This window comes from Flavobacterium sp. GSB-24, from assembly GCF_027924665.1.
In the GTDB taxonomy this organism is placed as follows: domain Bacteria; phylum Bacteroidota; class Bacteroidia; order Flavobacteriales; family Flavobacteriaceae; genus Flavobacterium.
The window spans coordinates 3,286,651-3,344,321 of sequence record NZ_AP027043.1 but is presented as its reverse complement, the minus strand read 5'-3'; the positions used below and the strand labels follow the sequence as shown (position 1 = coordinate 3,344,321).

Here is a 57,671-nt window from a genome sequence, read left to right as displayed (position 1 = left end):
AGGACAGCATTTGCCCTTTTCTAAAAAAATAGCAGGTAATTGTTTTCTCATAATTTTCGGTTTTTTAATTAGTAAGGTTTCCTAAAATAAGGATATAACGAAACTAGACCTAAAAAATAAATTAAAGAAAAGATGTGTTAAAAATCAAGATTCACACAACGATTTCTTCATCACAAAACACTAAAAACCAATACGATACATTTTTAAGAAATAAAAAAGAATCAAGAATAAGTATAGATACAATAAGGACATTTTGTTTTGCATACATAAAAAAATCACTTCTGCAAATACAAAAAAATGCAGAAGTGATTATTATTTTAAAGTGATACAAATACTTTTATTGTATATTATTATGGATTGACAATATCCATATACGGAAGATTAAAACTACCATCTGTAATATTTATTACTGCACCTGATTCCATGTTTCTAACCTTTCCAGAAAATGTACCTTTAATTCCGCTTTTACTTACAGATTCAATTTTTACAGTAAAAATATCATCAGCAGTTCGTGTGTTGTAAAGTATAGTTCCGTTTGGAGTTTGAATTGCATATCGTGCAACCATTCCTTCATCAACTGGTGTTGAATAAGTACCAGCAGTAATGTTACCTCCTAATTTCCATATTTCAAAATCTAGTGAAGGTGGCAGCTGTTCCCCAACTTTCGTAGGATGGGGCGCTTCAAATCCTCCTATTACGATTTGCTCGAAACGATCATCGTTACCGCCTCCCTGAAAGTTTACAGTGTAAAAATCTATTTTTCGACCATCCAGAGTTGCTCTAAAATAATAATCGGATGCCGTTTTATCAGATCCGCCATCATCACTTGAACAAGCAGATAATAGTACCGCAAAAACTGATACATAAAAAAGTTTTTTAAATAAACTTGCTGTTTTATTTTTTAATGCTGACTTCGTTATTAAAAGACTATTGCTATTCATCATTGTATATTTTTTTGATTAATAACAAATTTACTACTGGTACATTCTAGAAACAATACCTGTATTCATGGTTATTTGCTATAAGAAATTGTAGAGCATAAAATGGAATATAAAAAGAAACCCTTCAAAATCAAATGACTTTGAAGGGTTTATATTTTTGAATGCTACTTAAAAGTATTCTTTTCAGAATCTAGTTTTATTTGGCATCAAACCATAATTTTGTAGTTAACAAATCTTTTCCTTGAGCAGTTATTGCCGCTTGGTAGCTAACTCCATTCAATGATTGTTCTGTACCTGGATAGAAGAAACGAGAAGGTATTTGCCCGTCTAAAACTGTCGCAGGACCTGCTTTCAATACAGGATAATCAAGTCTTCTCCACTCTGTAAAAGCATCAAGACCTTGTCCGTAAAAAGCAATCCATTTTTGAGTTCCTATAGATTTGGCATAGTTTGTTGCATCGTATTTTACTGAAGCTTGATTAAGATAAGTAGAAATAACTGCTGCATCTGTAATACCAAATTGATTTAATGATGCTGTAATTGCATTTTTATAGAACTGCTCTGCATCTCCCGCAATGAAACCGCGGGCTGCAGCTTCGGCAAGATTAAAAAGTGTTTCTGAATAAGAAGCAATAACAGCTGGTGATGATGATGTTAAGAAATAAGTACCTGGTTTTGATGTTTTAGCAAAACCTTGACTATTAGCATCACTATTTGATAATCCGTTAGCGCCGCCAACATATTTACCAACGCTCGCATCTGACGGAAGCTGAGCATATACAGGTAAACGCGGATCTGATAATGCACTTAACTGATCGACCATTGTTTTCGAAATACGGAAATCATCACGAGTTTCAAACCAAGCTGATGCTGGATTTTGCTGAGGCGAACTGATATAAGTAAACTTAAAAGTGTCATTGTTACTGCTTAGTAAACCAGCAGCATCAGATGTTGCTTCAATAGCAGCCTGTTTAGCTAATTCAGGTTCTTTGTCTGAAATTCTCAAAGCTATACGAAGACGGAATGAATTTACCAGTTTTTTCCATTTTGAAATATCTCCTTTATAAACCAAATCACCCGTTACAGCACCGCTTGATGCGTTTAATAATGACTGAGCTTGTTTTAAATCTTCAAGTAATCCTGTATAAACTTCCTTTTGAGTATTATATGCAGGAGTTATTTTTTGACCTGCTTCTTTATAAGGAATACTTCCGTAAGCATCTGTCAACAATAAAAATGTCCAAGAACGCAGCGTTAAAGCAATTCCTTTATAGTTTGGATTTGCCTGTCCATCTGGGAAATTAATAATTGTATTTAAATCCGTAATTAAAGTTGCATATCCAGTATTCCACAAAGAAGTGAAAGAAGTGTTCGAAACATCATATCTGTCTGGTTCCGTATATTGGATTTTAGCCCAATGCTGTACAAACAATAGAGACGAGTTAAAATTGTTATCTGCACCCCAGTATAAATCAGCCCCTTGTTTTAACGATCCTGTTAACAGGTAAGGTGCCAATGGTGTTTCAGTTGCATTTGGATTTTTATTGATATCATCCAACGTATCGCTGCAAGAGGTCAACGTTAATGCAAATAGAGTTATATAGGCTATTTTTTTTAGCATGATTCTGTATTTTTAGAATTTAAGATTAACATTAAGACTGAAATTTCTGGTTGTTGGCAAAGATAAACTCTCCAAACCTTGAGCATTTCCAGTATTGAAAGCTGTTTCTGGATCAATATTTGGTGCATCTTTGTAGATAAAGAACAGGTTACGGCCAACTGCAGTAATACTTGCTCCTTCTAACCCCAGTCTTTTGGCAAATGCCTTATTTAAATTGTAAGACAATTTTATTTCTCTCATTTTTACAAAAGTTGAGCTGTAGATATAAGCCTCGCTAATGTTGTATGAAGCTTTGTAATATTCTTGAGCACTAATAACTTGAGTATTTGGAGTTCCATTATCGTATACTCCGTTAAAAATCATTCCATCATCATATACAGTCGTTCCAGCTGGAGGAGTTCCAGTTACTAAAGTTTTCGTAGTACCATTCAAGTAGTAGCTTAAACCTCCATTTGCAGCATCACGACCTGGAAGTGTCTGCGCCAATACTCCTGTATAAGTACCAGTTCTGTTAGTTCCTGAGAAAATTTCTCCACCTACACTTGCATCAACAAGGAATGATAACTCAAGGTTTTTATAAGTCAATGTATTCGTAACACCAGCTAAATAGTCTGGAGTATAATGTCCTAAAACTTTCTTAGTCGGATCAGCTTTTGGCAATCCATTTGCTCCTACTACGATATTTCCGCTAGCGTCACGCAGGTAAGCAGTTCCATAAAGTGCTCCATATGCTTGTCCTACAGATGCTAATACATCAACACCTCCTGATGTACCTATTGTATAGTTTTGAATCTGTTTTGCATAATCCAAAATCTCCACTTTACTTCTGTTTCTAGAATAATTGGCACCAATATTCCATTTGAAATTTTCCGTCTGAATCGGGCTTCCATCCAATTGAACTTCTATACCATTATTGTTGATTTTACCAGCATTAATTAACTGAGAGTTGTAGCCACTAGATGCAGTTGTTTTAATTTCCAAAATTTGGTCGAAACTATTCGTGTTGTAATAAGCAACATCAAAATGCAGTCTGTTTTTCCAGAAAGAAGCTTCTAAGCCAACTTCAGTTGAACGAGTTGTTTCTGGTTTCAAATTCTCATTCAATTTCTTTTGTGAAGAAGTTTGAATAGGGTTTCCATCAAATGCAGTTTGGAAATTATAAACTGTTGATAATTGGTAAGGATCTGCATCGTTACCTACTTCAGACCATCCACCGCGTAATTTTAAGAAATCAAGCGTACTACTTTTCAGTTTCAAAGCTTCAGATAAAATCAAACTTCCATTAACAGAAGGATAGAAATAAGAACGGTTACTGCTTGGTAATGTAGATGACCAGTCATTACGAGCTGTAAGGTTTATATAAGCATAGTTTTTATAGCCTAATTGAGCAGATGCATAAGCGCTGTAAACTCTCAATCTTGACAAATAATTTGAAGAAGTTAAAGGGTCTCTAGAATTTGTTAATGTATACAAATCTGGTACTGCCAAACGAGGTGCTTTTTGATAGTTATTTGCATCACTGTGATTACGAATATTGAATCCAGCAAGAGCATCTAAACTAAAATCATCATTTAGTTTTTTAGTATAAGTAAAAATACCTTCTGTATTTTGCTCATTTACAGTGTAAGCATCTTCTGCATACGATCCGAAAGGAGTTCCGTTTGTACCATATTTAATGGTGTATTTTCTACGGTCGTTATAATAATCAACTCCTGTACGGAATTTAAAATTAAGTCCTTCAGCCAATTTTGCATCCAAATGAACGTCACCAATTATACGGTTACGCTGCTGACTTGTTGTATTATAATATGCATTCCAATAAGGATTACTATAATAGCTATTGTTCCAGTTAACATCTCTATTACTTTCTAACTGATTAATATCAACCTGACGACCAAACCAAAGAAACTGCAGCATTACACCAGCAGCACGGTTTCCAGATGGACCACCTGGCAGCGCTGGAGCATTAGTTGTAATATAATTACCCGTTACCCCTACTCTTATTCCTTTAGATATTTGATAATTTGTGTTGATTGTAAAGTTTGTTTTGTTTACTTCACTATTCGGTACCGTTCCTAATTGTTTTTGATTGTTTACTCCTAAACGGAAATCTGATTTTTCGTCAGATCTGGCAACAGAAATACTATTGTCGTAAGTAACACCTGTATTAAAGAAGTCTTTTACATTATTAGGATGCGCAACAAAAGGCACTGCCTGGCCGTTTGAGAAAAATTGAGGAATAAGTCGTCCGTCCATTTTTGGTCCCCAGCTTTCGTCAACACCATCATTTATACCGCCTCCTTTACCATCTACATAACTAAATCTTCCGTTTGATCCTTGTCCGAATGTATTTTGAAAACTTGGCAGTGTAGCTACTTGAGAAATCGTAATACCAGAATTTAAAGTAATTCCCAATCCTTTTTGACTTTTTCCAGATTTAGTAGTAATCAAAACCACACCATGCGCAGCACGTGATCCGTAAAGAGCCGCAGCATTTGGTCCTTTCAATACTGTTAATGTTTCAATATCATTTGGATTCAAATCGGCAATTGCATTTTTAAAGTCACGAGTAGCTCCACCCACACTTCCTAACTGCGAGTTATCAACAGGAACGCCATCTACCACAAATAATGGCTGGTTATTTCCTGCGATAGAAGTTTCTCCACGAATAATAATACGAGAAGATCCCATATCTCCTTGAGAATTTGTAATACGAACACCAGCTAATTTTCCGCTAAGACTGTTTAAAAAGTTCGTTTCTTTTGTCTCTGCAATATCTTTATTCTTAAGTGCTTGAGTTGTATATCCTAAAGATTTCTTTTCTTTTGAAATACCAAGTGCAGTCACTACAACTTCTGATAACTGGTTTTGTTCTTCAGTAAGCTCAATAACCACAGCATTTTTATCGACTACAACCTCTGCTTTTTTGTAGCCTAAATAACTTACTATTAAAGTATAAGGAAATTTTTGTCCAGTTTGAAAATAAAACTTTCCGTCAAAATCTGTTTGAACTCCGTGTGTAGTTCCTTTTATATTAACCGAAGCACCAATAACAGGGTCTTTTGTAACCGCATCTATTACTGTTCCTTCTAGTTTAGACTGGATCAAGGGTTTTGTTTCTTGAGCTTTAACTCCTATGGAAATCAACAAAACACATAACCAGATATAGCTATTTAATTTTTTTTTCATTACTTAATTTTAGTTTTATAAATAAGGCAGATCGAAACGGATATATCATTTTCAAGCTCCTTATAGAGATGTACAATTTCTTTAAGCTTCGTCATTTCTGCTGCAACAGAAATGTTTTTTTGTATCTACAAACACATTCGTTTTTTCATTTTTACTTTTTTTTTTTGATTACTATTATTTTGGCCTATACAAATATTTCGACCCTTTCAGGTTCATTTTTTTTAAATTTTTATATGAATTAAAAAAGAGAAGGTTTTAACCGTAGTAACTCACAAGCTATAGAATGATAAATGAGTCTTTTGTATTCAGAAATAAACATACAAATGGTCTTAATCTCAATGTTTTCAACTTATTTTTTAAACTCTACTAATTCGATAGAACAAAAGTAAATTAAATATTTAAGTTCCCAAATTTTAATTTAATTTTCTGAAAAAAAAATGTTAACAAAAACGTTTTAGTAATTTTAAACTACTATAAACAAGACAGTTATTGAATAAGGAATTTTTACAGTTTATGTAAGATTTTTATTTAAAACGAAATTAAAAAATGAAAAATATTGACTGAGAGAATGACTTTATTTGCATTTTTTTTGCATCTAAAAGTCAAAATACAGTCAAAAAAGATGTAAAAACGAGACGAGAAGATTTAAGAAACAATTAAAATTATTAAAATCATTTTTGCCTATTTTTGTAAAAATACTTTCAAATGAAGCGTTCTGGTACAGCTGATCTCCCACTACACTATGGACAAGTTCCATTATGGCTCTCCGAACGGATGTCTAAACTTGGTTTTGCAATTGTTGAAACGATTGCTTTAGAATTTTCAACTTCTGAAGTTATCAGCAAGCTTAGTAATCCTTTTTGGTTTCAAAGCTTTGGTGCCGTAATGGGAATGGACTGGCACTCTTCTGGAATTACAACTTCTGTACTTGGAGCACTAAAAAAATCTGTAAACCCGCACTCTAAAGAACTAGGAATCTATATCTGCGGCGGCAAAGGCAAACATTCTATGTTAACACCGCAGGAACTTTTGTTTGTGGGTGAAAAAACAGGACTTGATGGTAATAATCTTGCCAACTGCAGCAGACTTGCCGCTAAAGTTGATAATACTGCTATTCAGGATGGATTTCAATTGTATCAGCATAATTTTATTGTTGATAATAAAGGTCAATGGGCCGTAATACAACAAGGAATGAACCCTGATTCTAAAACTGCGAGAAGATACCATTGGCATTCGCCGGGTTTAAAATCTTTTATTGAAGAACCTCATACTTTTATTTATGGTGAAAATCAAGGAACTATTTTAAATCTTACTGCTCAGGCGGCGGCAAAATCCAGAGAAGGAATTTTAGAATTAGCGAAAGAATCTCCAACCAAAATAATGAAGGAAATGCAATATCTTTCTATGCCTGCGCATCATGATGTGAGAATGGAAGATGTTAACATGAAAAGACTCGGCGCTATGCTCTGGGCAACTCACGAGAATAAACCTGAAGATTTTGAAGAGCTATTGCTTTTAAAAGGAATGGGACCAAGAGCTTTACAATCATTAGCACTTGTTAGTGAAGTAATTTATGGCACCCCTACCCGATTTGAAGATCCTGCGCGTTTTTCATTTGCTCACGGCGGAAAAGACGGACATCCTTTTCCTGTTCCTGTCAAAATCTACGATGAAACGATTGATACTCTACAAAAAGCAATTCACCGTGCTAAAATTGGCAACTCAGACAAAATGGCTGCAATTCAAAAATTGTCTGAAATATCTAGAAAAGCAGAAGAGAATTTTACACCAAATTCCAATTTTGATGCTTTAATTCAAAGAGAAAGAGATGAATCTTATAAATATGGAGGAAGAACTATTTTTGGAGAAGCTAAACCTCCTAAAAAGAAACCTATAAATCCAAATAATCAATTAGAATTATTTTAAAATTAAAAATTTATCAAATAAAAAAAACTCCAAAATCAAATGACTTTGGAGTTTTTTTATTAATAGCTTGTTTAAAATATTACATTAAGTCGTTAAACTCGTGTAAAGATTTTAATGTATTTTCGTAAAATAAGATCGCAGCGATAAGATTTCCTTTATCTGAATAAGGCATCATTTTTCTTTGAAACTCTACTGTAGTATCTAAGAAAGTTGTAGTACCAACTGCTTGATTATCTAATATTTTCTTGTGATCACTATCGTCTGGAATACCTAAATCTGCCATTGTAACACCTGGTTTAGTAACCAAAGCAATATATGGAAGAGTTTTTACTAGAACTTTAATACGCTCAATGTACAATTCTAAAAGTTCTCCTTTTTGCATACCGCTCAATTCTTTTTGGTCGTGGTATTTACGGATTAAGGCTGTTGTACTGATAATACTTCTTGGGGCATTTTTTGCCTGTGCTGATATAGCGCCAGTCGTCAAGAAGAAAAGGAAACTTAGTAAAATAATTTTGCTTTTCATTTTAATGTAATTGGTTGTTGATTAATGACAAAAATATATAATTTAACTTAAATTGCAACTTTATTGATTTCTTTTTTTCTGAAAATTTTAACAAATTGATATTAACTCAGTCAGAAGCGGTATTTTTAGTACGATTGCACCAATTTAGGAGTATTATTTTCTATCTCTTCTGTTGGTTTTATTATTCTAAAACGACTTGGGTATTTTATCCAGATACTTTTTTTGTTGCCATAGTAATCCATAAATTCTTCGCATACAAAAACGGCATGCGCTTTTGACCAGGCCACAACGCCACAGTATTCACTTCCAGACTGTCTTTTCAGCTTCTGCACTTGTTTGCCTTTTGTAAATCCTAAGTATTTGTAGATTGTAGGTGTATAAACTGTACCGTCTTCCAGATCTTCTAATGCTTTATCAAAAGTCGATTCTTTATCGATAATTTGCTTGTATTTTCCCATTACGGCATAGGTCAATATTGCGTAGTCTGTTATTCTTTCACTTTCGCAATTGTCTTTAATGTAAACAAACCCAGCTGAAGTTTTAGCTATTTTAATTTCCTCATCTTTTAGAAGAAATGAGGCGTTATTCTTTAATGTGATCTTTTGTAAACTATCATTTATCTTTTCAGTTACAAAAAGATTATCCAATCCATAAACGTTTAAAGATGCTTTAATAAAAGCAATTGACGAGCAATTTGTGCGTTCTCCTTGTTTAAAGCTTTCGAATATTTTATCTGCACTTAATTGTGAATAAGAACTTGAATAGACAAACATTAAAAGTAAAAATATTGAACTGACAGATTTCATCGAATTTAAATTTTTATAATTGGTTTGCACCATTTTTTTGGAATATACAGTTTTACAAATCTATAAAAATCAATTCATAGTTCTTTTTTTAGTTCTGAACTTTTTTGAAAAATTTTAAAATGTGAGTAATACTGCTTAAATAACAAGTAGATAGGTCCAAAAAAAATAAAGCGCCTTAAAATTTAAGGCGCTTTATTTTTATTTTTTTTCTTCATTGTTCATTTTGTCATCGAAATCAGGTTTTTCACCTTTAAATTTATGAGTGTCAACATCATAATTCTCATCATTTGTTAGAACTTCATCATGATCTTTATATTGATGTTTTCTCGTATCACTGCGATTATCAGAACTATTATCTTTAGTAATATTCTGATTTTGATTATTTGTTTTCATAATTTCTACATTTTAATTTTTATTAAAATTAGTCGAAATATGTGCTTTAGCACTTATATAATCCTAGCAAAAAGTTATAAAATACTCTTATAGATATATGCATATAATCAAAATCATCACGTTTTAACTGTAAGTTTGAAAAACTCATTTTGTACTGGTAACCTTTTACCTTAAATTTGCACAGCTGTAAATGTGAGAAAATATTATTCCCATTAAATTGTACCGAAATACAATTAGATCCAGCAAATGAACGAAAGTGGAAAAAGAGAAAAGAGATAAAACAAGCTGGACTATTTGTAATGAGTGTCAAGGACGTGGCAAAAAAAGCCGCGGTCTTAGTGACAAAGCGCGACGCCAATACCAGCATGCACTAGACCAATTTGAAAAAACAAATGGCAAAGGAACAGCTCCTATTCGACCTAAGGCTCACCAACATACTTGCTTAAATTGTAATGGATCTGGATTGATTCCTTCTGACAATCATCCTGAAGCAGATACAGAAAATTATCCCCATGTTGCTATTATTGGCGCCGGAATTGGCGGAGTAGCATTAGCTGTTGCCTGTTTACATCGGGGTATTCCTTTTACGCTTTACGAACGTGATGCTAACTTTGCAGCTCGATCTCAGGGTTACGGACTTACTTTGCAGCAAGCAAGCAAAGCAATCGAAGGATTGGGTATTTTTTCTTTAGATGAAAAAGTAATTTCAACAAGACATTTAGTTCATACTACAGAAGGAAAAGTAATTGGAGAATGGGGAATTCGTAAATGGCTGCAGCAGGATGCTAAAAAATCTTCGAAACGCACCAATATGCATATCGCACGACAATCTTTACGATTAGCATTACTTGAGCAGCTCGACGGAAATAATACTGTACAATGGGGACATCAACTAATTGATTTTAAAGAAAATGATGATGATATTGAACTGAATTTTCAAGTAAATGGAGAACTTAAAACATCTAAAGCCGACCTTATCGTTGGTGCCGATGGTATTCGCAGCTCGGTTCGCAGATTATTGATTGGTGAGGATGTTACGCCTCTTCGCTATCTCGATTGTATTGTAATATTAGGAATTTGCCCTTTAAGCGCTCTAATAGATGTTGAGAGTTCTTTATTAGATTCAGCAACTGTATTTCAAACTGCCAATGGAAATGAACGAATTTATATAATGCCTTACACGGCAGATTCTGTAATGTGGCAGCTTAGTTTTCCAATGCCGGAAGAAGATGCTAAAGCGTTAAGCGCACTTGGACCAAAAGCACTTAAAGAAGAAGCTTGCCGTAGAACACAGTGGCATAATCCTATTCCTCAAACTTTATCAGCGACAATGGAAGCGCAAATTTCTGGATATCCGGTATATGACCGTGAATTACTCCAATCTGAATTACTGGAGAAAGCTGGAAAAGTTACACTAATTGGAGATGCAGCCCACCCAATGAGTCCATTTAAAGGACAAGGAGCCAATCAAGCTTTACTGGATGCACTCACACTCGCACGAGGAATTTCAAAAGAATGCCGACCGTTTTCTGAATGGAGAAAAAAAGGAATTAGAAAAACTGTTTTAACCGACTTTGAAACAGAAATGCTAGAACGCAGTGCTGTTAAAGTAAAAGACTCTGCAGATGCGGCACAATTTCTTCATTCGGAAATCGTACTTCACGAAGGCAATGAACCGAGAGGACGTTGTTTGAAAAAAAAAGAAGCTTAAAATTCTTCTATTCTAATTTTAAAATAAATATCGTGTACTTTTTCTTTCATCAAATCTTATAACTGATGAAATTCCCCTACAATATTTCTCAAAAATGACAATAATAGCACCCATTTCTTAAATTTGATGGAGATTATTAAATAAATAACTATAATTGCATCAAACTATTGAACTTTTTACACACTTTGCGATAATTCGATCATTATAAATAAAGATTTTGTAGTAAACATAAAATGGAAGATTATGTTTATGGACAGCCCGCCTTATGCTTCATGTATCTGGCGGGTTTTACAAATTATAATGTCTAATAAATACAAGCATTACTTATATTGAAATATTTAAAACCTTTTAAATACCGATCGGTATTTATTGTTATATTTACTGAGAATTTTAATTCAACTTAAAAAATCATGAATACTTCTGAGTTTATATTAGAAAAAGTTTCCCCAGTTTTCAACAAACAAGGATATGTTGGAACCAGTCTTACAGACATTACAAATGCAACTGGACTTACAAAAGGCGCTATATATTGTAATTTTTCTAATAAAGAAGATTTAGCATTACAAGCTTTTCACTATAATATAAACGAAGCAATAGCACCTTTGTTTAAATTAGTCGCTGCTACAGAAGGCAGTATAAATAAACTTCATGCCGTAACCAATTATCAGCGCAGTTATTATGATTTAGTCAAAGACAGAGGCGGATGTCCGATGCTGAGAGCAGGAATAGATACAAAATTTATTAATCCGTTATTGTTTAAGGCCGCACAGCAATTATCTCAAAAATTTATTATCGGTCTGACTACTATTATTAATGATGGAATCTCTGCTAGTGAAATTAAAGAAGATACAGATCCTATTAAATATGCCAAAATAATTTTATCACTCATTGAAGGAAGTTCACTTCTCGCATTTACCCATAACGATGAAAGTTATATAGCCAATGCTATGGACTTTATAGACAGTACTATAATTGTCGCTATTACCAAATAAAAATTTTTTAACCTTTCAAATACCGATCGGTATTTGATGCAATACATTTATAAAATGGAAAAAATACTAAAAACAAAAAGAAAAGTTAGATTTCAGGATTGTGATCCTTTTAATCATTTAAACAACTCGAAGTATTTAGAATACTTTATTAATGTGAGAGAAGATCAAATCGCAGAACATTATGATCTTGATATTTTTAAATACATGAAAAAAACGGGTCTCAGCTGGGTTGTGGCTTCTAATCAAATAAGTTATCTGAAGCCAACATTTACAATGGAAACGGTTTTAATTGATTCACAATTAATTCAATATACAGATAATTTCCTGCTGGTTGAGATGAAAATGTGGAACGAAAGTGAAACAGAACTAAAATCTGTTTTATGGATAAAGTTTGTACATTTTAATCTTCAAACTCAAAAAACAGCCAATCATTCTGATGAATTGATGCAGTTATTTCAATCGGTTGTTGTACCTGTAGACCAATCTATTTTTGAAAAAAGATCTATAGAAATTATTCAAAAATTAAAAAGCAGAACGGAAGTGAAACAGCAATAAAGCTTCAATAATTTAATAAATAAAAAAGCCCATTCCTATTTGGTTTGGGCTTTATTTTGTCTTACAACTTGAGTTTTTTAACTAATTCAAATAATTAGTTTTCTTTTAATTATTAGCAAGAGCTTTCAATGCAACATATCGGTCTAGGCTTTTAAAATTATGGCCTTTTGCTTTCATTGATTTGATATAAGATGGTGTGGTGCCTGTTGCTTTTGCTCCAACGATATCTTCTAAATTTAGATCTTCAAAACCAAGACTTTTATATTCTTTTACCAAATCTGGCGTTATATCTTGTGATTTCAAAGCGATCAAATTTTCTGCCTCTATGTTTTGAAAACCAGCATTCTGAAAACTTTTTACGTACTCTGGAGTTACATTCAGTGATTTCATACCAATAAGATCACTGTTTGAGATATTTTTATATCCCAGCTTTTTAAAAGAATCAACATATGCTTTGTCAATATTTAATGCTTTAAATGCAATAATATCATCGTCGCTATTATCGTTGTCATTATTATTGCTGCTAACTTCTTTATCATTGCTATCGTTATTATTTTTAGCAGAGCGAAAATCACTAATATATTTGGCATCAATTCCCTGCGATTTTAATGCAATAATATTACCTGGACTAACATCCTTATACCCAGAACTGCGTATTTCTTCAATAAAAGCTTTATCTATTCCTAATGATTTGAAAGGAACAAGATTGTCTAGATCAATCTCTGGAATTGCTTTTTTTATAGAAGTAATATAAGCTTCATTTACATCTAAAGCCGCTAGGGGAATAACTTGATCTTTGTCTAAATCGGTATAACCATTTTTCTTAAGCATCTGTACGTAAGACACTTTCACGTTTATCATAAAGAAAACCAAAAGATCATTGTCATTTGCAAGCTCTACTCCTTCTTTGCGCATTGCTGTGCTGTAATCTTTGTTTGCAGTAAATTTATAAGTTCCCATTCCTCTGTCTCCTTCAAATTTTCCTGTAAAATACATCGTTCCTGCTTCACGCGTCAATGTAAATTCTCCTTGTTTGTCTTTTGGAAGATTACTGATTTCACTCAATTGAAAAGTACTGGAAGAATTATTCTCATCACTTTTAAAATTGATTTCTATAGAATTGCCTTTAATGGTAGCAAACCAGTTTCCGTCTGTTTTCATTCCGTTTTGAATGGCTGTTTCTTTTTGTGCTTCCCCTTTAGAATTTAGGGTTTGACTTTGCGCTGCCGGTTGATTAAAAAGGCAGGCAAAAAGCACCATTAGCGGCACTAGGAAAAAATATTTCCAAGTGGTGTGCACATTTGATTTTTTTGAGTTCATCATGATGATTCGTTTTTTTAATAATGATTGATTATAATTGGTTGTAAGACTCAATGGAAATTGCGGCGCAGCAACCTGCAGTAAGCTGAACTGATAACTTTCTTTTTCAACGTTATCTTGTTGCAGCATTTGATCGTCTGTTAAAAATTCTAGATTGGTCTCTAGGGCTTTTCTCCATTGCCAAGCAAAAGGATTAAACCATTGAAAGATCAGCACAATCTCGGCAAGCAGCAGATCGATAGTGTGTTTCTGTTCGATATGAATTTTTTCATGAAGCAAAATCTGGCTGTAGGTTTCCCATTCGTATTTTTCAGGATTAATAAAAATATTATTGCCGAAAGAGCACGGAGCTTTATCTCCTGTTATTTCCACAATACGAAATTTACCATCTTGAATAACCGATTTAGAATTGGCCCTAAATAGTAATATAACAGCCTGCATTAAAAAATTAAGTCCAAATATTACGACTCCAAACCAGTACAAATACACCAAACACTTTAATAAGACATCAACATTGATTACTTGTTTTGTCTGTTCTGTAAGTGTTGGCTGAACTGTAGGCTCTTTTACTGCTGTTGAAGTAAGATTTTCAACTGGAGCTTTGACAAGTGTAATGTTCTTTTCGGCATCAATTTTTCTAAAAGACAATTGCTGAGGAACTGGAACTAATGGCAGAATAAAAGCCAGTACCATACAAGACAACAGTATATATCTGTTTAAATGAAAAAAAGTTTCTTTTTGCAAAAGCAGTTTGTAAAACGCAAAGCAAGCCGAAAGAATAAGTGCTGTATATAAAATATAAGGTATCATATTTTTTCTTTTTTAATGATGCTGACGATTTCATCCAACTCCTTTTCTGAAAGCTTTTGTTCTTTTGCAAAAAAGGCTAGCATTCTCGGATACGAATTATCAAAATACTGACTTACGATATCCTTTAAAGCAAATTGCTGGTATTCTTCCCTGCTGATTATTGGAAAAAAGCAATGCATATTTCCAGCAGTTTCATAATTCAAAAATCCTTTTTCTGCAAGTATCTTCACAATTGTGGCTACACTATTGTAATGTGGCTTTGGATCTGGCAGCAATGGAATAATATCTCTTATAAAGGCTTTATTCAGATCCCAAAAAACCTGCATGATCTGTTCTTCTCTTTTGGCTAATTTTATCATGGTTGAATATTTTGATGCAAGATACTACTAATTAATTAGTAGACAAACTAATTCTTTAGTTTTTTAACTAATAAATTAGTTTTTATATGAAAACCATAGTAATTACAGCACAAAAAAAGGCATTAAAAAACAAAACAAATAATTGATTTTCAATATTTAAATAAAAAAAAGCTAAACTTTTCAGTCTAGCTTTTTCGTTCATTTCGAAATCTAAATGCAGTTAGTTCTTAACAAAATCAGTATCACTTAAGGTTTTCATAAAAGCGATAAGATTGATTTTTTCTTGTTCTGTAAGCGGAATTCGTTTGCCATTTTCTTTAAAAATTGGATCTAAATTTTCTGCATCTAACACTCCACTATCAAAATAATCCAAAACAGATTCTAAAGTTGCAAATTGTCCAAAACTTCCATAAGGAGCTGTATATTCTATATTTCTTAACGTCGGCACACGAAAACTCATAAAATCAGCAGCAATTCCAGTAACCCTGCCACGCCCTGCTTCATTGGTGTCGGTGTTTAAAGGAAAACCAATATTTCTAAAACTCTGATCTGTAAACAATTCTGAACTGTGACAACTCGCGCATTTTTGCTGAAAGGTTTGATAACCCTGCAATTCGCTTTCTGTAAAAGATGCCGTATTTCGTTTTACTTTATCATATTTGCTGTTAGCAGAAATTAAAGTGTATTCAAATTGTGCAATACTTTTATAGATCCTTTCAGGAGTAATACTCTCATCTCCAAAGGCTTTTTGGAACAAATCTTTATAAACGGCATCATCTTTAATTTTACCTATAACTTCTAAAATAGAGGAATCCATTTCTTCGTGCGTTATAATAGGCACTAACGTTTGCGTTTCCAGCTGCAGTTTACTTCCATCCCAATTGTAAAATTTCATAAAAGCCAAATTTTGAATGGATGGCGTATTGCGAAGTCCAATTCTGCCTTCAATTCCAACTGCTTGTGCATGCTGGTCTGTAAAAGCATTTGCTTGAATATGACAACTTGAGCAGGAAATGGTATTATCTGCGCTGAATTTTTTTTCTGAGAAAAGCTTTTCACCTAATTCCACACCGTATTTAGTCGGCTTGTTTAGACTTACAAAACTATTTAGTTCTGGAAATCCAGACGGAATATTCAGCGAAATTTCAGGATTATCAATAGAAATCATATCCGAATCATCGCTGTTACATGACGCAAACAATAATAATAGAGATATGAAGCCGGCTATTTTTTTCATTATAAATAATTTAAAACAGAACCGCCAATTCTTAAATTAAGACGGTTCTGAAAATATGATTTTAGTTTTCTACACCTGTAACAGAAAACATTCCTGTAATATCGCTTGAACCATTTCCTCCGAAATTATCAACAAATTTTACCATTTGAGCAGCTGTATGAATATTTGGAGTTGCGTTGTCGGCATCTCCTGTTCCAGTAGATAGCGTAATTGTATTTGTTTTTCCGCTTAACATTTTATCAAAATCAGCTTTAATTTTGATTTTCGGAGCTTTGCTTCCAACAACTGCATTTGTTGTCAAGTTTAAAGTAATATCTCTATAAGCATTTACACCTTGCGTATAACTGCCTGCAGTTCCCTGTACAGTACTTCCTGTGTGAATAGACATTGTTTTATTATCAGTATCATAAAAGCCTTCTACTTTTGTAAAACGGTAGCCGCTTCCCCATTCCCACATCATTGCGGTATCGTTAGCGCCAGCTGCAGCATAGAAATTTGGAAATCTTGCTTGGTCTAAAGTGTTTTGTTCTGGCTTAATACCCAAACCAAATTTAATCTGCTTATAAGTTGCAGATGGCACATTACTCAAAACATAATTTAATGTTGCCGTTTTTGATTGATCGATAACTGTTGCGCCTTTATCCAAATCATTTACATTATATGGAACTTCATCTCCATTATCTTTTACAAGACGGATATTACTAATCACATATTTTAATTCTGAAAAATGATGTACCTGCCCAGCCGCAGAAGTATTTGTCGTTGCAGAAGTTGAAGTTGCAGCACCTAAAACAATAGTCGTATTCTTAAAAGTGTTATTGAATTCTAACGTTACATTGTTTGCAACAGGATTATCATCATCACTTGAACACGATACAAATGCCAATGAAGCGATTGATAATAATAAGTATTTTTTAAAATTTTGCATTTCTTTTTAATTTAATTTTTGTATTTCTATTATTAATGAGATTAGGTAATACCAAATAAAATAGGCGGCGGTACAAAAATTTCAAGACAAGGCTCAACTAAATCCAATTCTTTATAAGTCAATATCTCATTAGAATTTATAGGTTTTAAAACAGGGACTGCAAATTGGAAATTAGATATTAAAGTGATATCGATTTTCTTACCGATACTGGTAAGTTCTAAATCGGTGTTTTCTGATTTTTCTAATTCTTTCTTTAAATGACATTTACCGTGACATTGTAATTCTGGTTTGGCTTTGTTGACGCAAAACTCTTGTTCAATATTCTTCTGATTGAGTTTAAAATGCACAATAATCAATGCCTGCTGGAAAGAAACCAGCAGAAACAGCATTGTCATTGTGAAACTAAAAACTTTTTTCATTTTTATTAGAAATTGAATTTTAAAGAGGTAAAAACATTACGCCCCATTCTCGGAATATTTCCCCAGTCTGCATAAGTGCTATAATATTCATTTAATAAATTTTCTGCTCCAACCTGCACAACGCTTTTTACTTTATTGATTTTAAAAGAATAATCGGCAGAAATATTCCAGATTGTGTACGCAGATGTCAAGTCTTCTCCGTATTCCGGGCTGTAATTAATCTGCTCAAAATCACCATTTACAGAAGTTTGAATTCCGAAATTTTTATGCATAAAATGAAGTGAAGTCTGATAACTCAACGGACGAATAAAAGGCAGATTTTCTCCTTTATCATCCATTCCGCGTGCGTAAGTCAGCGTTCCTTTCCAATGCAGATGCGGTAAAATATCATAACTGGCATTCATGGACATATTTAAAAGCGTTGCATTGTCTAAAGAAGTATAACCTTTTACTCCAACGGACTGATAATTCATCGGACTTCCCATGCTTAAAATCCTTCCAATGATGTAATTTTCAATGTAGAAGTAATTTATTTTTCCTTGAATACTTAACCTTTCGTTTTTAAAACCTGCACTTGCATTTCCTTCGTATGAAATCTCATTTTTCAAATTAGGATTTCCGATATAATCGTAACGGTCAAAACTATTGTAGATATAGTAACCGTAACCTTCAGAAACAGAAGGCGCTCGATGTCCGTAACCTGTTCCTACAGAAAAATTAAAATGATCAACATCCAGATTATAACCTGCATGTAAACTAGGCAGGAATCTTGTTTTTTCCTGAGGCGCTCCAGGATGAAAAATCCAGTTGAATTCTACATATTTGGAATAATTGTAATTTACGCCTAAAGAACCTCCTAAATTTACCTGGCTTTTCTCTGATAGATCCCAAGAATTATTCATCGAAAGTCCTGCATAACGAGTTGTTACCCACGGCCAGCTGTACGCAAACATGGTTCTTTTGCTTCGATCCTGCGGATACATTCGCATTTCTGCAATTGATAAATTATCGTAGGCATTCAACTGTATTTCAGAAGAATAACTACCTTTTTTTGCATTGGCTTTAGAAACCAGACCATAAGTCGTGCTCCATCCCGGCATATCCATATGAACTAGATTTTCTGGACGAGTGGTGTCATCCATATAATGCTCGATTGCGTTGAAATAAATCTTTGTATCTACAACTTTTATTAAACCTTCTTCAAATAATTGCTTATAAGAAGCCGATGTGATAAGAGCACGCGAAAGCGATAAATCCATTGGCAGCGCTGGATATCCAACATCTTTTGCCATATCAAAAATCGCATCCAATCTTACTGAGGATAAATCAGTTGTTTTATAAGCAAAACCTAATGAGGTGTTGAATTTTTTATATTGTGAATGTTTGACTTCATCATTATTTCCATCATAATAATCATCAGCTTTTCGATAAGAGATGCTTCCTTCTGCCACAAATTTTTCTCCAGAATAAGCCACATTTCCAAGATTAAAAAACTGTTTGTTATTAAATTCGAATCCGCTTTGGTAGACTCCATTCCACTTTTTAGCGAGACCAAAAGGAGTGCTTTTTCTTTTTAAATCTATACTTCCCGCAACAGTTGCACCGTGTAGGCTTCCTTCCTGCCCTGATTTTATGTCAATGGTAGAAAGATTATTACTCTCTACATAAGACGTTATTGGGTCCATTTTATCCGTACAAGCTCCAAAAACGTGCATTCCGTCAATTGTAACGGTAGAACGTTCGGAACTCATATTATTGAGCAGCGGTTCCCACGCGTAAGCCCCACGTTTTATAAAACTAATATTATCTGATGATGACAAAAATTCGTCAACTGAAACCGCCATTTTCATTTCGGTCTCGATTTTCTTTTTGGCTGCGTTTTTTACTTGTACTTCTTCTAAGTTTTTTATGCTGTCGTGATGAACGTGCACATTTTGAGCAGTTACAGACATTCCTAAAAAAAGTAACATTACTATATATTTCATGTTTTTAAAATAATGTATCAATATAAAGTTCACTTTTCACGCCTTCAACTCCAGGCGTAAAATCTGTAGGAACCACAGTTCCTTTTATGATCAACCCATTTTGATTCATCATTATTAAATTCAAAGTCCAGTTTCCCGTCATCGTATAATTCACAACTCCGTGATATAAACCATCATTTTGCTGTGTCAAATCCTGATTATTGGGCGAAGAATGATTTCCCATTGAAGGCTCTGGCATTCTTGGATCTAATTTTAAAGTATAACCAGTCACTTCTGAATAAGAAAATTGCGAAGGATCTGGAAAAGTTCCACCTGCATTAGCCGGTTTATTGTATTTGTAAATACCTGCGACTAATTTATTTTCAGAAACGGTAGGTTTTTGCGGCGAAACTAATGCAATCACATATTGCTCGTTATCTTTTCCTGTAAAAGTGGTCATATTGAGGTTTTTATTACTTTGCTTTTCAACCGAAATATCTTTATTCACTTCATATTTCTGATTATCGGCAGTAAAACTCACATACAATTTCCAGCTGTTTGCTGCGGCGCTTTCACTTGTAAATACAGAATATCCAGCGAAATATTTATTAGCCATATCGTATTGCAGATTATACTCATGCGGACATGACATTTTGCTTCCGTCTGTATTGCTCATGATTGGTAAAAAAGTTACTTCAGATGCGCTTACATTTTGATTGGTCTGCGTATTTGTAATTTTCAAATGAAGTTCATTATACCCTTTATAAAATGTTCCGTTTAAAGCTTCAATACTTATTTTATAAAGACCGCTGGTTAATGAAACCGCTTCTTTAAATTCATAATATTCTGGAACTTGAGAACCTATTTCAGCTTCGTAATCTGTTTTATCGATTGTACAGGAAGTAATTACACACAATAGTGCAATGACTAAAAATTTAAAAGATTTCATTGTAATGAATGTTAGAAAACTGTTTAAAACACAGCATAAAGCAGTCAGATTTCGAAAATCAAAAAAGCGGAAGTGCTGTGAAGTTTGAATGTGTTTTTTAATTGAAATAATACATTTCAGGGTATATTTATTCAATTATTGAATAGAGATCAATGATTTCTGTAGAAAATAATATTTGCAGATGTACGTGTACGTTAAAAACTCAATTGTAAATTCATATCATATGAAAAATACTACCACAAGTGTTTTATATCATTAAATATGAATAATGATATAATTTCTAAACAAAATTAAAACTGAAATATTGATCTAGTTAACTAGACTGGAGGGTGAAAAGTAAGATTAGAAGCCGAAATTGGTTTCTTTTCGAATAAAGTAGAAGTATTTTCTTTTGATTCAATAACGGGAACAATGTCAAAGCTAATTTCTGGAGAGCTTTGAACGTAAATTAGCTCTAATTTGTCTTTTAGGCTGTCCTGCATTTTTCTTTCGTTATCAGAGTATTTTTTGATGCTTTTTTGAAGTTCGCATCGGCCATTACAACTATTAAATGCCAGTTTACGCTGTACACAAATTGTTTTAGCTATTTCTTTCTGATTGATTTTAAATGAAGCATATACGAACAAGCCGCCAAATGATGGCGATAAGATTAAAATCGAAAGTGCTATTATAATTACCCTTTTCAACTGCTTGTTGTTCTATTTTGGCAACAAAAATACATACTATTTTGTATTTATTTTAACTAAAAGTGTTTTTTATAATCTAAATTAATTTTGAGGATAAAAATATTGCGATTTAGTTTACATAAAACTATTGATTAAAAGAACGTTATGTGATAATTTGATAACAAATTACAATTATTATGTAACTAATTCGTCTTAGGTCTTTTTACTTTTGACATACTTAACTTAATATTTTACAGCCATGGAAACTCCCGTAATCAACAATAGTAAAAGAAACTTTATATGCACTACAATTCTGTCTAAAGGAGACAATGACGAATTGGTATTCACAAGATCTTATCGCGGAGATTGGGGACATTGGGATGATAAAATTGAAACTACTACCCAATCTGATATCGAATTAGATAATACTGAATTAGACACAGCAGCTAGTGAACAGCAAATGAGCTAATTATATTTTGTGACGGAAATATTAAAATTTACAAATTATTATCGTCACAATTAAAAACATGTTTAAAACCATTTTCTTGTAGAGTTACAACTACATCTTTAAGTCCATTGTCAATATTTGAAGTAATGGAACGGAGAACGTGTTTTAAATCACTAAAACTATTTGGTTTGACAAAATAACAAACTGCACCTAATTTTGATGCGGTCTCAAGATCATTTTTATGGGATGAAGTTGAGATCATGATAACGTGTATGTCTTTATAACGGCTATCTGATTTTAAGTGCATAAGACAATCCCATCCATTCATTATTGGCATGTTTAAGTCTAGAAAAATGACACTTGGAAGTTCTTTCAATCCGTCCAGTATTCTCAAAGCATCGCTGCCATTCACAGCGCAATGACATATTATACTTTCATCGATATCTGCTAATGCTTCACAGAACATTTCTGTGTCATCCATATCGTCATCAGCCAGTAAAATTATTTTTTGATCCATTTCTTTAATATTAAATATCATTCTCATTTTGCTCAAATGGCAATGTAATAACAAATACAGCTCCTTTACCTACAGTACCATCAGCACTAATTGTGCCGCCATGGCGTTCTGCAATTTTTTTACAAAGTGACAATCCTAAACCTGTACCTTCGTAGCTGTCTTTAGAATTTAAACGGGTAAATGTCTCAAATATTCTTTCGGCTTGACTCTCATCAAACCCTATTCCGTTGTCTTCTAGTGTAATTACAACCCAATTTTTATCTAATTTAATAATTTTTTCTGAAGAAATTTTTATTTCTGGGGGCGTACCTTCTTTTGCAAATTTAATAGAATTATTGATGAGATTGTAAAAAAGCTGATAAAGTAAAACCGATGCTCCTTCTAAAACTGGAAGATTGTCATGATAGATTTTTCCGCCTGTTCTCTGCAGTGAAACTTCTAAATCTGTTTCGATATTTTTTATAACTTCATTTAAATCTACTAATGCCGTTTTCTGTGAATCTGCATTGATTTTAGAATATGCTAATACACCATCGATCATATTAAACATACGCTCTGCCGCTACATTAATTCTGCCAATATATTTAGACGCAGGCTCATCTAACTGATCTTGTAAATGATCTTCAAGTCGGCCCACAAATGTCTTAATTTTTCTAACTGGTTCCTTTAAATCGTGCGAAGCGACATGGGCAAACTGCTGTAAATCTTCGTTAGAACGCTGTAATTCCTTGGTGCGGTCTGCTACCAAAAATTCTAATTTTTCTGTGATTGTCTTTTGTTCATGAATATCGGTACAAGTACCAAACCATTTACTAATAACTCCAGTTTTTTCTTTAATTGGAACAGCTTTACTTAAAAACCATCGATATTCTCCAGTGTTCCCATTTTTCAATCGGAATTCTGTTTGATAAAAATTCCCCGATTGAACACTTTGATACCAATTCTCGAGAACAAATGTCACATCATCTGGATGTATTTTTGGCACCCAGCTTAGATCTCCATATTCATCTACTTCAAAACCAGTATATTCATACCAGCGTCTGTTGTAATAATCTATATAACCATCTGGATTACCAGTCCAGATAATTTGAGGAACAAGGTCTGCAAGCTGCCTGAATTTCTCTTCACTTTCTTTGATAACCTGTTGCAGCTCTTTTTGCGAAGTAATATCACTCGCAGCACCAAACCACTCAATTATATTATTTTGATCGTCTAATATTGGAACTACTCTCGAAAACGTCCAGCCTACAGTACCGTCTGGAGCAATAGTTCTATGTTCAAGTTCGAATATACTTTTCTCCGCAATAGATTTAGCGATAAGGTTCATTACCTTTTCACGATCATTTTGATGAATAAAATGTTCTAACCATTTTGATACAGGTTCTTCAGAATCTGAAAGAGAACCTCCTCCATCAAGACTTCGCATGATTTTCCAATCGGCATCTATTTGATATACTACATTTGATGCTGCATTTACCAAAGCTCGAAAACGACTTTCGCTTTCTTCCATTTTTTGTCTGGCTGTAACTTGCTGTGTAACATCTATTGCTACCTGGATCATTCCTGTTATCTGTCCATTTTCCAGCAAAGGACGATATGCTAAATTATAATAGTATTTTCCTAATTGACCAGTGCGGTTATGCACAACAAGCACTTCACTTTGATCAAAAGGGATTCCTTTAAAATACACATTTTTAACCTGTTCCCACACGTATTGTCCCTCAAGCTCAGGAAGAACGGCAATTAATGGCATTCCAATAATTTCGTATCCGCGACCAATTAGTTCAAGCATGTGTTTATTAATCTGCTCAATAACCAAATCGTCTCCTTTTAATACTAATGTTGGAGATGGGGTCTGATCGATCATAGATTTTAATCTGCTTTCGCTGTCTTCTAGTTTTCTTCTGGAAAGTACTTGCTCTGTTACGTCCAATGCAACATGTAAAACCGCCGAATTCCCATCTGAATCTTTAATACAATCATAAGAAAAATTGAAATATCGACGTTCCAGAATACCATCTATTACTAAATCTACAGGCTGTTCTTCTCCACGAAAAGGTACTCCTGTTTTTTGAACATTAATAACAGTTTGAAGTGCTGGCTGTCCTAAAAGTTCTGGTAAGGCATCAATCATTTTTTTTCCGAGTACCTCATCTGGATTGGTTTTGTTCATGAATTTGAGCATCGGCTTATTAATTGTTTCAATAATAACTTCCTCTCCTCTAGACAGTAACATTGCTATTGGCGACTGCTCAATCATATGGCGAAACCTATTTTCGCTTTGCTGACGTTTTTCTTCTGCCTGTTTTATTTCGGTTATATCTCTGGTTGTTCCTGCAATGGCTTCAACTTCGCCTTTTTCGTTAAAAACTGGGGCAAAAATATAGTCATAAATACGCTTTCCTAGTTCTGCATGAGGAAAAGACACTGTTCCTCGGATTGATCTTTTTTCAGCGGCTACAAAATCAATTTCCCTTTCGTGCATCAAGGCATGCCATTCTTCATAACCATTTTCTCTTAAACCCAGACCAATAGAATCTTCTGCAGATTTCCCCCACATTGTCAATAAAGCTTTATTGGCATAGGTAAATTTATAGTTGAGATCAAAAACATAGACTAAATCGGGTGTATTATTTATAACAGAATCGTATAGACGTTTTTGTTTCTCAGCAGCAGTAAGTGCATTATTTAAGGCTATTTCTGCCTGTCTTTTTTCTGTAATATCCTCTGTGGTAACTACAAGTAACTCTCCTTGTTTTGTGGCAGTAAATTTAAACCAGTGTATGGTTTCATCACTTTCGTACCACTGCTCAAAACTGGCAGTCAGGCCGTTTTCGGCTGTTTCGATAAACTTTTGAAAAATATCGCTTCTGTTTACGTTAGGAAAAATTTCGCTGTAATTTTTATCTTGATAGCCAGAATCTTCAATCCAGTTAAACATATAAGTATTGAGTAAAACAATTGAAAAATCTTTTACTCGGCCTTCATCATTATACAAAGACTTTAGAACTACAATACCATTTGGCACAGAGTTAAAAACGGTTTGAAAAAGCTCTAAATTATGTATTAACTCCATTGCTGCTTGTAATGTCTAGACGTTTCGTTTAGAACTTTATAGGTTATCGATTTAAGGTGTGTTTATGCTATAAGTTATTAAAATATTTGGCAGTACTTCAAAATCAAAACAATTCAAAATTATAATGATTTCGGTTATAGATTAAAATCTGCCAGCTTCCTTAATCAAATATAAGAAAAAGCGACCTTTTATACTAAAATTTTATTAAATAATAATTTTCTTTATTCCTTCATTTTAGTAGTCAATTCTGACGAGATTTTAGTGCCATTCTAATCAAATCAATTAATTATATTTGAATGCAAAGTAAAATCCCGGCAAAGCTTCATAGAAATGAGCAAAATCAGCACTTATTCACTCGAACATCATAAAAGTTTGTTTACACACGAAATTAATCCAAAAGACTATTTCTATGTGCAGATTCAAGATCATCCTTATATAGATGTTCCCTATCGTGCAGAAAGTTACGCAATTGAATTTCTTAAGAAAGGGAGCATTATAATGCAGACGCGACTGGATAAAATTGTTATTGAAGCGCCTGCAATACTTGCGATTGGTCCAAATGTTATTAGAAGTTTTACCAAAAACAGCGAAGAAATTTTAATGGATATTATATTTTTTAAACCTGAGTTTTTTCTCGAAAGCCAGAGTAATATCTTCTTTCTTTCTCAATTTGATTTTTTCGAAAACAGCGATATGCATGTATTTCCTTTGGAGAAAAAAACAAAATCAAAATTCGAAAAGCTTTTTAATTTAATTAAAGAAACAGTCAGCGTCGAACATTTTCATCAAGCTTCTATTTTGAGAAGTTATTTGTACATTCTCATATTTGAACTGGATACTATAAAAAAAGCTTTTTCCAATAAAGAAATCCAAAATCCTTTGTTCGAAAAATTTAAAGAGCTTGTAGCGAAAGATTTTACAAAACATCGATCTCCCACATATTACGCAGATCATTTAAATGTGACTCGAAAATATCTTTCTGAAGTAATTAAAAACAACAGTGGTAAAACGACACGCGAATGGATTGATAATATGGTAATTCTCGAAGCTAAAGTTTTACTTCATAATAAATCATTAACCATCAATCAAATAAGTGATACTTTAAACTTTTCCAATCAATCTGTTTTTGGAAAATTCTTTAAAACCCAAACGGGAATTTCTCCCTTAGAATACCGAATCAACAATTAGATTCGAACTGACTTTCTGACCAACATATCAGACTTTTAAACCTTTATTTATATAACAAATTATAGCAGTTTTGCTAAATAACAATTCAAGTATATAAATAAAAGAAATCATGTCTAAAAAAGCGCAATTTGTAGTTATCATAATGGAAACGGCTTCTTGGATGGAAAGCCAGGCTCAAAAGTTTTATGCTGCTTTATTTCAATCAGATGAAGAAGGAGAAAGATTCGCTGCTAAAAACCTTTCTATTTCAGAACTTTTTAAAGTTCAAAATGATTTTAATATTGAAGTTTTGATGGTTTATGAAAATGAAAATCCATCGTCTTTCATACAATTAAATTCCTCAAGGATTTTTAATGAAAATATCGAAGCAGAAAAACCAATTTGTGTGGAATACATTGTTTATTCAAACACAGAAGAAATTCTATTGCTTACCGATCGTGCAGAAGTCATTGCCAAACAAAGAAAAAACGATTTAATCTGGGTAAAACTATTTGAATTTGATAGTATTCTAAAAAAAACTTTAGAATCGAACGGCTACGAAAAATTTGATTTCGAGGAAAATGAAATCAATTCCAAACAAATCTATCTAAAAAAAGCTATCCAAAACTAAAGAGTTAAATTCATAAACCTTTGAACCTTTGCCGCTCTGCCCCTTTGAACCTCAAAACCTTAGTTCCTCAGAACCTTAGTCCCTCAGAACCTTAAAAAAATCACCTATCCATCCACTGCTTAAAAAAAGGTGTTTTTTCCCTGCTGATAATTACTTCGCGTTCTGGATCTAATTTCAATTGAATTTTAAGTTTGGAATTAAAATAATTGGCAATAGAATAAATGCTTTCGGCACGAATAAAAACCTTTCTGTTGGCCCTAAAAAAGATATTCGGATCTAATTCATGTTCCAATTCTTCCATGGTCTGCGGAATAGCAATTACTACACCCGATTTTAGAAACAAATTACTCGTTTTAAACTCAGAATACACAAAATCAATATCCGAAACATCTACGCTTTTATAGCCGTCACGATAAGTAACCAAAAAGCGTAATCTGTATTTTGGTTTGTGAATCAGCTCTTTTATGATTCCGGCAATATTAGGAACGCCAATTTCTTTTTGGGCTAAAGATTTGAATTTGCTTAAAGCATATTCCAGTTCGCTTTTCTCAATTGGTTTCATCAAATAATCGATGCTGTTTACCTTAAAAGCTCGAATGGCATATTCATCATAAGCCGTCGTAAAAATAACTGGACAAGTAATGTTGATTTCTTCAAAAATAGAAAAGCTTAATCCGTCTGCCAATCGAATATCCATAGTAATTATATCTGGAGCAGGATTTGACTGCAGCCACGCCACAGTATCTACAACCGTATCGATAATCCCTAGAATTTCACAATTGGGTTCCAATTCCTCGAGCAGTCTTTTTAAACGGTTGGCGTTTATACTTTCATCTTCTACAATTAAAATCTTCATATTCCTTCCTCTAAATTAATGGCAGACGTGCATAATAATTTCCGTTAGACTCGCAAAAATCTGGCATTCGGTCAAATAATATTTTATACCGAAATTCTATGTTTTTATTTCCAATTTTGGTAGAAGTCAGGCTTTTTCCAGCAGTTCGCTGCAAGTTATTTCGAACTATAATATCTTTCAAATCGGAATATACCAAAATTGTAAGCGGACAAGCTAAAGTCGCCATATTATGTTTTACAGCATTTTCAACCAGTAATTGCAAAGTCAAAGGTGGTAAATGAAGTCCCATACAAGATTGATCAACCTGTATTTTTAAATCGATTTTTTCTCCAAGTCTTTTCTTCAAAAGATAAAAATAGGCGTTTAAAAACTCTATTTCTTCTTTTACACTTATGGTATCTTTATTCAAGTTAGAAATCATGTAACGATAAACCCTTGTAATATTTTCTAAAAAAGAGGCGGCTTCGTCTTGATTTTCATAAATTAACTCCGTCAGCGTACTGAAATTATTGAAAATAAAATGCGGATCTAACTGTAATTTTAAAGATTCGAGTTCAGATCTCGTAACCGCTTCCTGCAGTTCTGAAGCTTTGATTTTTAATTCGGCTGTTTCTTCAGAATTTAGACGCCATCTATTCAATAAAAATATTCCAGTATGAATAGCGCTTATAAACAGCGAAATAATAGCAGCCATAATTTTTGACTGCCAAATGATAACCAATTCATTTTCTTCAAAATCTATACGGGGATATAGATAATCCCACAGACAGAAAAAAAGATAATTTAAAAGAATATTTCCAGCTATTAGACATATAAATTGTGCTATAGCCCTAAAAACTGGATTTTGGTCCCAGCGTATGTAATAATTTAATTTTCTGCCGACAAAAAGAGTAAGCTCGGTAAGTATGGCACAATACAATAGAATAATGAAAATATCGAAAGTCTGATCTAAGTCCAGCAAACCTTGATCTTCAAAATTTCTATAAGGATTTAAAAAGTAATAGGAAGACAAATACACTAAAAAAACAGCTGGAATTACTATAATTCTGTAGTATTTATAGAAAAAATTCTTTCCTGATTTTTTATTTTGTTTTTGTCTTCCCATTAAATATAACTTTTCGAACAGAAATGCTGTTATTGCATTAATGCTCCACTAAAACATTCTCGTTTACAGTTACTGTCTTAATAGTTTTAACGGCTTTCTTTTCGCGCATAACACCCCATTTTAAACAAGTTGCTCCCCACGAAAATCCTGCGCCAAATGTAGTAATCAATAAATTCTGACCTGGTTTAAAGTCTTCTTTAAAATCCCATAAACACAACGGAACTGTTGCAGATGTTGTGTTTCCGTAACGGTGAATATTCACTTTTACTTTTTCAGAATCGATATTAAGGCTTTCGCTTACTGCGTTTATGATTCTTAAATTAGCTTGATGCGGAATTACCCAGTCAATTTGTTCTGCGTGTAATTCATTTTTAGCCAAAGCATCTTGCGAAACCTGACTCATAGAAGCAACTGCTTTCTTAAAAACAAAAGCACCTTCTTGTTTTAAATAATTGGTTCTGTGCAAAAGGCTCTGCATTGAAGTTGGATTTCTAGATCCTCCTGAAGGCACTAATAATGAAGATGTTCCGCTTCCGTCTGTCTTCAAAATAGTTTTCATTAATCCGTTATCCGATTCTGTTTTTTCTAACAAAACTGCTCCTGCTCCATCACCAAAAAGAATACACGTATTTCTGTCTTCATAATCTACGATCGAGCTCATTTTATCTGCTCCAACGACAATTATTTTAGAATAACGTCCGCTTTCGATCATATTTGCTCCCATTTCCAGCGCATATAAAAAACCGCTGCAAGCCGCATTCATGTCAAATCCGAAAGCATTTGCAAGACCGCTTTTTTCACATACAATACTAGCAGTTGGTGCCAAAATATGGTCGGGAGTTGCTGTTGCCACAAGCAAAGCTTCAACCTCTAGACGGTCTACATTATAATTTTCTAAAAGGTTCTCAATTGCAGCACTGGCAAGGTCTGAGGTTGCTGTGTTACAATCTGCAATTCTACGTTCTTTTATTCCAGTTCGTTTTTCGATCCATTCTTCTGATGTATCAACGGTTTCTGAAATTTTTTTATTGGTTAGGATTGATGATGGTACAAAACCACCTATAGCTGTTATAACTGCATTCATTTGTTTGGAATTTTTAACGGGTACAAAAATAACACTAATAATTCGGAAACGATAATAATGGGATGTCTAATCCTGCTGCCATTATTCTGGTTTTACTTTTATGAACCAGAGAATCCCAAAAACCATATTTTTGGGGTACCATAACTAAAATATCAGCTTCATAACTTTTAATTTCTTTCTTTATCTCATTAATCACAGCATTTGAGCGGACTGTTTTATAGAGATATTTCACTTCTTCAAACTCTTTTTCGAGCGTTGAGTTTAATAAAATTCTATTCTGTTCTTCTTTAAGGGCATCCAATTTCTCATCAACACTGAAAAATTCAATTTCAGCCCCAAGATTTCCGATTACTCTTTTCATCCAGCTGAACTTTTTAATAGCCGAAAAACCTAAAGCATCGCACGCGTAAAGTACTCTTTGTACATTTTCAAAGCGAGCTTTTTCTGGAACTGCTAAAACTGGAATATTTAAATTCTTAATGATTGATGTTGTGGTATTTCCTAGCAATTCCTGCTCAAAAGAACGTTCTGCCATTCCCATTACTACTAAACTGGCTTCAGTTTGAGAAATTATAGATGGAAGTTCGTCTTCTAAAAAGGAGAAATTACAGATCGAATTCACCTCGATTTTAAACAGATCGGCAATTTCTTTCCCTAAAGTTTCAAGTCTCGAAGCAGCTTTCTCTATTTGTTTCTGCATGGCGTCTGCAGTTATGTGCGAATTAGCGCTGTGCACGCTCAAGGAAAACGAATTAAATAGAACTAATTTTGCCCCAGTAGCTTTTGCAAGTCCCGCAGCATAATTAACCGCATTATTTGCTATAGCCGAAAAGTTGGTAGCAGCTATTATAGTAAGTGGTGGAATCATAAAATTGGATTAAAGTATTTGTTCTGCAAAATTGCCCAATTAAACGCTTCACTATTTTTTTTACTCACCGAAGAATCATTTTTCAATACCCAACCGTAAATTTTCGTTTCTGAAAATATGGGTTTCAAATGTTATAAGCGTATATTATTGGGGTTGGGGGTTTGTTTTTTTACTTTCTAATCAAGCAAGAAAAAGAATATTGGTTCTATAAAAGAGCCTGCATCAGCAAGCTCTTTTTTCATTCATTAAAAACTAAAAAATTATCCCAAACTCATCCCACCATCCATAATGAAATCAGCACCAGTAATAAAAACCGCAGCATCACTACTCAAAAAAGAAACCATTTTAGCGACATCTTCTGCCCTTCCCATTTGTTTGAGCGGGACTTTTTCTATTACGACATCCATAATACCTTCAACGGTGGCTTCGTCTAGACCTACTTTGTTCATGACTTCGGTTTGGGTTGGTCCTGGGCTTACTGAATTTACTCTGATTTTTCTTGGCGCTAATTCTAATGCCGCCGATTTCATTACTGAATTCAAAGCCGTTTTACTTGCTGAATAAACGGAAGATCCCGGCCCAGGCATACTCGCTGTATTCGAAGAAAGAAAAACTACTGAAGCGCCGTCTTTCAGAATCGGAATAAATTTGCTGAGCGTGAAATAAGCTCCTTTAAGATTGATATTCACAATATTGTCAAATAGTTCTTCTGTGGTTTGTTCGATTGTTCCTAAACCTGCAATTCCAGCATTGATAAATAAAATATCTACCAAACCAAAATTAGCTTTTACCTGAGCGGCCAGGTTTTCGATATCCGAAATATTTGATTGATCTGCTGTAATGGCAGTAACATTTAATTCTGAAGCTGCTTTTTCTATCGCTTTCTTTCTTCTTTCTGTAATAATAACCTGCGCACCCTGCTCTTTTAATTGTTTGGCTGTAGCATAACCTATTCCGCTGTTTCCGCCCGTTATTACTACAATTTTATTATCTAAATTGTCCATTTGTATGTCCTTTAAAATTAATAAAGCAAAGATAAATTCAAATTGGTATAACTTTGTAACCAGTATCATAGAGTATACCAGATATGGATTTTAACAGTAAAACAGCAACAAAAAATCAATTTTATTCAAAACGGAGAATTTAGTGTTAAATATCTACTAACTATAATGCCGTTTTTAGGTTAAAAAAATCCGATTTATTTAGATATTTCATTCATTTATCTTAATTTATTTCTAAAACTTCATTAAACAGCTGTTAAAAGTTAACAAGAATTAATTGAAAATCTTCGAAGAAAACGTATATTTGAGATAACACAGAATTATATTATCGTGCAAGAAAAAACAAAATCACATAGTTTTATATTTCCAAAAACTCCAACTGGAGTCGACGGACTAGACGAGATTACAGGTGGCGGCTTTCCTAAAGGACGTCCAACTTTAATTTGCGGTGGTGCCGGATGCGGAAAAACATTGTTGTCTATGCAATTTCTTATTAAAGGAATTACAGATTACAATGAACCTGGAGTTTTCATGTCTTTTGAAGAACCTTCGGATGACCTTACTTTAAACGTTAAATCGCTTGGCTTTGATTTAGAGCAGCTTAAAAAAGATAAGAAACTTGTAGTAGATCATGTTCGTGTCGAAAGATCGGAGATTGAAGAAGCAGGTGAATACGATCTCGATGGCCTTTTTATTCGATTAGGTCATGCCATCGATTCTATAAAAGCAACACGTGTTGTTTTGGATACGATCGAATCTCTATTTGCAGGTCTTGATAATCAGGCGATTCTTAGGGCCGAATTGCGAAGATTATTCCATTGGCTCAAAACGAAAGGTGTAACAGCAGTTATTACAGGAGAACGCGGTGAAGCAACGTTAACCCGCCAAGGTTTGGAAGAATATGTTTCGGACTGTGTAATTGTTCTCGATCATCGTGTAATTGAGCAGGTTTCGACCAGAAGACTTCGAATTGTAAAATATAGAGGTTCAACGCATGGAACAAACGAATATCCGTTTTTAATTGATGAGGATGGAATTTCGGTTCTTCCTATTACATCATTAAAATTGGACAACGAAGTTTCATCAGATGTAATTCCGACGGGCGTTCCTGGATTGAACGAAATGTTTAATGGCGGCGGATTCTACCGTGGCAGCAACATATTAGTTTCTGGAACGGCTGGAACGGCAAAAACTACAGTGGCTTGTTATTTTGCCAATGAACAGTGCCAAAAGAACGAAAAAACCATTTACTTTGCGTTCGAAGAATCGCCCCAGCAATTGGTTCGCAACATGAAGTCAATTGGGATTGATCTGGACAAACATATCAAGAAAGGCATTTTGCAAATTCATTCGTCACGTCCATCATTAAATGGTCTTGAACTGCATTTGCTTACGCTGCGAAAATTGATCAAAGATTTTCAGCCAACAACTATTATTATTGATCCAATTAGTAATTTAATTACGGTCGGAAGTGAACAAGAAGTGAGATCTATGCTCGTAAGACTTATTGATATGCTTAAAGCAAATAATATTACGGCATTGTTTACATCTTTGAACAAACAGACGGATAATTTTAGACCTGATCTGGCAGAAGAATCTGTTTCGTCATTGGTAGATACTTGGATCACAGTTCGTGATATGGAAGGTGTAGGCGAAAGAAACCGCGGTATCTTTATTATTAAGGCCAGAGGAATGGGGCATTCTAATCAGGTTAGAGAATTTGTTATAACCGGCAACGGAATAGAATTATTGGATGTAGAATTAGGACCACAGGGAATTCTGACTGGTGCTGCGAGAAAATCACATCAATTCAAGAAAACTATTTCTGATATTAAACTTCAAAACGAAATTAGCCGAAAAGACAGGGAAATTGAACGTAAACGCAAAGTCCTTGAAGCTAATATTGAAGCTTTAAGAAACGAATTTGAATCGGCAGAAGAAGAATTAAGCATCCTGAAAGCAACAGAAGAATTACAGGCTAAATTATCTTCTAACAAAAACAAATAAGATGAAAAAAGAAGTAGCCGAATGGCAATTATTGCTTTACATAGCAGGGCAAACGCCAAAATCGATCAAAGCACTTGAAAATATAAAAAAGTATGCCGAAGAACATCTTAAAGGAAAGTACAGCATCGAAATTATCGATTTGCTGAAGAATCCGCAATTGGCAGAAGGCGATCAAATTTTGGCTGTACCTACTTTGGTGAGAAAATTTCCTGAACCAATACGTAAAATTATTGGAGATCTTTCTAATGAAGAAAGAGTGCTTGTAGGACTTAATATCAAACCTATAACTGCTTAAATTATGGAAGATTCATCTGATGGCACTAGTACAACCAAACATAAATTCATACTTTTTGTTTCAGGTATGTCTGTTAAATCAGGACATGCAATCGAAAATTTGCGCAAAATCTGCGATACATACCTCACAGATAATTATGAATTAGAAATAATAGATATCAGCCGTGATAAAGAGCAAGCCGTGATTCATCAAATTGTAGCTATTCCTACATTGATAAAAACGCATCCAGAACCTAAAAGGATTATTTTAGGGGATTTATCAGATAAAGAAAAAGTATTGTACATACTTAATATAAGCGAATAATTTGGAAGACAACAAAAAAAATATAAACGCATTATTAGCAGAAATTGAGTCGCTAAAGGAAGAACTTTATGAGTCAACCAGCATCATTAATGCTATAAAGCAGGGAGATGTCGATGCGCTGGTAGTAAGCAGCAATGGAGTTCCTGAACTTTACTCTCTCGAAACTGCAGATTATACCTATCGTCTTCTTATTGAAAAATTTGGACAGGGCGCGCTGAGTATTTCAAGAAACGGACTTATACTCTACTGCAATGAGTATTTTTCTAAATTGGTCGGAATACCGTCTGAAAAAATAATTGGAAATTATCTTAATGAATATTTTGATAATCCAGAACAGTTTACTCAGTTAATTGAAGCGCTTCGTTATGGCATTACCACGCATGAGATTCTTTTAAAATCAGATAATGTTGAGAAGACTTTCCCTGCATATATCGCTTTAACAGATCTTGAGCCTTCTGTGGAAGCTATTGGAATCGTGATTACCGATTTAACCGAGAAGAAGAAACACGAAGAAGCTTTAATTCGGCATCAGAAGGAATTAGAAGAAAAAATACACGAATTGAATAAAACAAACCGTAATCTGGAGGAATTTATTCACGTAATCTCACATGACCTTAAGGAACCGCTTCGAAAAATTGTGATGAATACGGGCAGAATCGACGGAAGTTATTTTAAAGAAGCAGACACGAAAGCGATAAACGTTATGAAATTATCTGCCCTTCGATTGAATTCGCTGGTGGACGATTTAGTTTCGTATTCCTCACATACCGCGCAGGAAGAACGCACAGAAATAAACCTGAAATCTGTAATTTCTGAAGTAATTGAAGATTTTGAAATCATAATTTCTGATAAAAATGCGAAAATTAAAATTGGAAAATTACCAATCATTAAAGCTTCCAGAGTTCAAATGAGACAGCTTTTTTCTAATCTGATCTCAAACGCCATTAAGTACGGCAAAGCCAACACTCCACCAGTAATAGAAATTTTTCAGGAAGAAAATTTAAATTCTGAAATACCAAATCAAAATAGTAAATTTGTAAAAGTTCAGGTAAAAGATAACGGCATTGGAATGGAAAAAAGTCATTTGCTGAAAATTTTTATCATTTTTCAGCGTCTGCATGCCCGAAATGAATATTCAGGAAACGGTATCGGTCTTGCCATCTGTAAAAAGATTATGGAAAACCACTCTGGAAATATTACCGTAGAAAGTAAATTGAACGAAGGCACAACATTTAATCTTTACTTCCCAATCTTATAAAATGCCAGAAAAAAATAATTTACATATCATAATCGCCGAAGATGACATTGATGATGCTGATGTTATCACAGAAACTTTTACAAAAAATCCACATTTCAGCAAAGTAAGCCTTGTGGCTAATGGCGAAGAACTGCTGAATTACTTAAAAAATACTTCAAACGAAAGTCCGGACGTTATTCTTACCGATATCAATATGCCTATTATTGACGGAATTGAAGCTTTACAGGAAATTCTGAATACCAATGAATTGAAAAACATTCCGTGTTTCGTTTATTCGACAAGTATAAATCCTTCATACAAGGAAAAATGCGATGATCTGGGCGTAAAAGCCTATCTTATTAAGCCGTATTCTTTTGAAGCTTTCGCGGAAATCCCAAAAACTATTTTAAGTATTATTGAAGCTTAATTTCATTTTTTATCCTGAAGAAAGCTTTTCTTTTCCATTATTTTAGGATTAGAGAACAAATTTAAACCGTAAAATGGTATAACTTTGTAACCAATTATTTTTCCTAATTTAATGGAACTTAGTATGGAAAGAAATCAAAAAGAAGAAGTACAAGCACTTCAAGATACATTACACGTTTTGGGCGGTAAATGGCGACTGCCAATTATCAATTCAATCTGTAACGGAAATCATCGTTTTAGAGAAATCGAACGCAGTATTCCGGGAATTACTACACGCATGCTTTCGAGAGAACTCAAAGAAATGGAACTCAACATGCTGATTAAAAGAACCAAAGACCGCGATGCCGAAATTCAGGTCAAATACGAATCAACACTCTATTGTAAATCATTTGGTCCTGTTATCGAAGAAATGATAAAATGGGGAAAATCGCATCGAGAAGAAATCATTAGAAAATCCTAAAAATACCTTTAGTCCTTTATCGTAAATTGACCATTTTTGAATCAAAAAACATCCAAATGAACTTAAAAAGTACTTAAAAATGTAGTTTTTTAATGAATTACAGCTATAAAAGCCCTATATTACATAAGTAAAAAGCCGATTCTGTTGGCCCTATCGGCGCTTATTGCTATAATTTTAAAAAACACAAAATGAAACAATTATTACAATGGACCATCATTATTCCAATTTTATCGTGGGTTCTTTTTTTTAGCGGACTTGTAGACAACAGCAGTATCTTTCAAATTATTGCCAGCATTTTGCTTATTCTTAGCGTTATGTCTGCCGTACATCATTCTGAGATCATTGCAGAACGTGTTGGAGAACCTTACGGAACGATTATTTTGGCTATATCAATAACTGTTATTGAAGTTTCAATTATCGTGTCATTAATGATTTCAGAAGGATCAGAAGCTGCATCTTTAGCCAGAGACACGGTTTATGCCGCAACAATGCTTATTTTAAACGGTATTATAGGATTGTGTCTTCTTATTGGAAGCATCAAACATTACGAACAGAATTTCTCAACCTCTTCTGTAACTATTGGTTTAGTTTCGCTGATTTCTATAATCGTATTTACGTTAGTATTTCCCACTTTTACCGAAAGTGTTCACGGTTCTTATTACTCAAAGCCACAGCTTATATTTGCGTCGATTGCATGTCTGGTTATTTACGGTTCTTTTTTGTTCGCACAAACCAAAGGCTACCGACAGTATTTTCTAACGAACGGAGCTGATGATGAGTCTAAAACACATCCAATTGAAATCAATAATAAAACATTTTATACAAGTATGGTTTTTCTTTTGGTTAGTTTAGGAATCGTCGTATTACTAGCCAAAACCCTATCACCAACTATTGAAACTATTATTATCGGTTACAATCTTCCCAAATCTTTAGTTGGGGTAATCATTGCGATAATTATTTTGTTACCAGAAGCTATTGCAGCCATAATCGCAGCGAGAAAAAATAGACTTCAAACGAGTTTAAATTTAGCTTTAGGTTCTGCCCTCGCAAGTATCGGATTAACAATTCCAAGTGTTGCGGCGGTTTGTATAGCCATGAACATGCCGATTGTTTTAGGACTTGATATTAAATCTATTGTACTTTTGGCTCTATCGGTTTTCACCGTAATGCTGTCTTTAAGCAAAGGAAAATCCAACATTGTTTATGGAGTTGTGCTTCTAGTGAATCTATTTGCGTTTATGTTTCTTATGATTTATCCTTAAATGCTTAAATGCTTAAACACATAGAAACATAAAAATAAACTTTAAATACTTTTTCAAAATCAAAATAAGCGTATTTTTCACACATAAAAAGTATCACAATAAAGACTAAAAGTGAACTATTTTACTCCTTACTTTTCAGCATTTTTCTCTAACTTAGCGCTCTACATTTTGAAATGTAAGATTAAAACAAACTTGTTTTTCTGCAAAGCATTGAATGAAAAAGAATTACCATACTTTCTCTTACTTTTTGCTGTAAAAACATCCTTCTAATAATTTAGTTAATTGAAAACTATGAACAAATTTGATTTTGGAATTGTAGGACTTGGCGTAATGGGTCGTAACCTACTTTTAAATATCGCAAGCCACAACTTTGCGGCTGCAGGTTTAGACTTAGATACCGAAAAAGTCAATTCTCTTCAACAAGAAGCCGATGCCGACCATACTATTGAAGCTACGACAGATGTTAAACATTTTGTAGGACTTATTCAGCAGCCAAGAGCGATTATGCTATTGGTCCCAGCTGGAAAACCAGTTGACAGTGCCATTGCAAGCTTACTTCCTCATTTAGATAAAGGAGATATTATAATTGATGGTGGAAACACTTATTTTACCGATACAGACCGAAGATTTTTAGAATTATCTGAAAAAGGTATTCACTTCTTCGGAATGGGAATTTCAGGCGGAGAAAAAGGCGCGAGATTTGGTCCTGCTATGATGCCTGGAGGAGATCAAAAAGCCTATGAAAGACTTCGCCCTATTTTTGAAGCCATTGCTGCAAAAGTGGATGGAGAACCTTGCGTAGAATATCTTGGAAATGGTTCTGCTGGAAACTACGTAAAAATGGTTCACAACGGAATTGAATACGGAATCATGCAATTGATCTCTGAGATTTATGACCTGATGAAAAGAGGTTATAATCTGGACGATACCACTATTCAGAAAACTTTTGAAGAATGGAACCAGACTCATGATCTTAAATCATATTTGATTGAAATTACAGCAAGCATCTTAAAACAAGAAGATGAGGATGGAAGTCTTTTAATCAATAAAATTTCAGATTGGGCTAAATCGAAAGGAACAGGAAAATGGACTTCGCAAAACGCAATGGATTTACAAGTTCCAGTTCCAACTATCGATGCTGCAGTTGTTATGCGCGATATGTCTAAAACAAAACCAGAAAGAATTGAAGCTTCTAAAAAACTAGTTTGGAATGGCGATGCATCTGAAGTAAACAGAAACGAAGCAATCGAAGCTTTAAAATCGGCTTTATACCTTTCCATTGTTGTAACTTATGCACAGGGATTAGCGCAGCTTTACACCGCTTCTAAAGAATATAACTACGGATTAAATTTAGAAACTGTTGCCAAAATATGGCGCGGTGGCTGTATCATTCGCGCTAACATCTTAGAAGATTTTAGAAAAGCGTATGTTACAAAAGCAGATTTACCAAACTTACTTTTAGATTCAGGAATTGCTTCTAAATTAAATGATAACCAAGCCGGAATGAGAGCTGTTATTCAATTTGCAGTTCAAAAAGGATTGCCCGTGGCAGGACTTATGAATTCGTTAGCTTATTTTGATGCTTACAGATCTGCAAATCTTCCAACAAACCTGATTCAGGCACAGCGTGATTATTTCGGAGCTCATACGTACGAACGTATTGACAAAGAAGGTGTATTCCACACACAATGGTCTGAATAAGAAATTAAAGCAACACAACTACACACAATGACTAAAAATAAACTAAAAAATCCAACAATCATTGTTATTTTTGGAGGAACCGGAGACTTGGCAAAGAGAAAGCTCTTCCCTGCTTTTCAAAATCTGTACCTTGACGGACGTTTGTCTGAGAAGTTTCAGATTATTGCCCTTGGAAGAGCAGAAAAATCGAATGAAGATTTTCGCAGTTATGTCTTAGAAAACCTAAATGCTTTTTCAAGAAAAAAAGGAATTTCTGATCCAGAAACTGAAAAATTTCTTTCTCATATCACTTACCACAGCCTTGATATTGACAAAGAAGAATCGTACATCGGATTGAACGAGAAAATCAACAATTTTGACCTTGCTTTTGGCGAACGTGCCAATCGTTTGTTTTATTTGTCGATTACACCTTCTTTTATCTCTACCATTTCTAGTAATATCAAGAAAATCGGCCTTGCTGCAAATTCGAAGCAGGATCGTATTATTATAGAAAAACCTTTTGGTTACGATAAAGCTTCTGCAATCGAATTGAATGAAATGCTTTCGCAGACTTTCAAAGAAGAACAGATTTATAGAATCGACCATTATTTAGGGAAAGAAACTGTGCAGAATATCTTGGCTTTCCGTTTTGGAAATTCAATGTTCGAACCTTTATGGAGCCGTAATTTTATCGATTTTGTTCAGATTACCGTAGCAGAAGAAGTCGGTGTTGAAGAACGCGGCGGATTTTACGAAGGAGTTGGCGCCTTAAAAGATATGATTCAGAACCATTTGCTTCAAATTTTATGTATGACGGCAATGGAAGCGCCTGCATCATTAGCAGCAGATGATATTCGTAATCGTAAAGCAGATGTTTTAAAATCGATTCGTCGTATTAAACCAGAAGAAGTTGACCACTATATTGTTAGAGGTCAGTACGATGCTGGAACTATCAACGGAAAACCAGTTCCAGGATATCGTCAGGATAAAGGAATTGCACCAGATTCTAATACAGAAACTTACGTAGCAATGAAAATTTATCTGGACAACTGGAGATGGCAAGGAATTCCGTTTTACTTACGTTCTGGAAAAAGAATGGAAGAAAAACAATCCTCTATTATTATCCAGTTTAAACCAGTGCCACATTCTGCATTTTCTTATGGAAAAGAAGGCATGACACCAAACCGACTGATTATCAATATTCAGCCGGCAATGGATATTAAATTACAGTTTATGACCAAAAAACCAGGTTTATCTCTGGCTTTAAGACCTGCCGAAATGGTTTTTGATTATTTCGCCTGCTCTACAATGTCACCCGAAGCTTATGAAACGTTGCTAGCAGATGCTTTGGCAGGAGATCCTACCCTATTTATGCGTTGGGATCAGGTAGAAGAAGCTTGGGATGCCATTGATACAATCCAGCAAGTATGGAAAACAACTGCGCCAACCAATTTCCCAAATTACAAAGCAGGAAGCTGGGGACCAGAGGAAGCAGACGAACTACTGGCACGTCAAGGACACAAATGGATTCCGAACACACAAAACGTTAAAAAAGAAGAAGAAGTTTTAAATGATACAGATATATAATACAACAGAAGAAATTAATACTACTGCAGCTGATCTTTTTGCAGATGCTGCAGAAAAAGCCATTGCTGCAAAAGGTAAGTTTACAGCAGTTCTTACGGGAGGTTCTTCTCCTGCAGGAATCTATAAATTATTAGCTTCTGACGCTTACAAAAACAAAATAGACTGGAGCAAAGTTTATATTTTTTGGGGCGACGAACGCTGGGTACCTTTAAACGACGATCTTAGCAATGCTAAAATGTCTTACTCGACATTATTAAGCCACGTTCCTATTCCGCAGGAAAACATTTTTGAAATGTACAAAGACGGCGTTACGCCAGAAGAGTATGCTGCAACATACGAACAGACTATTAAAAAGGTTTTAGGCGAAGAAGGAAAATTTGACCTGATTTTATTAGGTATGGGAGATGACGGCCACACCGCTTCTCTTTTCCCAGGTGAAGCCGTTCTAGAAGAGCAAACCAAATGGGTTGATGCTTATTATTTAGCTCCTCAAAAAATGTATCGCATCACGCTTACAGCTCCGTTAATTAATAAAGCGGAAAAAATTGTGGTGGTGGCTTTTGGAGAAAAGAAAATCAACGCTTTGAAAGAAGTGACAACTGGAGAATACAATCCAACATTATATCCAATGCAATTGATTAAACCAGTTTCTGGTGAGTTATTGTTTTTGGTGGATAAAGTTGCTGCTGGAACGAATTAAGAAATTGTTTCTACAATATTTAGAAGGTTTATGCTGAAAAGTATAAACCTTTTTTTTTTCTTTTTTTAAACGCAGATTTTACTGATCGAGGCAGATTACTGATCGAAAACTTTGGCATAATCTAATTTCAAAATCTCTTTTAATAATCTTTTGACAAAAATCATTCTTAATAATAGATCTTCTTTAGTTTTCGAACTTATTTTAAAATCTTACGATTTCTAATAGGAAAATTAGCTAAATACTAGCTCCAATATTAATATTACAATTAAAAGTGTAACACCCAGAAAAATAAAACCCAAAGAAGTCCAATACAACTTCAAATTAATATAATCTTTAAAATATTCTGAATTATTATCTCTTTTAATTCCCGTCTTTGGCTTGCCTTTGTCTTTATATCTAATGACATATATAGCAGCGCCAATGACTATCATTGCAAGCAGTATTAAAATTATTTGCGTCATTAAACTCATTTACAACTAATCTTCTTGAACCAACTCAATATCCATAGTCTTAATCAAGCCATCCTCAAAAGTATAAACATGCTTAACTAGACCATCAAAAATCAAATTACCTTGCAGGTCTTTTACATTTTGCTGTACTAAAACTTCTAAACTGTCATTTTCCCTTTCAGCAAAACCAACTGGATCTACTTTCGGATTAATTTCTGCCCATTGTCTTGTCCAATATTGTCTAATTTCGTCGTGTCCACTAATATAGCCACCTTCCCAAGCCTTTGACCATTTTACATCTTCCTGCATTGTCGATAGGCAGTTGTCTATATTTCTTTCGTTAAAAGCATGATACGCTCTTCTAATTACATCTTGGAATTGATTTGACATTTTATACGTTTTAAAGTGGTCAACTAATATAGCAATTCTAACTTATTAAAATAAATACCGACAAAAATTTAAAACCCTAAAAATCAACTTCAATTATTATCAAATTTTTAATTCTTATGGTTTTTAGAAAAATTTTAAGAATCCTTACTTTTCAAATTGCTATATTTGGCGCACTTTCAACAACTATAAGCCTAGTTTTTGAGTAACAAATATAATCCTGCTGTGCTGTAAATGAAACCTATTAAGTTCATATATATCGTTTTACTTTCGCTGCTTTCTTTCTTTAGAGGCACCGAAACGTATCAGCAGCCTGTACATTTTAGCAGCTGTATCACTCATGACAGTGTTACCGCAGATGATACACTCTTTAATTCTTCGGATTATTCTTCTTCTAAAAATTTAGAAGTTCATTATAAACTCAAAAAGAAAATAAAATCCAGAGCTACTACTTTAGAACAAAGTACAATCAAAGCTCCTTATTTTAGTAATCTAATAAACTTCAAGCTTTACAAAAAGAGCTTAATTTATGGTATAGCTTCAATCTACCAAGTTCAAAGGCATACTTATCTTCATTTGTATCAGTTATTCTAGGACTCCAAATTTGGTTGTTTTTATATTTTAGATTTTTCTGAAACGATTTTTCATGTGCCTATATGGCGTATGAGTATCATTGTTATAAAAACATTTTTTCTAAGAACGGTGCTTCTATCCAAAAAGGAAGTAATCCGAAAACATCTCTAATTTCAATATTTACATAGATTTCAAACTTCCTTTTCTTGCATTGGGGAGCCTATATTTTTATTTAATTTTTAAAACCTAATCATGAATATTTATAAAAATCCATTCCTTTTATTCACCTTATCATTGTTCGTTTTAGTCTCGTGTGGTGATAAAGCAAAAAAGAATTCCGAAAACATTAAAACACTTCCTGTATACAAAGTCACCTTAAAAGACACTATAGTTTCGAGCAAATTTGTTGCCGATGTACATGCTAAAAACAATGTAGAAATCCACGTTAGAATTCCTGGTTTACTAGAAAAAGTTTATGTAAGCGAAGGACAAAAAGTTAAAAAAGGACAAATCTTATTTAAAATAAGCGATGTCGAACTTCAAATTCAGCTGCTGAAAGCCGAAGCTGTTTTCAAAAGCGCAAAAGCCGATTTAAGAATCGCAACCGTAGAATTAGAACAAGCACAAACTCTTTTTAATAAAAAAGTAATTGCCGACAAAGAATTAGAATTATCTAAAGCAAAACATGAAGCGGCTTCTGCGAAATTAGCCCACGCTGCCGCAGAAAGAAAAGCAATTAACCAGCAGATTAGTTTTACGACAATCCGTGCGCCGTTTGACGGAACTGTAGATAGAATTCCGTTTAAAGAAGGAAGTTTAGTAGAAAATGGTTCATTATTGACTACCGTTTCTCAGCTGGATGACGTTTACGCTTATTTTTCAATTCCTGAAAATACATATTTCCAAATGATGGAAGACAAAACCCTTAATACACAAGGAGATATAAAACTTGTCTTGCCAAACGGAATGGTTTACGATCAAAAAGGAGAATTAAGAACTGCCGACGGAGAAATCGACAGACAAACGGGTTCTATTCAATATAAAGCCAAATTTCACAATCCGCAGGGATTTATCAAACACGGAACTTCGGGTAAACTGATTATTTCAGAACCAAAAACCAATGCAATTTTAATTCCGCAGAAAGCTGTTTTTTCGATTCAGGACAAACAATATGTATTTCTGGTAAAAAAAGATGGAGTAGTTAAAATGACCAATGTTACAATTGGAAGTACTCTAGATGATGTTTACATCCTAAATGATGGTCTAAAAAATGACGACCTGATTGTACAGGAAGGTACGCAATCATTGAGAGACGGCGATAAAATCAACATCAAACAAATGTAGGTTATCGACTTGTAAAACAGTTATTTAATTATTGATCTAAAAAAAATATAATGATAGAGTTATTTATCAAAAGAAAAATATTGTCATTAATCATCTCGGTTATGATAGTTCTTTTGGGATTACTGGCTTTGTTCCAGCTTCCCATTACCCAATTCCCAGATATTGTACCGCCTTCTGTAACCGTAACAGCCAAATATACAGGAGCAAACGCAGAGGTTTCTGCCAACGCCGTCGCCCTTCCGCTCGAAAGAGCCATAAATGGTGTGCCGGGAATGACGTATATGTCGACCGTAACTTCTAATGACGGTTTAACCTTAATTCAGGTTTTCTTCGAAGTTGGAACCGATCCCGATTTAGCGGCTGTAAACGTGCAGAACCGTGTAACAACTATATTGGATGAACTTCCCGAAGAGGTAATTCGTGCGGGTGTTACAACCGAAAAAGAGGTGAACAGTATGCTGATGTACTTGAACATTACGAGTACAGACAAAACTCAGGATGAGCAGTTTATCTTCAACTTTACAGATATTAATATCCTGCAGGAATTAAAACGTATTGATGGTGTCGGACGTGCCGAAATTATGGGGCAAAAAGAATATTCTATGCGTGTCTGGCTGGATCCGCAAAAGATGCTTTCTTATAATATTTCGGCAAATGAGGTAATCAGTTCACTTCAAAAACAAAACATTTCTGCTGCACCTGGTAAAGTGGGCGAAGGATCTGGACAGCTTGATAATCAGTTACAATACGTAATTAAATATGGAGGGAAATTCTTTGAACCGAAACAATACGAAGAAATTGCGCTAAGAGCCAATCCAGATGGAACAATCTTAAGATTAAAAGATATTTCGAATATAGAATTTGGTTCGATGAGTTACGGAATGGTTTCTAAAACCGACGGAAAACCTTCGGCATCCATCATGTTGAAACAACGTCCGGGTTCTAACGCTTCTGAAGTTATTGCGAGCGTAAAAGAAAAAATGACTGAATTAAAAGGAACTTCTTTCCCTCCGGGAATGGAATTTAATATTGCCTATGACGTTTCCCGTTTTCTTGATGCTTCTATTCATGAAGTTTTAAGAACTTTGATCGAAGCCTTTCTTTTAGTAGCCTTTGTAGTTTTTATTTTCCTGCAAGATTGGAGATCTACTTTAATTCCAGTATTGGCAGTACCTGTCGCGCTTATTGGTTCGTTTACTTTTATGTCGATGATGGGATTCTCGATCAACTTACTGACTCTTTTTGCTTTGGTACTTTCCATCGGAATTGTAGTCGATAACGCTATTGTCGTCGTCGAGGCCGTTCACGTCAAAATTTCCGAAGAACATATGGCACCGCTTGAAGCCACCATAAGTGCCATGAAAGAAATTACAGGTGCCGTAATTGCTATTACAATTGTTATGGCTGCTGTATTTATTCCCGTTGCATTTTTGAGCGGTCCGGTTGGGGTTTTCTACAGGCAGTTCTCTTTGACAATGGCAATTAGTATTGTCATTTCTGGAATTAACGCCCTTACCCTTACTCCTGCCCTTTGTGCGATTATGCTAAAAGCGCATGATCCGAATAAAGAAAAGAAATCATTATTAGATCGTTTTTTCCATAGATTCAATAATTGGTTTGATAATGTAACTTCAAAATATATTAAAGTATTAGTAAAGTTTGCCGACAGAACTTCGGTTACTGTTGGTTTACTGGTTCTTTTCTGTCTTTTTACTTGGGGAACAAGCAAATTTTTACCGTCAGGATTTATTCCGTCTGAAGATCAGGGAATGGTTTACGTAAGTGTTACAACACCCCAGGGTGCAACTGTAGAACGTACCGAAAAAGTATTGGATGAAGTAACTAAAGCGGCCAAAGGAATTCAAGGCGTCGATAACGTAACTACACTTGCAGGATACAGCATCGTGACTGAAATTGCCGGAGCTTCTTACGGCATGGGAATGATCAACCTAAAAGACTGGAGCGATCGTGATATTTCTGTAAATGAATTTATTGCGCTTCTCAGCGAAAAAACAAAAGGCATTTCTGATGCACAGATTGAAATATTTGCACCGCCAACCGTTCCTGGTTTTGGTAATACCAGCGGCTTCGAACTTCGATTACTGGATAAATCCGGCGGAAGCATTACGAATACGGATGAAGTGACGAAAAACTTTATTAAAGAATTAAATGCTTCGCCAGAAATACAAAACTCTTTTACCAGTTTTGACGCCACTTTCCCGCAGTATTTAATTCATATTGATTACGATCAGGCGGCTAAAAAAGGAATTTCAGTAGACAATGCAATGGCAACCTTGCAGACGATGTTAGGTTCTTTTTATGCGACCAATTTTATCCGTTTTTCTCAAATGTATAAAGTAATGGTACAGGCAAGTCCGCAGTTTAGAAAAAATCCTGAAAGTATTTTGGATATGTACCTAAAAAATGATGCTGGCGAAATGGTACCGTTCTCCACTTTTATCAAATTAGAAAGAGTTTACGGTCCAGAAGTACTTACACGATATAATATGTACATGTCGGCAATGATTAACGGAGAACCTGCAGAAGGCTTCAGTTCTGGAGAAGCAATTGCTGCCGTAGAAAAAATCGCTGCAGAAAAACTCCCAAGCCGTTTTGAACTGGAATGGTCTGGTATGACGCGTGAAGAAATTTTATCAGGAAACCAAACCATTTACATTTTTGCGCTTTGTATACTATTCGTATACTTATTATTGGCCGCACAATACGAAAGTTTACTGCTTCCGTTTCCTGTATTATTAAGTCTTCCTGTGGGAGTTTTTGGTTCTTATCTTGCCCTTTTGATGGTTGGATTAGACAATAACATTTACGCGCAGGTAGCACTCGTCATGCTGATTGGTCTGCTCGCCAAAAATGCGATTCTAATTGTAGAATTTGCAATGGCACAAAACAAAATAGGAAGAGATATTACAGAAGCCGCGATTGAAGGTGCCAGACTTCGTTTCAGACCAATTTTGATGACTTCTTTTGCTTTTATTTCAGGATTGATTCCGCTGTGTATTGCTTCTGGTGCAGGTGCTGTGGGGAACCGTTCTATCGGAACTGCGGCTGCAGGCGGTATGTTAATTGGAACTTTGTTTGGTCTGGTAATTATTCCAGGACTTTACATTTTGTTTGCCAAACTTGAAAAAGCAATGAATAAATCTAAAGCATAATTTTTTTTAAACACATAGATTCATAGAATTTAGAAATCATAAAAAGGCGTTTCACTTTTTTTAAAGTCACATAGCCATGTGTTAGAAACTAGTTTTTTTCAATCCCTTTTCTAAAAAAAACTATGTTTCTATGTGTTGAATCAATTACGCTGCAGATTAAACAAATAAATTAAACAATGAAAGAGATATTAAATCAATATAAAAATGCTAATACGCAGTTTTTAAGGACAACCAAAAGTGCGGTTATAATAACTGGAGTTTTACTTTTAACGGCATGTTCTGCGCCAAAAGTCAGTGATAAATTGACTGCTGCAAAACTTCCTGAGAATTTTGACGCGAAGAGAAAAGACAGTATAAATAATACTTCGCCTTTTATTCCATTAAAAACGGAAACCTTTTTTAAAGATCCAAAATTAGAGCAGTTACTAAAAAAAGCAATCGCTCAAAATCCGGATTATTTAATTATGCAGGAAAGGATATTGATTGCCAATTCGCATTTAAAAGTGGCAAAATTAGCCCTTCTCCCTTCTTTAGATCTAGTCGCAGATGCTTCTGGAACGCGTTATGGAAAATATACAATGGATGGAGTTGGTAATTTTGATACCAATTTTTCACAAAATATCAGCGACAAGCAAAGAATTAATGAAGACCTTACTCCTAACCTTTTTCTAGGCGGAAAAGTTTCGTGGGAAGCTGATATTTGGGGAAAACTGAGCAACCGTAAGAAAGCAGCACAGCAAAGATATTTTGCTTCTCAGGCAGGAATGCGATTATTGCAGACCCGCCTTTTAAGCGACGTCGCCGATTTGTATTTCAAGCTTATTGCCTTAGACAAACAAGCTGCGATTTACGATAAAAACCTCACAACCCAAGAAAGAGCACTTGATATAGTTTCGGCTCAAAGATCGGTTGGAAAAGCTACGGAATTAGCTGTACAGCAGTTTAATGCGCAAAATAATAACATCCATGCCCAAGCTTCGGAATTGAAATTAAGCATCGACCAAACCGAAAAAGCTTTGTTGACGCTTTTGGGTGAATACGGCGGAAAAATCGATCGAAGCAGTGACTTTTTATCCGGACATTTAGAAGTTTTAAACCAAAAAATAAGTGTAGATTCTATTATTCATAAAAGACCAGACGTTGCCGAAGCATACTTCGAATTATTAGCCAGCAACGCCGATGCAAAATCCGCACGTGCTGCCTTTTTCCCAACCTTAAATTTAGGCGGCTATGCAGGTTTCAATTCATTTTCTTTTAATACATTTTTTGATGCTGGATCTTTTGCCTGGCAGATATTAGGCGGTTTAACAGCTCCTGTTTTCAATAAAGCACAAATTAAACAGGAATTTTACGTTTCTAACCGAAGACAGGAAATTTCGTTTCTTCAATATCAAAATACAATCACAACTGCTTTCAACGAATTGAGCGCTTTATTGCATAGAAATGAAGCTTTTGAAGATGTTTTGAAATACAAATTGAAAGAAATCGATCATCTTGAAATTGCTGTAAACGTTTCTAACGATTTGTATTTAAGCGGTTATGCCAATTATCTCGAAATCATTAATGCGCAGAAAAACAAACTGCAGGCAGAACTTGATTTTGTTGACATTCAATTGCGAAATGCCAATTCTCAAGTATTATTGTACAAAGCTTTAGGCGGAGGAATTAATTAGTTTATATATTGGTCAAAAACTGCTCTTTTTTTAGCTCATCAAGAATACAGTTTTATATCCCATTTGTTCGGCAGATGGGATTTTTTTTTTGAAGGAAATTTTCTGTTCGTTGTTACAACTACTATCTTTATTCTAAATTACTAAAAAAGCAACAATGGATATTGCCCATATTCTTGATCATATTTACAAACTTCCCGAGCATTCTAAACTGGCTTTAGAAAATAATGTCCGAGAAATGACTTTTCCTAAAGGTCATATTTTACTGAAAGCCAATAAAATAGAATCAAATATTTATTTTATAAAAAAAGGATTGGTCAGAGCATTTATTGAAAGGGATAATGAAGTAACTTTTTGGTTTGGAAAAGAAGGCGAAACCGTAATTTCAATGAAAAGTTATGTCGAAGAACAGCCTGGATATGAAACGATTGAACTTCTGGAGGACTGCGAATTGTACGAATTAAAGACAGAAAACCTTAGAAACCTCTTTAACGAAGATGTCCATATTGCGAACTGGGGACGAAAATTTGCTGAAAAAGAATTAATAAAAACAGAAGAACGTTTGATTTCCAAACAATTCAAAAATGCATCAGAACGTTATCTCGAACTCATGAAAGATCATCCGGAACTGCTTCAAAGAGTACAATTAGGACATATTGCTTCTTATCTGGGCATTACGCAAGTCAGTTTAAGCCGAATAAGAGCGGAATTAAAATAAATTTATTTTTTATCATTTGTTAAATTTTTTCTGAACTTCATAAAGGAACTTTGCACCACAAAATTTTAACGATATGAACTGGATTATTTTAATCATTGCAGGCTTATTTGAAGTAGCTTTTGCAGCTTGTCTGGGAAAGGCAAAAGAAACTACAGGAACAGAAATGTACTATTGGTATATTGGATTTTTTATTTCCTTAACCCTGAGCATGCTTTTGCTGATGAAAGCCACAGAAACACTTCCGCTTGGAACTGCGTATGCGGTATGGACAGGAATTGGCGCAGTTGGAACGGTACTAGTCGGTATTTTTGTTTTTAAAGAACCTGCAGCTTTCTGGAGATTATTCTTTTTGGCAACTTTAGTAGGTTCTATTGTTGGTTTAAAAGCGGTTTCTCACTAAAAAAATATTATACGAATTGGATACAACTTTGTCAAAGTTTCGAACTTTGACAAAGTTTTTTTGTTTTAAACACATAGGAATTACCCCAATCTTCTCATTTCGTTCCTCGGAATGACAAACTGTTCGTAAAGCTTTAAAATACAGCCCAAAGTTTCCATTTTAGTTTTGTGTTTTCAGCTTGGAATTTGGGATTTAAAATTTTGGAATTTAAAAAACTAATGCATTTTCAGCATCACATGATAAAAAAATAGCATTTTATATCATTAGTCTTCCCTTTATCTTTGTCAAATAAAGCATCATAAAACATGAAATTTAGCCATACCATTAAATCATTTGAGGAATTCACCAATCAGGAACTATATCAAATGTTACGTTTACGGAGTGAAGTTTTTGTTGTCGAACAAAACTGTCCTTATTTAGATTTAGACAATAAAGACCAAAAGAGTTTTCATCTTTTATATTATGTAAATGAACAATTAGCGGGCTGTACACGTTTACTCCCTGCAGGTTTATCATATGACGAAATAGCAATTGGAAGAGTTGTGATTGACAAAACACATCGTGGATTGGGTTTAGGAGTAAAAATTATGGAAGCTTCGATTGCAGGCTGTCAGGAAAAATTTGGCGAAGGCCCAATTCGAATCAGCGCTCAATATCATTTGTCGAAATTTTACCAATCAGTTGGATTTGTTGAGCAAGGCGAAGTTTATGATGAAGACGGAATTCCGCATATCGAGATGCTCCGAGCTTAATAAATTACGGTAGAATCAGCTTTAAAACATTGGCTAATACAGGATTATGATCTTCGGTTCTCCAATTGATATACAAATCAGTTTCTAAAGGAAGTTTTATAAATCGAATACCAGAAATTTCATGGAAAAGATAAGAATCTGGAAGAATTGCAATTCCGAGTCCTTTTCGAACCAAGGCAATAATTGCAGAACCGAATTCAGAATGAAGATATACTTCTGGTGCATTTTCAAAAGAATTGAATAATCGTTGTATTAAATCGCTGTAACTGCTGCCTTCATCGTTAGTTGGCAATATGAACTTTTGAGAAGCAAGTGTTTCTTTGGTAAGATCTTCGACAGTTTGATACGGATGGTTTTCAGGAACTACAATCGCCAAATTATCGGTATGGATTTTTTCTGATCGAATATCACGCGAATTATTAATATCTCTGGTAATAGCCAAATCGATTTTATAATTTTGGAGATATTCCTGCTGATTTTCATACAGAACTTGGACCAATTTGATTTTTAGTTTTGGAAAAGCATTCGAAATACGGGACAAAATATCAGGCATAAGCGAAGCCGAAATAGAATCGGGATGCGAAATAGTAATAGTACCGCTCTCGCCTAACTGAATCTGGCGTGCCGACTGATGAATAAATTCGAGTTTACTCATTTCGACTTCCCATTTTTCTTTTAAAAACTGGCCGGCTGCTGTGAGTTTAACATTGCGTTTGTTACGTTCAAACAACTGAACGCCGAGCTGATTTTCGAGAGACTGAATCTGACGGCTCAACGCAGATTGGGTAATATTCATTTTGCCGGCGGTATTCCAAAAATGAAGTTCGCGTGATAAAGCTAGAAAATATTTAATTTGCTGTAAGTCCATTGATGCAATTTACGCATTTATTAAAAACAAAAAACAGGTTTTAATGCATTAAAGAATAAAATAATGAGCACACTAGAAATAAAAAAAGCAACTGTTAAAGATTTAGAAGCTCTTCAATTAATTGGAAGACAAACTTTTTCAGAAACTTTCGCAGAGGTAAACAGCGAAGAAAATATGATTAAATATTTGGAAGAAAGTTTTGCCGACGAAAAATTAACTGCTGAACTCAATCATCCAGATTCCCACTTTTACTTAGCCGAACTTGACAACAAAATTATTGGCTACTTAAAATTAAATACCGGCGATGCACAAACCGAAAAACAAGATCTCAACGCTCTTGAAATAGAACGCATTTACGTCGCAAAAGAATTTCATGGTAAAAAAGTTGCACAGGCACTGTATGCTCAGGCTTTACAAACTGCTGCCGAACTCAAAGCTGGATATATTTGGCTTGGCGTTTGGGAAAATAATCTTAGGGCAGTTAGCTTTTATACTAAAAATGGTTTTATTCAGTTTGATACTCATATTTTCAAATTGGGCGACGACGAACAAACTGATTTATTGATGAAGAAAGTTTTATAAATCAATTAAAAAGGCAATTTTTACGAATTATAACTTAATGGAAAGAAAACAATTTTTACTGATTTTACTAATCATTGGCACTGCATTTTGGGGTATCTCCTATTCAGTTACTAAAATGGCAATTGGAGATTATTCTCCTAACACTTTTTTGTTTTATCGTTTCCTTTTGGCTGTTATAGTTTTAACTATTATTTTTTGGAAATACGTTAGAAAAACAAATTTAGAAGCTGTTAAAACAGGTGCAATTTTAGCTTTTCCAATGTTTTTAGGAATTCAGCTTCAAACAGTTGGACTTAAATACAGCGATGCTTCGCAATGTTCTTTTATCGCTGGATTAACCGTTATCATCATTCCGTTAATGAAACTGGCGGTCTATAAAACCAATGCATCCTTAAAAATATGGATTGCAGCCCTAACTGCTTTAGCTGGTTTATTTATTATAGCCATACAAGATAAATTTACAATAAATATAGGCGATCTATTTACAATCGCGGGTGCTTTTGCTTTTGCGGTTTATTTGATTACTGTCGAAAAACATTCGGTTTTAAAGAATTTGCTGTATTCGATTGTTCCCATGTTTGCATTTTGCGCGCTGTTTACTTTTTGTCTGGCTATTACAGATTCTCAAGCGGTTTGGTTTCCAAAAAACGATACGTTTTGGCTTGGTGTTGTTTATTGTGCGCTTTTTTCTACTGCTTATATGTATACCGTTTCGAATATTTCTCAGCGTTATTTATCTGCAGAACGTGTCGCGGTAATCTATTTATTTGAACCTGTTTTTGGTGCAATTGGCGCTTTTTTTATCTTGGGAGAAAATCTTTCTTGGCGTCTGCTATTGGGAGGAACTCTCATTTTTGCCGCAACTATAATTTCTGAAGTAAATTTTAAAAGCTCCAAGCTTAAAATTTTGGCTAAGAAAGATTAGAAAAATCTACACATAAAAATGGTTCTCGAAGATTTAGCAGATTAGGAAGATTTATTCTCATTTGATCTGCGTAATCTGTGAGATTTACGAGAAAAACAGTCAAAAAAAAACTCTTATTTTAATTTCTAAATAAGAGTTTTTTTTTATCCATTATATAGGTAAAAGTGTATCTTCTGGGTCACATGGAAAATAAATAACTATATCAGTTCCTTCGCCAGGTTTTCCTTCTGCATGAATATCACCTCCAACGGCCTGCATGATTTTTTTACATAATGCCAGACCAACACCTGAGCCAGTATAATGTTCCTGAGTATGAAGTCTTGTAAAAACCTTAAAAATAGATTCGGCATATTTTTGCTCAAAACCAATTCCGTTATCAGAAAATCGGACCCAATGACAATACACTTTATACTTGTCATGTATGATTACAGGTTCTTGAGAAGCTGTTATTTTAATTTTTGGCTGTCTTTCAACTGAAGCGTATTTTAATGAATTCTGAAGAATATTAATAAATAATTGTCTCATTAAAAATCCAATAGCATGAATTTTTGGAAGATTTTCAGACTCAATTACTGCATTACTTTCTAAAAGTACTTCAGACATTTCTTTAATTGTAGATTCTAAAATTTCATTTAAATCTACTTCATGAAGAGTATCCCTGGTGTTTTTTATTCGGGTATATTTTAAAATATCTTCCAATAAACCGCTCATTCTATTGGCAGATTTCGAAACACGTTGTAGGGAATTTGAAATTGAATCGGTTGAAATAACATCCAATTCAGATAACATTTTTGAGGTTATAAGCTGAATTTTACGCAATGGTTCCTGCAAATCATGCGTACTGATCCAGTTAATATTTTCGAGTTCTGAATTTGTTTCTTTTAATATTTCGCTTTGACTGCGATATTTTTCCTCTTCTTCACTCAACATAATCAAAATAAGCTGATTGTGCAAGGCGTGTGCATATTGAATAGCAGCATTAATTTCATACTGCTTCCACACACTGCTTTTATTTTTGACAATCTGTTTCCAGATATTGAATGAATTTCTAGGATGAAGTCCGTTGCTGTCTTTAACAATGCTTTTTTCAGGATCACCACCCCAATTAATTTCAGAAATAGTTTCGGGTCTGTACCAAATTATGTGATCATTATTTCCAAGAGAATGATAGATAATTCCAGCAAAATTTGAATTTTGAGCTAGTTCCGGGAAATCATCGCTGATTTTGTGAGTGGTAAATATTTCGTTGGAAAACTTAGCATTTATACCTTCAATCAGCTCCGTAATTTGTTCATCAGAAGGAACTATTCCACTTTTATAGATTTTTCCTCTAGATATAATAGAAACACCAGCTGCATTACAAAGTTCTAGTAATTGCGGTGCCTCACTAATTATTTCTAATGATTCTTGTTTAATCGGAAGATCAATACTTGTTAATTGCTCCAACGCTAAAATTGATTTGTGAGCATTTATATTCTCATCATTAGATTGGCGTATATCGATTTGTGAGGTAATAAATTGTCCTTGAAGTTTTGCAGCAAGTCTAATTTCGGGTGAAATATTTTTTTCTGAATAATGATGGCAGGCAATTAATCCCCACAATCTGTCATGATGGATAAGCGAAATTGTTAATGTTGCACCAACGCCCATATTTTTTAAATATTCTACGTGAATTGGCGACGTACTTCTTAATATCGAAAGACTTAAATCAAGATTTTTATTTTCTTTATCATCTACCGTGTAGATTGGAACTGGCTCATAATTAATATCAACAATTAATCTCAGCTGATTTTTAATATACAATTCCCTTGCCTGAGCTGGAATATCGGTATGTGGATAATGGAGTCCTAAAAAAGGTTCTAGGTCTTCCCTGCAGCTTTCGGCAAAGACTTCCCCATTATATTCTTCATCAAAACGATAAATCATTACACGATCGTAACCTGTAATTTCACGTGTTCCCTGAGCCACTAATGCACACAGATCTTTAAGTGACTTGGTGTTGTTCATCTGCGTTACAAACTGAATCGTTTGTGTGTAGACGTCCGCCAATTTTTCTTTATCTGGAAACTGTGGTTCAGCTTCTAAAACATAAATATCATAACTTTTGTGGATACTAATTTGAAATAATTTTCCTAAAAGGCTTATTTCGAGCGGAAAAACATCTTGAATTTTATCTTCATTGATATACTCTAACAGCTGTTTTTCTGCTTCGGTACCAAAAACACTTTTAAAGTCTTTTCCTAATACCTCAGTATGAAGTAAATTTAAATATGCAGCAATATTCTCTGTACAAAAATCTATTTTCCAATTGGAAGTAACGCCAATTAAAAAACCGTGAGGCTGAATTTTACCTGGTATATGTATCGGTTCATGCTCACAATTGGTCAACGTAACAATATCCCGATTAACTATATCTTTAATCTTCATTCTTTTATCTGCTCTCAAAGTGATTATAAATACTATCAAAAGCAAATACAGCTCCTTCTATTATAGCATCTCCACAATTATTCTGTTGTTCGTATTCTGATAGAAAGTTGAGGAAAGATTTCCAAAAACTTCCTGTTTTATCTCCGTAACCATTAAAATAAGAAACACCCTTATCTCCAGAAAGTTGCGGTACTTGTGAAACATTTTTTAAAATAAATCTACCGCCAAGCGTAGAACCTTCAACCACATAAAAAATTCCAAGAGCAAAAGGAACTGAAATGTTTTCAGTTTTAAAAACTTTCTCAGAGTTACTCAAATCATAGTTTAGAAAAGCAAGATCAGCCTCAATAAGTTGTTTTTTTCTTCTTTGTTCCAAATCACCTAAAAGTCCAGAAAATAATGGGTAAACCGTTTGTTCAGTATCAGCATGAACATCATGCATTAAATTTAGATATTTAGCATATTCCTCAATTTTCATATCTGATGACATAATTGACATGGAAACAGGAAGTTCTTCTAATTTTTTATGTGAGTCAGCAGTCTTTGTTTTCAAATCATTAAGAAAACTTGAGGCTACTGCAGTTGAATTTGTATTCATTATTTTACTATTACTTATTGGGAGGAATCTATGGCGAGTCTCTCTACAAATTTAGAAAAAAAACATTAGTAATAATTTTAAAAATAAACGTTTGTAAGATCAATGTATTATTTTTTACTATTCTGCGATCAAACAAATTTCAAAAACAGTTTTTTCCTTTTCATTTTTGTAGAGAATATAGCCTCCATGGGCTTCTATAATGTTTTTAGATAAAGTTAAACCTATCCCCGCACCTTCTTTTCTAGTGGTAAAACAATCGCATCAACCATTCACCATCAACAATTAACAATTAACAATCAACAATCAACTATTAACAATCAACTATTAACAATCAACCATTATTTCTTAGTAAATCCTTTTCGTGTCATTTCTCCCCAGCCTTTCGTTCCCATAATTTTTTCTTTATAACCCACTAAAGCTGCATAAACAGTAAGTGGATGAAAATACAACGGTTCAATAAAAGCCGCCATAAGAAGCTTAAAGAAATCAATTTGTTTGGGATATTTATGATACGTTCGTTCTTCACTGTACAAAGCAATTACTGAAAAGAAAACAGCAAATGAATACACAAATAACAAAAGCAAAAAGAAAAAATGCCAGTTTAGAAGACCAAATATTATAAAGAAAAGAGTTATTATAAGACCAATAAACTCAATTGCAGGAGCTAAAAACTCAAACAAAGTCCAATATGGTACGCTTAACATTCCTAATAATTTGTATTTAGGATTCAAAAACATTCTTTTGTGAATACTAAGTGTTTCGATTGTTCCTCTCATCCATCGGC

53 protein-coding genes (2 of these 53 only partly in view) are annotated in these 57,671 nt (G+C 34.1%); 26 read left to right on the top strand and 27 right to left on the bottom strand.

The window, feature by feature from the left end:
* The 4 genes from QMG60_RS14500 to QMG60_RS14485 all read right to left on the bottom strand — a co-directional run.
* Window positions 1-51: the 5' portion of an Ig-like domain-containing protein gene (locus tag QMG60_RS14500; protein WP_281865390.1), read on the bottom strand. 2,901 nt of this gene lie to the left of the window's left edge; the window shows 51 of its 2,952 coding nt (coding positions 1-51); it begins with the start codon at window positions 49-51; its stop codon lies off the left edge, out of view.
* Window positions 52-350: 299 nt separating this feature from the next.
* Window positions 351-944 carry a hypothetical protein gene (locus tag QMG60_RS14495; protein WP_281865389.1) on the bottom strand — a complete coding sequence of 198 codons (594 nt, stop codon included), beginning with the start codon at window positions 942-944 and terminating at the stop codon, window positions 351-353.
* A 193-nt stretch (window positions 945-1,137) separates the two neighbouring features.
* Window positions 1,138-2,562, bottom strand: a complete 1,425-nt coding sequence (locus QMG60_RS14490) for a SusD/RagB family nutrient-binding outer membrane lipoprotein (RefSeq protein WP_134141535.1) — start codon at window positions 2,560-2,562, stop codon at window positions 1,138-1,140.
* Between the two features lie 12 nt (window positions 2,563-2,574).
* Window positions 2,575-5,751: a SusC/RagA family TonB-linked outer membrane protein gene (locus QMG60_RS14485; protein WP_281865388.1), complete on the bottom strand. Its 3,177-nt coding sequence runs from the start codon at window positions 5,749-5,751 to the stop codon at window positions 2,575-2,577.
* A 705-nt stretch (window positions 5,752-6,456) separates the two neighbouring features.
* Here QMG60_RS14485 and QMG60_RS14480 point away from each other — a divergent pair.
* Window positions 6,457-7,677: a DUF763 domain-containing protein gene (locus QMG60_RS14480; protein ID WP_281865387.1), complete on the top strand. Its 1,221-nt coding sequence runs from the start codon at window positions 6,457-6,459 to the stop codon at window positions 7,675-7,677.
* 79 nt (window positions 7,678-7,756) lie between these two features.
* Here the strand turns inward: QMG60_RS14480 and QMG60_RS14475 are convergent, their stop codons facing one another.
* The 3 genes from QMG60_RS14475 to QMG60_RS14465 all read right to left on the bottom strand — a co-directional run bounded on the left by QMG60_RS14475 (window position 7,757) and on the right by QMG60_RS14465 (window position 9,402).
* Complete coding sequence (locus QMG60_RS14475) at window positions 7,757-8,203, bottom strand: hypothetical protein (protein ID WP_057118242.1); 447 nt, start codon at window positions 8,201-8,203, stop codon at window positions 7,757-7,759.
* A gap of 125 nt (window positions 8,204-8,328) precedes the next feature.
* Window positions 8,329-9,009, bottom strand: a complete 681-nt coding sequence (locus tag QMG60_RS14470; protein ID WP_281865386.1) for a hypothetical protein — start codon at window positions 9,007-9,009, stop codon at window positions 8,329-8,331.
* A 198-nt stretch (window positions 9,010-9,207) separates the two neighbouring features.
* Entirely contained in the window at window positions 9,208-9,402 is a 195-nt protein-coding gene (locus QMG60_RS14465) for a hypothetical protein (RefSeq protein WP_057118243.1), read from the bottom strand.
* A gap of 256 nt (window positions 9,403-9,658) precedes the next feature.
* On the opposite strand from QMG60_RS14465, the gene QMG60_RS14460 reads away from it, so the two are divergent.
* The 3 genes from QMG60_RS14460 to QMG60_RS14450 all read left to right on the top strand — a co-directional run bounded on the left by QMG60_RS14460 (window position 9,659) and on the right by QMG60_RS14450 (window position 12,660).
* On the top strand, window positions 9,659-11,113 hold the full coding sequence (locus QMG60_RS14460) for an NAD(P)/FAD-dependent oxidoreductase (protein ID WP_281865385.1): 1,455 nt from the start codon (window positions 9,659-9,661) through the stop codon (window positions 11,111-11,113).
* A 410-nt stretch (window positions 11,114-11,523) separates the two neighbouring features.
* A complete protein-coding gene (locus QMG60_RS14455; RefSeq protein WP_281865384.1) occupies window positions 11,524-12,105 on the top strand; it encodes a TetR/AcrR family transcriptional regulator in 582 nt (193 codons plus the stop codon).
* 54 nt (window positions 12,106-12,159) lie between these two features.
* A complete protein-coding gene (locus tag QMG60_RS14450) occupies window positions 12,160-12,660 on the top strand; it encodes an acyl-CoA thioesterase (RefSeq protein WP_281865383.1) in 501 nt (166 codons plus the stop codon).
* A gap of 105 nt (window positions 12,661-12,765) precedes the next feature.
* Here QMG60_RS14450 and QMG60_RS14445 read toward each other — a convergent pair whose 3' ends face one another.
* The 8 genes from QMG60_RS14445 to QMG60_RS14410 all read right to left on the bottom strand — a co-directional run bounded on the left by QMG60_RS14445 (window position 12,766) and on the right by QMG60_RS14410 (window position 21,332).
* A complete protein-coding gene (locus QMG60_RS14445) occupies window positions 12,766-14,790 on the bottom strand; it encodes a M56 family metallopeptidase (RefSeq protein WP_281865382.1) in 2,025 nt (674 codons plus the stop codon).
* The gene (locus QMG60_RS14440; RefSeq protein ID WP_057118251.1) at window positions 14,787-15,149 is read right to left on the bottom strand and encodes a BlaI/MecI/CopY family transcriptional regulator; all 363 of its coding nucleotides are present in this window, start codon (window positions 15,147-15,149) and stop codon (window positions 14,787-14,789) included. Before QMG60_RS14440 ends, QMG60_RS14445 begins: the two co-directional genes overlap by 4 nt.
* A gap of 220 nt (window positions 15,150-15,369) precedes the next feature.
* Window positions 15,370-16,386, bottom strand: a complete 1,017-nt coding sequence (locus QMG60_RS14435) for a cytochrome c peroxidase (RefSeq protein ID WP_281865381.1) — start codon at window positions 16,384-16,386, stop codon at window positions 15,370-15,372.
* Window positions 16,387-16,447: 61 nt separating this feature from the next.
* Window positions 16,448-17,314, bottom strand: a complete 867-nt coding sequence (locus tag QMG60_RS14430) for an MbnP family protein (RefSeq protein WP_281865380.1) — start codon at window positions 17,312-17,314, stop codon at window positions 16,448-16,450.
* A 41-nt stretch (window positions 17,315-17,355) separates the two neighbouring features.
* Complete coding sequence (locus QMG60_RS14425) at window positions 17,356-17,733, bottom strand: hypothetical protein (protein WP_281865379.1); 378 nt, start codon at window positions 17,731-17,733, stop codon at window positions 17,356-17,358.
* Between the two features lie 5 nt (window positions 17,734-17,738).
* The gene (locus tag QMG60_RS14420; protein WP_281865378.1) at window positions 17,739-19,718 is read right to left on the bottom strand and encodes a TonB-dependent receptor; all 1,980 of its coding nucleotides are present in this window, start codon (window positions 19,716-19,718) and stop codon (window positions 17,739-17,741) included.
* Window positions 19,719-19,722: 4 nt separating this feature from the next.
* Window positions 19,723-20,646, bottom strand: coding sequence for a hypothetical protein (locus tag QMG60_RS14415; protein ID WP_281865377.1), 924 nt, complete (start codon window positions 20,644-20,646; stop codon window positions 19,723-19,725).
* A gap of 317 nt (window positions 20,647-20,963) precedes the next feature.
* The gene (locus QMG60_RS14410) at window positions 20,964-21,332 is read right to left on the bottom strand and encodes a hypothetical protein (protein WP_281865376.1); all 369 of its coding nucleotides are present in this window, start codon (window positions 21,330-21,332) and stop codon (window positions 20,964-20,966) included.
* 238 nt (window positions 21,333-21,570) lie between these two features.
* Here QMG60_RS14410 and QMG60_RS14405 point away from each other — a divergent pair, with 238 nt between their 5' ends.
* The gene (locus QMG60_RS14405) at window positions 21,571-21,780 is read left to right on the top strand and encodes a hypothetical protein (RefSeq protein ID WP_057118259.1); all 210 of its coding nucleotides are present in this window, start codon (window positions 21,571-21,573) and stop codon (window positions 21,778-21,780) included.
* Between the two features lie 28 nt (window positions 21,781-21,808).
* Here QMG60_RS14405 and QMG60_RS14400 read toward each other — a convergent pair whose 3' ends face one another.
* Both QMG60_RS14400 and QMG60_RS14395 read right to left on the bottom strand, forming a co-directional pair.
* The gene (locus QMG60_RS14400; RefSeq protein WP_057119811.1) at window positions 21,809-22,276 is read right to left on the bottom strand and encodes a response regulator; all 468 of its coding nucleotides are present in this window, start codon (window positions 22,274-22,276) and stop codon (window positions 21,809-21,811) included.
* Between the two features lie 10 nt (window positions 22,277-22,286).
* Window positions 22,287-25,352, bottom strand: a complete 3,066-nt coding sequence (locus QMG60_RS14395) for a PAS domain-containing sensor histidine kinase (protein ID WP_281865375.1) — start codon at window positions 25,350-25,352, stop codon at window positions 22,287-22,289.
* 330 nt (window positions 25,353-25,682) lie between these two features.
* On the opposite strand from QMG60_RS14395, the gene QMG60_RS14390 reads away from it, so the two are divergent.
* Window positions 25,683-26,540 carry a helix-turn-helix domain-containing protein gene (locus tag QMG60_RS14390; protein WP_281865374.1) on the top strand — a complete coding sequence of 286 codons (858 nt, stop codon included), beginning with the start codon at window positions 25,683-25,685 and terminating at the stop codon, window positions 26,538-26,540.
* Window positions 26,541-26,649: 109 nt separating this feature from the next.
* A complete protein-coding gene (locus QMG60_RS14385) occupies window positions 26,650-27,150 on the top strand; it encodes a hypothetical protein (RefSeq protein ID WP_281865373.1) in 501 nt (166 codons plus the stop codon).
* Between the two features lie 100 nt (window positions 27,151-27,250).
* On the opposite strand, the gene QMG60_RS14380 is transcribed toward QMG60_RS14385, so the two are convergent.
* The 5 genes from QMG60_RS14380 to QMG60_RS14360 all read right to left on the bottom strand — a co-directional run bounded on the left by QMG60_RS14380 (window position 27,251) and on the right by QMG60_RS14360 (window position 32,067).
* On the bottom strand, window positions 27,251-28,006 hold the full coding sequence (locus tag QMG60_RS14380; protein WP_134141569.1) for a LytTR family DNA-binding domain-containing protein: 756 nt from the start codon (window positions 28,004-28,006) through the stop codon (window positions 27,251-27,253).
* A 10-nt stretch (window positions 28,007-28,016) separates the two neighbouring features.
* Complete coding sequence (locus tag QMG60_RS14375; RefSeq protein WP_281865372.1) at window positions 28,017-29,111, bottom strand: histidine kinase; 1,095 nt, start codon at window positions 29,109-29,111, stop codon at window positions 28,017-28,019.
* 37 nt (window positions 29,112-29,148) lie between these two features.
* Window positions 29,149-30,195, bottom strand: coding sequence for a beta-ketoacyl-ACP synthase III (locus tag QMG60_RS14370; protein WP_057118264.1), 1,047 nt, complete (start codon window positions 30,193-30,195; stop codon window positions 29,149-29,151).
* 34 nt (window positions 30,196-30,229) lie between these two features.
* Window positions 30,230-31,063: a universal stress protein gene (locus tag QMG60_RS14365; RefSeq protein ID WP_281865371.1), complete on the bottom strand. Its 834-nt coding sequence runs from the start codon at window positions 31,061-31,063 to the stop codon at window positions 30,230-30,232.
* 260 nt (window positions 31,064-31,323) lie between these two features.
* On the bottom strand, window positions 31,324-32,067 hold the full coding sequence (locus QMG60_RS14360) for an SDR family oxidoreductase (RefSeq protein WP_281865370.1): 744 nt from the start codon (window positions 32,065-32,067) through the stop codon (window positions 31,324-31,326).
* 327 nt (window positions 32,068-32,394) lie between these two features.
* Here QMG60_RS14360 and kaiC point away from each other — a divergent pair, with 327 nt between their 5' ends.
* The 10 genes from kaiC (at window position 32,395) to pgl (ending at window position 42,021) form a co-directional block, all read left to right on the top strand.
* Window positions 32,395-34,071 (top strand): circadian clock protein KaiC, encoded by a 1,677-nt coding sequence (kaiC, locus tag QMG60_RS14355; protein WP_057118270.1) that lies wholly within the window; start codon window positions 32,395-32,397, stop codon window positions 34,069-34,071.
* Between the two features lies 1 nt (window position 34,072).
* On the top strand, window positions 34,073-34,366 hold the full coding sequence (locus tag QMG60_RS14350) for a circadian clock KaiB family protein (protein WP_057118271.1): 294 nt from the start codon (window positions 34,073-34,075) through the stop codon (window positions 34,364-34,366).
* Between the two features lie 3 nt (window positions 34,367-34,369).
* Window positions 34,370-34,669 (top strand): circadian clock KaiB family protein, encoded by a 300-nt coding sequence (locus tag QMG60_RS14345; RefSeq protein ID WP_057118272.1) that lies wholly within the window; start codon window positions 34,370-34,372, stop codon window positions 34,667-34,669.
* Window position 34,670: 1 nt separating this feature from the next.
* Window positions 34,671-35,927, top strand: coding sequence for an ATP-binding protein (locus tag QMG60_RS14340; protein ID WP_281865369.1), 1,257 nt, complete (start codon window positions 34,671-34,673; stop codon window positions 35,925-35,927).
* 1 nt (window position 35,928) lies between these two features.
* Entirely contained in the window at window positions 35,929-36,333 is a 405-nt protein-coding gene (locus tag QMG60_RS14335; RefSeq protein WP_057118274.1) for a response regulator, read from the top strand.
* A 123-nt stretch (window positions 36,334-36,456) separates the two neighbouring features.
* Entirely contained in the window at window positions 36,457-36,792 is a 336-nt protein-coding gene (locus QMG60_RS14330) for a helix-turn-helix domain-containing protein (protein ID WP_281865368.1), read from the top strand.
* Window positions 36,793-36,980: 188 nt separating this feature from the next.
* The gene (locus QMG60_RS14325; protein ID WP_281865367.1) at window positions 36,981-38,054 is read left to right on the top strand and encodes an ionic transporter y4hA; all 1,074 of its coding nucleotides are present in this window, start codon (window positions 36,981-36,983) and stop codon (window positions 38,052-38,054) included.
* 291 nt (window positions 38,055-38,345) lie between these two features.
* A complete protein-coding gene (gene gndA / locus QMG60_RS14320) occupies window positions 38,346-39,755 on the top strand; it encodes an NADP-dependent phosphogluconate dehydrogenase (protein ID WP_281865366.1) in 1,410 nt (469 codons plus the stop codon).
* 27 nt (window positions 39,756-39,782) lie between these two features.
* The gene (zwf, locus tag QMG60_RS14315; RefSeq protein ID WP_057118277.1) at window positions 39,783-41,321 is read left to right on the top strand and encodes a glucose-6-phosphate dehydrogenase; all 1,539 of its coding nucleotides are present in this window, start codon (window positions 39,783-39,785) and stop codon (window positions 41,319-41,321) included.
* On the top strand, window positions 41,305-42,021 hold the full coding sequence (pgl, locus tag QMG60_RS14310; RefSeq protein ID WP_281865365.1) for a 6-phosphogluconolactonase: 717 nt from the start codon (window positions 41,305-41,307) through the stop codon (window positions 42,019-42,021). Before zwf ends, pgl begins: the two co-directional genes overlap by 17 nt.
* A gap of 476 nt (window positions 42,022-42,497) precedes the next feature.
* On the opposite strand, the gene QMG60_RS14305 is transcribed toward pgl, so the two are convergent.
* Window positions 42,498-42,860, bottom strand: a complete 363-nt coding sequence (locus QMG60_RS14305) for a nuclear transport factor 2 family protein (protein WP_281865364.1) — start codon at window positions 42,858-42,860, stop codon at window positions 42,498-42,500.
* A gap of 231 nt (window positions 42,861-43,091) precedes the next feature.
* Between QMG60_RS14305 and QMG60_RS14300 the strand changes: the two genes are divergently transcribed.
* The 7 genes from QMG60_RS14300 (at window position 43,092) to QMG60_RS14270 (ending at window position 51,487) form a co-directional block, all read left to right on the top strand.
* Complete coding sequence (locus tag QMG60_RS14300; protein WP_281865363.1) at window positions 43,092-43,451, top strand: hypothetical protein; 360 nt, start codon at window positions 43,092-43,094, stop codon at window positions 43,449-43,451.
* Between the two features lie 231 nt (window positions 43,452-43,682).
* Window positions 43,683-44,774 carry an efflux RND transporter periplasmic adaptor subunit gene (locus QMG60_RS14295; RefSeq protein WP_134141590.1) on the top strand — a complete coding sequence of 364 codons (1,092 nt, stop codon included), beginning with the start codon at window positions 43,683-43,685 and terminating at the stop codon, window positions 44,772-44,774.
* Window positions 44,775-44,824: 50 nt separating this feature from the next.
* Entirely contained in the window at window positions 44,825-47,947 is a 3,123-nt protein-coding gene (locus tag QMG60_RS14290) for an efflux RND transporter permease subunit (RefSeq protein ID WP_281865362.1), read from the top strand.
* A 176-nt stretch (window positions 47,948-48,123) separates the two neighbouring features.
* Window positions 48,124-49,620: a TolC family protein gene (locus tag QMG60_RS14285; RefSeq protein ID WP_281865361.1), complete on the top strand. Its 1,497-nt coding sequence runs from the start codon at window positions 48,124-48,126 to the stop codon at window positions 49,618-49,620.
* A gap of 154 nt (window positions 49,621-49,774) precedes the next feature.
* A complete protein-coding gene (locus QMG60_RS14280; protein ID WP_281865360.1) occupies window positions 49,775-50,335 on the top strand; it encodes a Crp/Fnr family transcriptional regulator in 561 nt (186 codons plus the stop codon).
* Between the two features lie 73 nt (window positions 50,336-50,408).
* Window positions 50,409-50,735: a multidrug efflux SMR transporter gene (locus QMG60_RS14275; RefSeq protein WP_113678520.1), complete on the top strand. Its 327-nt coding sequence runs from the start codon at window positions 50,409-50,411 to the stop codon at window positions 50,733-50,735.
* Window positions 50,736-51,040: 305 nt separating this feature from the next.
* The gene (locus QMG60_RS14270; protein ID WP_281865359.1) at window positions 51,041-51,487 is read left to right on the top strand and encodes a GNAT family N-acetyltransferase; all 447 of its coding nucleotides are present in this window, start codon (window positions 51,041-51,043) and stop codon (window positions 51,485-51,487) included.
* 4 nt (window positions 51,488-51,491) lie between these two features.
* On the opposite strand, the gene QMG60_RS14265 is transcribed toward QMG60_RS14270, so the two are convergent.
* Window positions 51,492-52,355 carry a LysR family transcriptional regulator gene (locus QMG60_RS14265; RefSeq protein ID WP_057118293.1) on the bottom strand — a complete coding sequence of 288 codons (864 nt, stop codon included), beginning with the start codon at window positions 52,353-52,355 and terminating at the stop codon, window positions 51,492-51,494.
* Window positions 52,356-52,418: 63 nt separating this feature from the next.
* Here QMG60_RS14265 and QMG60_RS14260 point away from each other — a divergent pair, with 63 nt between their 5' ends.
* A complete protein-coding gene (locus QMG60_RS14260; RefSeq protein WP_281865358.1) occupies window positions 52,419-52,937 on the top strand; it encodes a GNAT family N-acetyltransferase in 519 nt (172 codons plus the stop codon).
* Window positions 52,938-52,974: 37 nt separating this feature from the next.
* Window positions 52,975-53,862, top strand: coding sequence for a DMT family transporter (locus QMG60_RS14255; RefSeq protein ID WP_281865357.1), 888 nt, complete (start codon window positions 52,975-52,977; stop codon window positions 53,860-53,862).
* Window positions 53,863-54,012: 150 nt separating this feature from the next.
* Here QMG60_RS14255 and QMG60_RS14250 read toward each other — a convergent pair whose 3' ends face one another.
* From QMG60_RS14250 to QMG60_RS14240, 3 genes are all read right to left on the bottom strand, one after another.
* On the bottom strand, window positions 54,013-56,289 hold the full coding sequence (locus QMG60_RS14250; protein WP_281865356.1) for an ATP-binding protein: 2,277 nt from the start codon (window positions 56,287-56,289) through the stop codon (window positions 54,013-54,015).
* A 4-nt stretch (window positions 56,290-56,293) separates the two neighbouring features.
* Window positions 56,294-56,887, bottom strand: coding sequence for a biliverdin-producing heme oxygenase (locus QMG60_RS14245; protein WP_281865355.1), 594 nt, complete (start codon window positions 56,885-56,887; stop codon window positions 56,294-56,296).
* A 338-nt stretch (window positions 56,888-57,225) separates the two neighbouring features.
* Window positions 57,226-57,671, bottom strand: the final stretch of a protein-coding gene (locus QMG60_RS14240; protein WP_057118297.1) for a glycosyltransferase. The gene runs 985 nt beyond the window's last position; 446 of the gene's 1,431 nt are visible here — the last part of the coding sequence; its start codon lies beyond the right edge, outside the window; the stop codon is at window positions 57,226-57,228.

Coding starts and splice junctions, on each gene's coding strand:
- QMG60_RS14495 (WP_281865389.1), bottom strand. CDS start 944: ATGATGAATAGCAATAGTCTTTTAATAACGAAGTCAGCATTAAAAAAT.
- QMG60_RS14490 (WP_134141535.1), bottom strand. CDS start 2,562: ATGCTAAAAAAAATAGCCTATATAACTCTATTTGCATTAACGTTGACC.
- QMG60_RS14485 (WP_281865388.1), bottom strand. CDS start 5,751: ATGAAAAAAAAATTAAATAGCTATATCTGGTTATGTGTTTTGTTGATT.
- QMG60_RS14480 (WP_281865387.1), top strand. CDS start 6,457: ATGAAGCGTTCTGGTACAGCTGATCTCCCACTACACTATGGACAAGTT.
- QMG60_RS14475 (WP_057118242.1), bottom strand. CDS start 8,203: ATGAAAAGCAAAATTATTTTACTAAGTTTCCTTTTCTTCTTGACGACT.
- QMG60_RS14470 (WP_281865386.1), bottom strand. CDS start 9,009: ATGAAATCTGTCAGTTCAATATTTTTACTTTTAATGTTTGTCTATTCA.
- QMG60_RS14465 (WP_057118243.1), bottom strand. CDS start 9,402: ATGAAAACAAATAATCAAAATCAGAATATTACTAAAGATAATAGTTCT.
- QMG60_RS14455 (WP_281865384.1), top strand. CDS start 11,524: ATGAATACTTCTGAGTTTATATTAGAAAAAGTTTCCCCAGTTTTCAAC.
- QMG60_RS14450 (WP_281865383.1), top strand. CDS start 12,160: ATGGAAAAAATACTAAAAACAAAAAGAAAAGTTAGATTTCAGGATTGT.
- QMG60_RS14445 (WP_281865382.1), bottom strand. CDS start 14,790: ATGATACCTTATATTTTATATACAGCACTTATTCTTTCGGCTTGCTTT.
- QMG60_RS14440 (WP_057118251.1), bottom strand. CDS start 15,149: ATGATAAAATTAGCCAAAAGAGAAGAACAGATCATGCAGGTTTTTTGG.
- QMG60_RS14435 (WP_281865381.1), bottom strand. CDS start 16,386: ATGAAAAAAATAGCCGGCTTCATATCTCTATTATTATTGTTTGCGTCA.
- QMG60_RS14430 (WP_281865380.1), bottom strand. CDS start 17,314: ATGCAAAATTTTAAAAAATACTTATTATTATCAATCGCTTCATTGGCA.
- QMG60_RS14425 (WP_281865379.1), bottom strand. CDS start 17,733: ATGAAAAAAGTTTTTAGTTTCACAATGACAATGCTGTTTCTGCTGGTT.
- QMG60_RS14420 (WP_281865378.1), bottom strand. CDS start 19,718: ATGAAATATATAGTAATGTTACTTTTTTTAGGAATGTCTGTAACTGCT.
- QMG60_RS14415 (WP_281865377.1), bottom strand. CDS start 20,646: ATGAAATCTTTTAAATTTTTAGTCATTGCACTATTGTGTGTAATTACT.
- QMG60_RS14405 (WP_057118259.1), top strand. CDS start 21,571: ATGGAAACTCCCGTAATCAACAATAGTAAAAGAAACTTTATATGCACT.
- QMG60_RS14400 (WP_057119811.1), bottom strand. CDS start 22,276: ATGGATCAAAAAATAATTTTACTGGCTGATGACGATATGGATGACACA.
- QMG60_RS14395 (WP_281865375.1), bottom strand. CDS start 25,352: ATGGAGTTAATACATAATTTAGAGCTTTTTCAAACCGTTTTTAACTCT.
- QMG60_RS14390 (WP_281865374.1), top strand. CDS start 25,683: ATGAGCAAAATCAGCACTTATTCACTCGAACATCATAAAAGTTTGTTT.
- QMG60_RS14385 (WP_281865373.1), top strand. CDS start 26,650: ATGTCTAAAAAAGCGCAATTTGTAGTTATCATAATGGAAACGGCTTCT.
- QMG60_RS14380 (WP_134141569.1), bottom strand. CDS start 28,006: ATGAAGATTTTAATTGTAGAAGATGAAAGTATAAACGCCAACCGTTTA.
- QMG60_RS14375 (WP_281865372.1), bottom strand. CDS start 29,111: ATGGGAAGACAAAAACAAAATAAAAAATCAGGAAAGAATTTTTTCTAT.
- QMG60_RS14370 (WP_057118264.1), bottom strand. CDS start 30,195: ATGAATGCAGTTATAACAGCTATAGGTGGTTTTGTACCATCATCAATC.
- QMG60_RS14365 (WP_281865371.1), bottom strand. CDS start 31,063: ATGATTCCACCACTTACTATAATAGCTGCTACCAACTTTTCGGCTATA.
- QMG60_RS14360 (WP_281865370.1), bottom strand. CDS start 32,067: ATGGACAATTTAGATAATAAAATTGTAGTAATAACGGGCGGAAACAGC.
- QMG60_RS14350 (WP_057118271.1), top strand. CDS start 34,073: ATGAAAAAAGAAGTAGCCGAATGGCAATTATTGCTTTACATAGCAGGG.
- QMG60_RS14345 (WP_057118272.1), top strand. CDS start 34,370: ATGGAAGATTCATCTGATGGCACTAGTACAACCAAACATAAATTCATA.
- QMG60_RS14335 (WP_057118274.1), top strand. CDS start 35,929: ATGCCAGAAAAAAATAATTTACATATCATAATCGCCGAAGATGACATT.
- QMG60_RS14330 (WP_281865368.1), top strand. CDS start 36,457: ATGGAAAGAAATCAAAAAGAAGAAGTACAAGCACTTCAAGATACATTA.
- QMG60_RS14325 (WP_281865367.1), top strand. CDS start 36,981: ATGAAACAATTATTACAATGGACCATCATTATTCCAATTTTATCGTGG.
- gndA (WP_281865366.1), top strand. CDS start 38,346: ATGAACAAATTTGATTTTGGAATTGTAGGACTTGGCGTAATGGGTCGT.
- zwf (WP_057118277.1), top strand. CDS start 39,783: ATGACTAAAAATAAACTAAAAAATCCAACAATCATTGTTATTTTTGGA.
- pgl (WP_281865365.1), top strand. CDS start 41,305: ATGATACAGATATATAATACAACAGAAGAAATTAATACTACTGCAGCT.
- QMG60_RS14305 (WP_281865364.1), bottom strand. CDS start 42,860: ATGTCAAATCAATTCCAAGATGTAATTAGAAGAGCGTATCATGCTTTT.
- QMG60_RS14300 (WP_281865363.1), top strand. CDS start 43,092: ATGAAACCTATTAAGTTCATATATATCGTTTTACTTTCGCTGCTTTCT.
- QMG60_RS14295 (WP_134141590.1), top strand. CDS start 43,683: ATGAATATTTATAAAAATCCATTCCTTTTATTCACCTTATCATTGTTC.
- QMG60_RS14290 (WP_281865362.1), top strand. CDS start 44,825: ATGATAGAGTTATTTATCAAAAGAAAAATATTGTCATTAATCATCTCG.
- QMG60_RS14285 (WP_281865361.1), top strand. CDS start 48,124: ATGAAAGAGATATTAAATCAATATAAAAATGCTAATACGCAGTTTTTA.
- QMG60_RS14280 (WP_281865360.1), top strand. CDS start 49,775: ATGGATATTGCCCATATTCTTGATCATATTTACAAACTTCCCGAGCAT.
- QMG60_RS14275 (WP_113678520.1), top strand. CDS start 50,409: ATGAACTGGATTATTTTAATCATTGCAGGCTTATTTGAAGTAGCTTTT.
- QMG60_RS14270 (WP_281865359.1), top strand. CDS start 51,041: ATGAAATTTAGCCATACCATTAAATCATTTGAGGAATTCACCAATCAG.
- QMG60_RS14265 (WP_057118293.1), bottom strand. CDS start 52,355: ATGGACTTACAGCAAATTAAATATTTTCTAGCTTTATCACGCGAACTT.
- QMG60_RS14260 (WP_281865358.1), top strand. CDS start 52,419: ATGAGCACACTAGAAATAAAAAAAGCAACTGTTAAAGATTTAGAAGCT.
- QMG60_RS14255 (WP_281865357.1), top strand. CDS start 52,975: ATGGAAAGAAAACAATTTTTACTGATTTTACTAATCATTGGCACTGCA.
- QMG60_RS14250 (WP_281865356.1), bottom strand. CDS start 56,289: ATGAAGATTAAAGATATAGTTAATCGGGATATTGTTACGTTGACCAAT.
- QMG60_RS14245 (WP_281865355.1), bottom strand. CDS start 56,887: ATGAATACAAATTCAACTGCAGTAGCCTCAAGTTTTCTTAATGATTTG.